The organism is Pseudomonas sp. Mb7 (assembly GCF_054790525.1).
Map to the genome: position 1 here is coordinate 4,630,001 of NZ_CP186501.1, position 56,575 is coordinate 4,686,575.

General features: G+C 59.0%; 53 protein-coding genes, 4 tRNA genes and 1 pseudogene (2 of these 58 cut by a window edge). 32 read left to right on the forward strand and 26 right to left on the reverse strand.

Annotation, left to right across the window (positions count from 1 at the left end; genetic code table 11):
- The 5 genes from msrP to ACOYXH_RS20835 all read right to left on the reverse strand — a co-directional run.
- Positions 1–737, reverse strand: the 5' portion of a protein-coding gene (gene msrP / locus ACOYXH_RS20815) for a protein-methionine-sulfoxide reductase catalytic subunit MsrP (protein WP_460066030.1). It extends 277 nt beyond the left edge of the window; 737 of the gene's 1,014 nt are visible here — the first part of the coding sequence; its start codon is at positions 735–737; the stop codon falls past the left edge of the window.
- Positions 738–800: 63 nt separating this feature from the next.
- Positions 801–1,658 carry a CDP-diacylglycerol--serine O-phosphatidyltransferase gene (gene pssA / locus ACOYXH_RS20820; protein ID WP_016983477.1) on the reverse strand — a complete coding sequence of 286 codons (858 nt, stop codon included), beginning with the start codon at positions 1,656–1,658 and terminating at the stop codon, positions 801–803.
- A 149-nt stretch (positions 1,659–1,807) separates the two neighbouring features.
- Positions 1,808–2,824, reverse strand: a complete 1,017-nt coding sequence (gene ilvC, locus ACOYXH_RS20825; protein ID WP_007909969.1) for a ketol-acid reductoisomerase — start codon at positions 2,822–2,824, stop codon at positions 1,808–1,810.
- Positions 2,825–2,872: 48 nt separating this feature from the next.
- Entirely contained in the window at positions 2,873–3,364 is a 492-nt protein-coding gene (gene ilvN / locus ACOYXH_RS20830; protein ID WP_003176102.1) for an acetolactate synthase small subunit, read from the reverse strand.
- Positions 3,365–3,366: 2 nt separating this feature from the next.
- Complete coding sequence (locus ACOYXH_RS20835; RefSeq protein WP_093434972.1) at positions 3,367–5,091, reverse strand: acetolactate synthase 3 large subunit; 1,725 nt, start codon at positions 5,089–5,091, stop codon at positions 3,367–3,369.
- Between the two features lie 399 nt (positions 5,092–5,490).
- Between ACOYXH_RS20835 and ACOYXH_RS20840 the strand changes: the two genes are divergently transcribed.
- Positions 5,491–5,907, forward strand: coding sequence for a DUF4124 domain-containing protein (locus ACOYXH_RS20840; RefSeq protein ID WP_095048652.1), 417 nt, complete (start codon positions 5,491–5,493; stop codon positions 5,905–5,907).
- A 105-nt stretch (positions 5,908–6,012) separates the two neighbouring features.
- Here ACOYXH_RS20840 and ACOYXH_RS20845 read toward each other — a convergent pair whose 3' ends face one another.
- The 3 genes from ACOYXH_RS20845 to mrcB are packed head-to-tail and all read right to left on the reverse strand — an operon-like array spanning position 6,013 to position 9,438.
- The gene (locus ACOYXH_RS20845) at positions 6,013–6,348 is read right to left on the reverse strand and encodes a YqcC family protein (protein WP_095048653.1); all 336 of its coding nucleotides are present in this window, start codon (positions 6,346–6,348) and stop codon (positions 6,013–6,015) included.
- The gene (locus ACOYXH_RS20850) at positions 6,348–7,097 is read right to left on the reverse strand and encodes a hypothetical protein (protein ID WP_095048654.1); all 750 of its coding nucleotides are present in this window, start codon (positions 7,095–7,097) and stop codon (positions 6,348–6,350) included. The genes ACOYXH_RS20845 and ACOYXH_RS20850 overlap by 1 nt, the downstream gene beginning before the upstream one ends.
- A gap of 16 nt (positions 7,098–7,113) precedes the next feature.
- A complete protein-coding gene (gene mrcB, locus ACOYXH_RS20855; protein WP_095048655.1) occupies positions 7,114–9,438 on the reverse strand; it encodes a penicillin-binding protein 1B in 2,325 nt (774 codons plus the stop codon).
- Positions 9,439–9,556: 118 nt separating this feature from the next.
- Between mrcB and ACOYXH_RS20860 the strand changes: the two genes are divergently transcribed.
- The 4 genes from ACOYXH_RS20860 (at position 9,557) to ACOYXH_RS20875 (ending at position 12,924) form a co-directional block, all read left to right on the forward strand.
- Entirely contained in the window at positions 9,557–11,113 is a 1,557-nt protein-coding gene (locus tag ACOYXH_RS20860; protein WP_095125441.1) for a bifunctional aminoglycoside phosphotransferase/ATP-binding protein, read from the forward strand.
- 90 nt (positions 11,114–11,203) lie between these two features.
- Entirely contained in the window at positions 11,204–11,548 is a 345-nt protein-coding gene (locus tag ACOYXH_RS20865) for a pentapeptide repeat-containing protein (RefSeq protein WP_007909940.1), read from the forward strand.
- Between the two features lie 286 nt (positions 11,549–11,834).
- Complete coding sequence (locus ACOYXH_RS20870) at positions 11,835–12,107, forward strand: TfoX/Sxy family protein (RefSeq protein ID WP_003228231.1); 273 nt, start codon at positions 11,835–11,837, stop codon at positions 12,105–12,107.
- A gap of 16 nt (positions 12,108–12,123) precedes the next feature.
- A complete protein-coding gene (locus tag ACOYXH_RS20875) occupies positions 12,124–12,924 on the forward strand; it encodes a Crp/Fnr family transcriptional regulator (protein WP_095125442.1) in 801 nt (266 codons plus the stop codon).
- Positions 12,925–13,151: 227 nt separating this feature from the next.
- Here the strand turns inward: ACOYXH_RS20875 and ACOYXH_RS20880 are convergent, their stop codons facing one another.
- Genes ACOYXH_RS20880 through ACOYXH_RS20895 form a run of 4 tightly spaced genes read right to left on the reverse strand, consistent with a single transcriptional unit; the run spans position 13,152 to position 16,698 of the window.
- Positions 13,152–14,003: a ChaN family lipoprotein gene (locus ACOYXH_RS20880; protein WP_095125443.1), complete on the reverse strand. Its 852-nt coding sequence runs from the start codon at positions 14,001–14,003 to the stop codon at positions 13,152–13,154.
- Positions 14,004–14,024: 21 nt separating this feature from the next.
- The gene (locus tag ACOYXH_RS20885; protein WP_258708825.1) at positions 14,025–14,792 is read right to left on the reverse strand and encodes a heme ABC transporter ATP-binding protein; all 768 of its coding nucleotides are present in this window, start codon (positions 14,790–14,792) and stop codon (positions 14,025–14,027) included.
- Positions 14,792–15,829 (reverse strand): FecCD family ABC transporter permease, encoded by a 1,038-nt coding sequence (locus ACOYXH_RS20890; protein ID WP_095048660.1) that lies wholly within the window; start codon positions 15,827–15,829, stop codon positions 14,792–14,794. Before ACOYXH_RS20890 ends, ACOYXH_RS20885 begins: the two co-directional genes overlap by 1 nt.
- A complete protein-coding gene (locus ACOYXH_RS20895; RefSeq protein ID WP_460066037.1) occupies positions 15,826–16,698 on the reverse strand; it encodes a heme/hemin ABC transporter substrate-binding protein in 873 nt (290 codons plus the stop codon). Before ACOYXH_RS20895 ends, ACOYXH_RS20890 begins: the two co-directional genes overlap by 4 nt.
- A gap of 166 nt (positions 16,699–16,864) precedes the next feature.
- Between ACOYXH_RS20895 and ACOYXH_RS20900 the strand changes: the two genes are divergently transcribed.
- Entirely contained in the window at positions 16,865–17,182 is a 318-nt protein-coding gene (locus tag ACOYXH_RS20900; RefSeq protein WP_095125445.1) for a Rieske (2Fe-2S) protein, read from the forward strand.
- Here the strand turns inward: ACOYXH_RS20900 and sfsA are convergent.
- Positions 17,179–17,892 (reverse strand): DNA/RNA nuclease SfsA, encoded by a 714-nt coding sequence (gene sfsA, locus ACOYXH_RS20905; protein ID WP_460066039.1) that lies wholly within the window; start codon positions 17,890–17,892, stop codon positions 17,179–17,181. The genes ACOYXH_RS20900 and sfsA overlap by 4 nt on opposite strands.
- Positions 17,892–19,064, reverse strand: coding sequence for a pyridoxal phosphate-dependent aminotransferase (locus ACOYXH_RS20910; RefSeq protein WP_095048664.1), 1,173 nt, complete (start codon positions 19,062–19,064; stop codon positions 17,892–17,894). Before ACOYXH_RS20910 ends, sfsA begins: the two co-directional genes overlap by 1 nt.
- A gap of 334 nt (positions 19,065–19,398) precedes the next feature.
- Here ACOYXH_RS20910 and dksA point away from each other — a divergent pair, with 334 nt between their 5' ends.
- The 16 genes from dksA to ACOYXH_RS20990 all read left to right on the forward strand — a co-directional run bounded on the left by dksA (position 19,399) and on the right by ACOYXH_RS20990 (position 40,441).
- On the forward strand, positions 19,399–19,842 hold the full coding sequence (dksA, locus tag ACOYXH_RS20915) for an RNA polymerase-binding protein DksA (protein ID WP_007909922.1): 444 nt from the start codon (positions 19,399–19,401) through the stop codon (positions 19,840–19,842).
- Positions 19,843–20,034: 192 nt separating this feature from the next.
- Positions 20,035–20,931, forward strand: a complete 897-nt coding sequence (gene gluQRS, locus ACOYXH_RS20920; RefSeq protein WP_095048665.1) for a tRNA glutamyl-Q(34) synthetase GluQRS — start codon at positions 20,035–20,037, stop codon at positions 20,929–20,931.
- A 77-nt stretch (positions 20,932–21,008) separates the two neighbouring features.
- A complete protein-coding gene (locus ACOYXH_RS20925) occupies positions 21,009–21,185 on the forward strand; it encodes a hypothetical protein (RefSeq protein ID WP_003176118.1) in 177 nt (58 codons plus the stop codon).
- Positions 21,169–24,123, forward strand: a complete 2,955-nt coding sequence (locus ACOYXH_RS20930; RefSeq protein ID WP_176471287.1) for a sensor histidine kinase — start codon at positions 21,169–21,171, stop codon at positions 24,121–24,123. Before ACOYXH_RS20925 ends, ACOYXH_RS20930 begins: the two co-directional genes overlap by 17 nt.
- Positions 24,124–24,145: 22 nt before the next feature.
- Positions 24,146–25,582, forward strand: a complete 1,437-nt coding sequence (locus ACOYXH_RS20935) for a sigma-54-dependent transcriptional regulator (RefSeq protein ID WP_095125446.1) — start codon at positions 24,146–24,148, stop codon at positions 25,580–25,582.
- Between the two features lie 733 nt (positions 25,583–26,315).
- The gene (locus ACOYXH_RS20940) at positions 26,316–27,716 is read left to right on the forward strand and encodes a polynucleotide adenylyltransferase PcnB (RefSeq protein WP_095048669.1); all 1,401 of its coding nucleotides are present in this window, start codon (positions 26,316–26,318) and stop codon (positions 27,714–27,716) included.
- Between the two features lie 4 nt (positions 27,717–27,720).
- Complete coding sequence (gene folK / locus ACOYXH_RS20945) at positions 27,721–28,206, forward strand: 2-amino-4-hydroxy-6-hydroxymethyldihydropteridine diphosphokinase (RefSeq protein WP_460409923.1); 486 nt, start codon at positions 27,721–27,723, stop codon at positions 28,204–28,206.
- Positions 28,207–28,607: 401 nt separating this feature from the next.
- Positions 28,608–29,408, forward strand: a complete 801-nt coding sequence (gene panB, locus ACOYXH_RS20950; RefSeq protein WP_095048671.1) for a 3-methyl-2-oxobutanoate hydroxymethyltransferase — start codon at positions 28,608–28,610, stop codon at positions 29,406–29,408.
- Entirely contained in the window at positions 29,405–30,265 is an 861-nt protein-coding gene (gene panC, locus ACOYXH_RS20955; protein WP_095048672.1) for a pantoate--beta-alanine ligase, read from the forward strand. The genes panB and panC overlap by 4 nt, the downstream gene beginning before the upstream one ends.
- 210 nt (positions 30,266–30,475) lie before the next feature.
- A complete protein-coding gene (gene panD, locus ACOYXH_RS20960) occupies positions 30,476–30,856 on the forward strand; it encodes an aspartate 1-decarboxylase (protein WP_003205654.1) in 381 nt (126 codons plus the stop codon).
- Positions 30,857–31,085: 229 nt separating this feature from the next.
- Positions 31,086–32,750: a glucose-6-phosphate isomerase gene (gene pgi, locus ACOYXH_RS20965; RefSeq protein WP_095048674.1), complete on the forward strand. Its 1,665-nt coding sequence runs from the start codon at positions 31,086–31,088 to the stop codon at positions 32,748–32,750.
- A gap of 230 nt (positions 32,751–32,980) precedes the next feature.
- Positions 32,981–34,918, forward strand: coding sequence for an acetate--CoA ligase (gene acs / locus ACOYXH_RS20970; protein WP_460066044.1), 1,938 nt, complete (start codon positions 32,981–32,983; stop codon positions 34,916–34,918).
- A gap of 51 nt (positions 34,919–34,969) precedes the next feature.
- Positions 34,970–35,842, forward strand: coding sequence for an oxygenase MpaB family protein (locus ACOYXH_RS20975; RefSeq protein WP_460066046.1), 873 nt, complete (start codon positions 34,970–34,972; stop codon positions 35,840–35,842).
- 138 nt (positions 35,843–35,980) lie between these two features.
- Positions 35,981–36,997 (forward strand): class I SAM-dependent rRNA methyltransferase, encoded by a 1,017-nt coding sequence (locus ACOYXH_RS20980; protein ID WP_095048677.1) that lies wholly within the window; start codon positions 35,981–35,983, stop codon positions 36,995–36,997.
- A 199-nt stretch (positions 36,998–37,196) separates the two neighbouring features.
- Positions 37,197–40,145 carry a DUF748 domain-containing protein gene (locus ACOYXH_RS20985; RefSeq protein WP_320413508.1) on the forward strand — a complete coding sequence of 983 codons (2,949 nt, stop codon included), beginning with the start codon at positions 37,197–37,199 and terminating at the stop codon, positions 40,143–40,145.
- Positions 40,145–40,441, forward strand: coding sequence for a DUF2845 domain-containing protein (locus tag ACOYXH_RS20990; protein WP_095125451.1), 297 nt, complete (start codon positions 40,145–40,147; stop codon positions 40,439–40,441). The genes ACOYXH_RS20985 and ACOYXH_RS20990 overlap by 1 nt, the downstream gene beginning before the upstream one ends.
- Before the next feature lie 287 nt (positions 40,442–40,728).
- Here the strand turns inward: ACOYXH_RS20990 and ACOYXH_RS20995 are convergent, their stop codons facing one another.
- Both ACOYXH_RS20995 and ACOYXH_RS21000 read right to left on the reverse strand, forming a co-directional pair.
- Entirely contained in the window at positions 40,729–41,085 is a 357-nt protein-coding gene (locus tag ACOYXH_RS20995) for a BON domain-containing protein (RefSeq protein WP_047600285.1), read from the reverse strand.
- Positions 41,086–41,379: 294 nt separating this feature from the next.
- On the reverse strand, positions 41,380–41,811 hold the full coding sequence (locus ACOYXH_RS21000) for a pilin (RefSeq protein WP_095048680.1): 432 nt from the start codon (positions 41,809–41,811) through the stop codon (positions 41,380–41,382).
- 226 nt (positions 41,812–42,037) lie between these two features.
- Between ACOYXH_RS21000 and pilB the strand changes: the two genes are divergently transcribed.
- Genes pilB through yacG form a run of 5 tightly spaced genes read left to right on the forward strand, consistent with a single transcriptional unit; the run spans position 42,038 to position 46,649 of the window.
- Positions 42,038–43,738 carry a type IV-A pilus assembly ATPase PilB gene (gene pilB, locus ACOYXH_RS21005; RefSeq protein ID WP_095048681.1) on the forward strand — a complete coding sequence of 567 codons (1,701 nt, stop codon included), beginning with the start codon at positions 42,038–42,040 and terminating at the stop codon, positions 43,736–43,738.
- A gap of 2 nt (positions 43,739–43,740) precedes the next feature.
- Positions 43,741–44,958 carry a type II secretion system F family protein gene (locus ACOYXH_RS21010; RefSeq protein WP_093434875.1) on the forward strand — a complete coding sequence of 406 codons (1,218 nt, stop codon included), beginning with the start codon at positions 43,741–43,743 and terminating at the stop codon, positions 44,956–44,958.
- A gap of 1 nt (position 44,959) precedes the next feature.
- On the forward strand, positions 44,960–45,832 hold the full coding sequence (locus tag ACOYXH_RS21015; RefSeq protein ID WP_095048682.1) for a prepilin peptidase: 873 nt from the start codon (positions 44,960–44,962) through the stop codon (positions 45,830–45,832).
- Entirely contained in the window at positions 45,829–46,452 is a 624-nt protein-coding gene (gene coaE / locus ACOYXH_RS21020) for a dephospho-CoA kinase (RefSeq protein WP_460409924.1), read from the forward strand. The genes ACOYXH_RS21015 and coaE overlap by 4 nt, the downstream gene beginning before the upstream one ends.
- A complete protein-coding gene (gene yacG, locus ACOYXH_RS21025) occupies positions 46,449–46,649 on the forward strand; it encodes a DNA gyrase inhibitor YacG (RefSeq protein ID WP_095048684.1) in 201 nt (66 codons plus the stop codon). Before coaE ends, yacG begins: the two co-directional genes overlap by 4 nt.
- A gap of 6 nt (positions 46,650–46,655) precedes the next feature.
- Here yacG and ACOYXH_RS21030 read toward each other — a convergent pair whose 3' ends face one another.
- From ACOYXH_RS21030 to ACOYXH_RS21040, 3 genes are all read right to left on the reverse strand, one after another.
- Positions 46,656–46,871 (reverse strand): hypothetical protein, encoded by a 216-nt coding sequence (locus ACOYXH_RS21030; protein ID WP_007909901.1) that lies wholly within the window; start codon positions 46,869–46,871, stop codon positions 46,656–46,658.
- Positions 46,872–46,936: 65 nt separating this feature from the next.
- Positions 46,937–47,626 carry an energy-coupling factor ABC transporter permease gene (locus ACOYXH_RS21035; protein WP_095048686.1) on the reverse strand — a complete coding sequence of 230 codons (690 nt, stop codon included), beginning with the start codon at positions 47,624–47,626 and terminating at the stop codon, positions 46,937–46,939.
- Positions 47,623–48,090 (reverse strand): FAD/FMN-containing dehydrogenase, encoded by a 468-nt coding sequence (locus ACOYXH_RS21040; RefSeq protein ID WP_220557007.1) that lies wholly within the window; start codon positions 48,088–48,090, stop codon positions 47,623–47,625. Before ACOYXH_RS21040 ends, ACOYXH_RS21035 begins: the two co-directional genes overlap by 4 nt.
- A 130-nt stretch (positions 48,091–48,220) precedes the next feature.
- Here ACOYXH_RS21040 and ACOYXH_RS21045 point away from each other — a divergent pair, with 130 nt between their 5' ends.
- From ACOYXH_RS21045 to ACOYXH_RS21065, 5 genes are all read left to right on the forward strand, one after another.
- On the forward strand, positions 48,221–48,847 hold the full coding sequence (locus tag ACOYXH_RS21045; protein ID WP_460409925.1) for a DUF1780 domain-containing protein: 627 nt from the start codon (positions 48,221–48,223) through the stop codon (positions 48,845–48,847).
- Positions 48,844–49,371, forward strand: coding sequence for an MOSC domain-containing protein (locus ACOYXH_RS21050; protein WP_095048688.1), 528 nt, complete (start codon positions 48,844–48,846; stop codon positions 49,369–49,371). The genes ACOYXH_RS21045 and ACOYXH_RS21050 overlap by 4 nt, the downstream gene beginning before the upstream one ends.
- A 50-nt stretch (positions 49,372–49,421) precedes the next feature.
- Positions 49,422–49,595 carry a DUF3094 domain-containing protein gene (locus ACOYXH_RS21055; protein ID WP_007909875.1) on the forward strand — a complete coding sequence of 58 codons (174 nt, stop codon included), beginning with the start codon at positions 49,422–49,424 and terminating at the stop codon, positions 49,593–49,595.
- 66 nt (positions 49,596–49,661) lie between these two features.
- Positions 49,662–50,960 (forward strand): NAD(P)/FAD-dependent oxidoreductase, encoded by a 1,299-nt coding sequence (locus tag ACOYXH_RS21060; RefSeq protein ID WP_016986237.1) that lies wholly within the window; start codon positions 49,662–49,664, stop codon positions 50,958–50,960.
- Between the two features lie 316 nt (positions 50,961–51,276).
- Positions 51,277–51,684, forward strand: a complete 408-nt coding sequence (locus tag ACOYXH_RS21065; RefSeq protein WP_016986236.1) for an HvfA family oxazolone/thioamide-modified RiPP metallophore — start codon at positions 51,277–51,279, stop codon at positions 51,682–51,684.
- A gap of 63 nt (positions 51,685–51,747) precedes the next feature.
- Here ACOYXH_RS21065 and ACOYXH_RS21070 read toward each other — a convergent pair whose 3' ends face one another.
- The 7 genes and pseudogenes from ACOYXH_RS21070 to clpB form a co-directional block, all read right to left on the reverse strand.
- Positions 51,748–52,611, reverse strand: coding sequence for a methyl-accepting chemotaxis protein (locus ACOYXH_RS21070; RefSeq protein ID WP_371044025.1), 864 nt, complete (start codon positions 52,609–52,611; stop codon positions 51,748–51,750).
- A pseudogene (locus ACOYXH_RS21075) lies at positions 52,603–53,373 on the reverse strand (MCP four helix bundle domain-containing protein); the annotation flags it as partial. The gene ACOYXH_RS21070 and the pseudogene ACOYXH_RS21075, both read right to left, overlap by 9 nt.
- Before the next feature lie 165 nt (positions 53,374–53,538).
- A tRNA-Pro gene (locus tag ACOYXH_RS21080) sits at positions 53,539–53,615 on the reverse strand.
- Between the two features lie 97 nt (positions 53,616–53,712).
- Positions 53,713–53,788 (reverse strand) — tRNA-Lys (locus tag ACOYXH_RS21085).
- Between the two features lie 5 nt (positions 53,789–53,793).
- Positions 53,794–53,870, reverse strand: a tRNA-Pro gene (locus ACOYXH_RS21090).
- Between the two features lie 9 nt (positions 53,871–53,879).
- Positions 53,880–53,955, reverse strand: a tRNA-Asn gene (locus tag ACOYXH_RS21095).
- A gap of 297 nt (positions 53,956–54,252) precedes the next feature.
- Positions 54,253–56,575, reverse strand: the 3' portion of a protein-coding gene (clpB, locus tag ACOYXH_RS21100; protein WP_095048690.1) for an ATP-dependent chaperone ClpB. 242 nt of this gene lie beyond the right edge of the window; 2,323 of the gene's 2,565 nt are visible here — the last part of the coding sequence; its start codon lies beyond the right edge, outside the window — the gene reads right to left on this strand; it ends in the stop codon at positions 54,253–54,255.

Below are 56,575 nucleotides of genomic sequence, written 5' to 3' on the forward strand. Positions count from 1 at the left end.
GGCACCACCAAGCGCAGAGGCGCACCGTTCTGATTCGGTAACTCGCGGCCATACATACCAACCGCCAGAATCGCCAGTGGATTCATCGCCTCATCCAACCGCAAGCCTTCTACATAAGGCCAATCGATCAGGGCAAACCCTGAACGCTGGCCAGGCATGCTCTTGGGATCCTGCAAGGTTTCAAAACGGATGTATTTGGCCTTGGACGTTGGCTCGACCTGCTTGAGCAGCGCCGAGATTGGAAAACCGATCCACGGAATGACCATCGACCACGCCTCGACACAGCGCAAGCGATAGATGCGCTCTTCCAATTGGTACGGCTTCATGAAGTCTTCCAGCGCATAGCGCCCTGGCTTACCCACCTCCCCGTCGACCACCACACTCCATGGTTCGGTTTTCAGCGAGCCCGCATTCGCCGCCGGGTCGCCCTTGTCGGTACCGAACTCATAAAAGTTGTTGTAGTGAGTGGCGTCTTTATAAGGCGTGATCGCCTCATCCTTGACGTTGACCGCTCCCCATTTAGTAGAAGGCAGCTTCTCAGTGAACCATGCAGGTGCCTTGCCCGGCTCGACATCGGCATACCGCGCCGCATCGTCGGCATTGGCCCAGCGCGGCAGGCTGCTGACGGCGATACCGGCAGCAGTGCCCCCCAATAATTGGCGGCGAGAAAGATAAATAGCTTCAGGCGTGACATCCGACTCGTGGCAGTCGGACGCTTTGGGGACTTTGATCAACATGGCAACTCCGCAGCTTTGGAGGACAGATGCACCCATAGACTGCGGAGTATGCGGGAAATTACATCACTCGGCTTTTTTGTGCCGACGAAGATGCAATAAGTACTGCACCGGGCCGGAAGCGGCGTAGGCAAGGAACACCAACAGCAGAATGCGCGGTGGATCGCTAAACACCACGGCAAACACCAGCACTACCGCAAGAATCGCCACAAACGGTACGCGCCCCTTCAAGTCCAGCTCTTTAAAGCTGTTGTACTTGATGTTGCTGACCATCAGCATGCCGGCAGCCGCCACCATCAACGCGACCAGGAACGACATCTTCGAACCCTGGATCCCGTAATCACTGAATGCCCAGACAATCCCCGCCACCACACCGGCCGCTGCCGGACTGGCCAGACCGATGAAGTAACGTTTATCCGCCGTGCCAACCTGCGTATTGAAACGCGCCAGACGCAACGCCGCGCCTGCTACATAGATGAAGGCAACCATCCAGCCGACCTTGCCCATGTCGCCCAACGCCCAACCGAATGCCAGCAACGCCGGTGCAACACCGAACGCGACCATATCCGACAGCGAGTCGTACTCGGCGCCAAAGGCACTTTGCGTATTGGTCATGCGCGCGACACGACCGTCGAGGCCGTCGAGCACCATGGCGACGAAAATCGCGATCGCGGCGAACGCGAAATACTTGCTAGCGTTCGCCGAATCACCGGCACTCAACGCAGCCTGGGCGCTCATCGAGTTGATGATGGAGTAAAACCCTGCGAACAGGTTTGCAGTGGTGAACAGGTTCGGCAGCAGATAGATACCACGATGCCGGACTTTACGACCTTCTGCGTCGTGCCCTTCTTCGATGTGTTCATCGATGGGCAACAGGCTTTCGGCGTCAGAAGCCTTGTTCGGCTCTTCGGGACGTTCGCTCATGGACATTACCTTGCAACGGTTTGAAGAAAATTCGACAGATGCTTGAGGACGACAGTTCGGCCACAAACGCTGCAGCTTTATACCAGAACCACCGCCTCAAACGAAAAAACGCGGCCGAGGCCGCGTTTTTTCATACAAGAGACAACGACTTAGTTTTTGGCTTTGTCGACGATCTTGTTGGCACCGATCCACGGCATCATGGAGCGCAGTTGCTCGCCGATGACTTCGATACCGTGAGCGGCGTTGTTACGACGCTTGGCGGTCATCGAAGGGTAGCCGGTTGCGCCTTCGCTGATGAACATTTTGGCGTATTCGCCGTCCTGAATACGTTTCAGGGCGTTGCGCATGGCCTGACGGGATTCGGCGTTGATCACTTCCGGACCGGTCACGTACTCGCCGTACTCAGCGTTGTTGGAGATCGAGTAGTTCATGTTGGCGATACCGCCTTCGTACATGAGGTCAACGATCAGCTTCAGTTCGTGCAGGCACTCGAAGTAGGCCATTTCCGGCGCGTAGCCAGCTTCAACCAGGGTTTCGAAACCGGCTTTTACCAGTTCAACGGTACCGCCGCACAGAACGGCTTGTTCGCCGAACAGGTCGGTTTCGGTCTCGTCCTTAAAGGTGGTTTCGATGATGCCGGTACGACCGCCACCAACGCCAGCGGCGTAGGACAGCGCAACGTTTTTGGCGTTGCCCGAGGCGTCCTGGTAGATAGCGATCAGGTCAGGGATACCGCCGCCCTTCACGAACTCGGAACGTACGGTGTGACCCGGAGCTTTCGGCGCGATCATGATCACGTCGAGGTCGGCACGCGGAACAACCTGGTTGTAGTGGATCGCGAAGCCGTGGGAGAAGGCCAGGGTGGCGCCTTTCTTGATGTTCGGCTCGATTTCGTTTTTGTACAGCGAGGACTGGAACTCGTCCGGGGTCAGGATCATGACCAGGTCGGCGGCAGCAACAGCGGAAGCAACGTCGGTCACTTTCAGGCCGTGAGCTTCAGCTTTGGCAACAGTGGCCGAACCTTTACGCAGACCAACGGTAACGTCGACACCGGAGTCTTTCAGGTTGCACGCTTGGGCGTGGCCCTGGGAACCGTAACCGATGATGGCAACTTTCTTGCCCTGGATGATCGACAGGTCGCAGTCTTTATCGTAGAAAACTTTCATGAATTTCCCCTTTATATCCAGGCCGTTCAGGCCATTCGCTAATTTGGTTTAGATGCTGAGTACTTTGTCGCCGCGGGCAATGCCGGTCACGCCGCTACGGACGGTTTCCAGAATCGATGCGGTGCCGATGGACTGAATGAAGCTGTCGAGCTTGTCGCTGGTACCGGTCAATTGAACGGTATACACGCTGGCGCTGACGTCGACGATCTGTCCACGGTAAATATCGGTGGTGCGTTTGATCTCGGCGCGCTGGGCGCCAGTGGCCTTGACCTTGACCAGCATCAGTTCGCGCTCGATGTGAGCGCTTTCCGACAGGTCCACCAGCTTGACCACTTCGATCAGCTTGTTCAGGTTTTTGGTGATCTGCTCGATGACTTCATCGTGGCCCACAGTGGTCAGCGTCAGACGCGACAGGGTCGGGTCTTCGGTCGGGGCCACGGTCAGGCTTTCGATGTTGTAGTTGCGCTGCGAGAACAGGCCGACTACGCGAGACAAAGCGCCGGGTTCGTTTTCCAGAAGCAAGGAAATAATGTGCCGCATGATTAAGTACGCTCCGTCTTGCTCAGCCACATATCGCGCATCGAGCCGTCTTTGATCTGCATCGGATAGACGTGCTCGCTGGTGTCGACCGAAATATCGATCACGACCAGGCGATCCTTCATGGCGAACGCTTCTGCCATCTTCGACTTCAAATCTTTCGATTCGGTGATGCGTACGCCAACGTGGCCGTAGGCTTCAGCCAGCTTGACGAAGTCAGGCAGCGATTCCATGTAGGAGTGTGAGTGGCGGCTGCCGTAGCTCATGTCCTGCCACTGACGAACCATCCCCAGAACACCGTTGTTGAGGATGACGATTTTCACTGGCAAGCCATACTGCAGGCAGGTCGACAGTTCCTGGATGTTCATCTGGATACTGCCTTCACCGGTGACGCAGGCAACGTCGTCATCCGGGAAGCTCAACTTGATGCCCATGGCCGCCGGAAAACCGAAGCCCATGGTGCCCAGACCACCGGAGTTGATCCAGCGATTCGGCTTGTTGAACGTGTAGTACTGCGCAGCGAACATCTGGTGCTGACCCACGTCGGAAGTGATGAAGGCATCGCCCTTGGTCACTTCGCAGAGGGTTTCGATCACGGTCTGCGGCTTGATCAGGCTGCCGTCGCCCTTTTCATAAGGGAACAGGCCGCGATCACCGCGCCATTCATCCACCTGCTTCCACCAACTGGCCACGGACTCCTTGTTCGGGGTCTCGCCGATTTCCTTGAGAATCGCGACCATTTCGGTCAGAACACTCTCAACCGGACCAACAATTGGCACGTCGGCCTTGATGGTCTTGGAAATCGAAGCCGGGTCGATGTCGATGTGAATGATCTTGGCGTTCGGGCAGAACTTCGCTGCGCCATTGATCACGCGATCGTCGAAGCGTGCGCCGACAGCCAGGATCACGTCAGCATGGTGCATCGCCAGGTTGGCGGTGTAACTGCCGTGCATGCCGAGCATGCCGATGAACTGACGATCAGTCCCCGGGAAACCACCCAGGCCCATCAAGGTGTTGGTCACTGGCAGGTTGAGCATTTTCGCCAGTTCGGTCAGCGGTGCGGAACCGTTGCCGAGAATTACGCCGCCACCGGAGTACATGACCGGACGCTTGGCCGCCAGGAGCATTTCTGCTGCCTTGCGGATTTGCCCGGAGTGACCACGAACGGCCGGGCTGTAGGAACGCAGCTTGGCTTTCTTTGGGAAGATGTATTCGAACTTCTCGGCCGGGTTGGTCATGTCTTTCGGGATATCGACCACGACCGGCCCCGGACGACCGGATTGCGCCAGGTAGAAGGCCTTCTTCATGACTTCCGGGATTTCCGAGGCGTGCTTGATCATGAAGCTGTGCTTCACGATCGGCCGGGAGATACCGATCATGTCGGTTTCCTGGAACGCGTCGGTGCCGACCATGGTGCTTGGCACCTGACCGGAAATGATCACCATTGGAATCGAGTCCATATAGGCGGTCGCGATACCGGTAATGGCGTTTGTGGCGCCAGGACCGGACGTCACCAATACCACGCCGGCTTTACCGGTGGCACGGGCATAACCGTCAGCCATATGGGTTGCCGCTTGTTCGTGACGAACCAGAATGTGAGTCACTTCCGGTTCTTTGAACAGGGCATCGTAAACATGCAGGAGAGCACCACCCGGGTACCCGTAGATATATTTGACGCCTTCGTCACGCAAGAAGCGGACGAGCATCTCACCGCCAGATAAAAGCTCCACGTTGTTCACCTCTAAAACGCCAGAATACCGTCCACAAAAAAGGGGCGGGTCTTAATAGGTTTACTTCTCGGCAGAGCATGAGCGACGGTGGTCGCCGACTACGTCAGCACTGACTGAGCAAGTATTGGGATCGTCCCAAGTGTTGCGGGCCTTTCCCACCCAGCGCGAGGTAACGCGTTGCGGGTGTAACAGGTCGGCGCGGATGTGCGCCTCATGATCTACCGAGTGGGTCTGCTTCTGGCAGTCCCTCTACAGCGGACTTTGGATTCTTCTGTTTCGCCCTCTCCAAGTCAAGTCGTCTGTGTGGTTAATTGTGGGTAAGCACATGAGAACGCAAGAAAAAACCTGAAAACCGCTACTCTGTTAGTGTCAATTGCGCAATTTTGCCAAGGAATCAGCATGCGAACGCTCCTCCTTACTCTGCTGATCGGCCTCAGCCCATGGTGCATGGCCGCTCAAATCTACAAATGGGTCGATGCCCAGGGGGTCACGCACTTCGATGCGCAGCCGCCACCGGGTCAGCAGTCGACAACCTTGCAGACGCCCTCCTCGCCCCCACCGAAACCGGCGGCAATGCCGGGCAGCGGTGTATTGGGCGATCAGAAGGCGATTGATGACAGGGTGAAGAAACAGGTGGCCGACCAACAGGCGCAGCTCAAACAGTTTTGCGAGCAAGCACGCACGAACCTTGCGCAATTGCAGAACAATCCGCGTTTGAGGGAAGAGGTGGAGGGACAGATGCGACGGCTGGATGATGCGCAGCGTCAGGAACGCATTGTCGAGGCTCAGAAACAGATAGCCGAGAATTGCCAATAGGCATCTGCAGGACTGTAGGAGCTGTCGAGTGAAATGAGGCTGCGATCTTTTGACTTTAAAGATCAATAGATCGCAGCCTTCGGCAGCTCCTACACAGAATCGGTATTAGCGCGAGGCAGTGATCAGCAGGTCAAACTCTTTAAGCAGCACCTGAAGCTGCCGATCCTTGCCACCCAGGTTGCGCTGGGCGAAGACCATTTCAGCCATTTCCTGAATCCCCGAGGCATTCGGCAATGGCAGATCCTCCTCAAGGATGTATTTCATCTTCGGCAGGAAGATCCATTGCAGCCACTGCTCGAAATCCAGCGTATCGACCGAAAACGGCTCGACACTGCTCAACGCTTCCGCCGACGGCGGAACCTCGTCCCACCAGCCTTGAGTGCGCAGTTCACGCTCGATCAGCAACAGCTGATCGGCGATTTTCGGGAAACGGGCATCCATCACAGCGAAACCTTGGCCTTCTGACGGGCCTGAGCGGCGCCCGCTGAATCGCCTTGTTTCTCACGGGACTGAGCGATGACTTCCCACAGGTTGGCCTGCAGGTCCGGACGACCGTTGGCCATGGTCAGCGCACGACGGGCGAACTGCTCGGCTTGCGGCGCATCACCTTGGGCCATGCGCACTTGCGCCAAGCGATAAAGCACTTGCGGCTCACGCGGGGCAACTCGCTGAGCACGCTCCAGGCTGGAGGACGCACCGTTGAGGTCGCCGCCGGCCTGTTGCTGCTGCGCTGTGGTCAGCAAGGCGAGCACCGGACCATCCAGTTGCTCGTCGGCGGAAAGTCCACCGCCACTGCTGGCCGAAGGAATTCCGCTCGGCGTCGAAGGCATGTTGTAAGTGCCCGAGTTGATCGGCGCCGATTCAACTGCTGATGGGTTGTACGGCCCAGGCGTGATACCACCGGACGCCGGACCCGGCACGATTGGCGAGGAGCTGATCGGCGCAGAAGTCGTCGCGCCGCCACCCGGCACCATCACCACCACGCCAGTGTCACCTTGCGGAATCGCCTGGGTCTGGCCCTGTGCTGGACGCTTCACCGTCGTTTGACGGAAGCCGCCATTGGCCGAAATACGTTCGCTGTTGGACACCGCAGTACCGGAGTCAACCACTGGAATCGAACCACGCTGTACGGTAGAGCAGCCGCTGAGCAAAGCCACGGCGGTCACCGCTGGAATCAACCACTTGTTCACTTGAAACCCTCTTTGCTTAATTCATCCAGCCCTTGACCCAATCCATCACCGACTCGCCGGAGGCAGGCGTTTCGCCCGCACACGCGGCACCGGGTGGCGGTTCGCTGCCGCGAATATACGGCATCTGCACCGCCCCCGGACAGTTGGCATCGGAACCCTGCCCGGTACGCGAATCGACCCAAGCCTGTACAACATTGTCCGGCTGCGGCATGTCCAGCGGTAGCGGATCGGCCTTGCGCATGAAACTGGTCCAGACCTGCAACGCACCGGTGGCCCCGGTGAACGGCGTCTTGCCGTTGTCATCGCGCCCCAACCAGACCACCGCCAGCAGATCCTGACTGAAGCCGGCGAACCAGCTGTCCCGGGAATCGTTACTGGTACCGGTCTTGCCCGCCAGCGTCAAAGTCTTGGGCAGCACGTTATAAACCGAGCTGCCGGTACCTTCACGCATCACGCGCTGCATGGCGTTCTGGATCAGATAGATGGACGCCGGATCGAAACGCTGCTCGATCTGGAACGGATAACGCTTGAGCGGTTCGCCCTCGGCGGTCAGCACACTGCGAATGCCGCGCATCGGCGTATTGAAACCACCGTTGGCCAGCGTCTGGTACATGGTCGCGACTTCGATCGGGGTCATGCCACCGGCGCCAAGCAACATCGACGGGAATGCCGGGAACTCACGCGTTACGCCCAGACGACCCAAGGTCTTGAGTACGTTAGGTACGCCCACTTCCAGGCCCAGACGCGAGGTCGACAGGTTGTAGGAATGCGCCAGGCCTTGATAGAGGAACACGGTGCCGTGGGAGCGACGGTCGTAGTTCTGCGGTTTCCACACCTGACCGTTCGCGCCTTTGACCGACAACGGATCATCAGACAGCCAACTGGTCAGGGTGTACTGGCTCGGCTTTTCCAGCGCAGTCAGATAAACCGCAGGCTTGATCAACGAGCCGATCGGTCGCACGGCATCCAGTGCGCGGTTGAAACCGGCATAACTGGCCTGACGACTGCCGATCATTGCCTGGACCTCGCCGGTTTCCGGATTGGTCACGACCATCGCCGCTTCGACATCGTCGGAGCCCTTGCGCCCGGACAGACGTTTAAAGGTGTCGTTTACCGAGGCCTCGGCTTTCATCTGCAGGATCGGGTCGAAGCTGGTGAAGATGCGCAGACCTTCTTCGGTCAAGTCTTCGTCGCGATAGTCTTCACGCAACTGGCGTTTGACCAGATCGATAAAGCCCGGGAACGAGCTGTCGGCGAGCTTGCCGCGAGTAGTCACGCCCAGCGGCATTTTCTTCGCCGCTTCAACCTGTTCGGCCGTCGCCACGCCTTGCTGCTCAAGCACGTCGAGCACCAGGTTACGCCGCTCCAGCGCGCGCTCAGGATTGCGACGCGGGTTGTAGTAGGACGGACCTTTGACCATGCCGACCAGCATCGCCACCTGATGCAGCTTCAGCTCGGACAATGGCTGGCCAAAGAAGAACTGGCTGGCCAGACCGAAGCCGTGCACCGCGCGCTGACCATCCTGCCCGACGAAGACTTCGTTGAGGTAGGCCTCAAGGATTTCCTTTTTGTCGTAATGCAGCTCCAGCAGCATCGCCATCATCGCTTCGGTGAGCTTGCGGGTCAGGCTGCGTTCATTGGTCAGGTAGAAGTTTTTCACCAACTGCTGGGTCAGCGTACTGCCGCCCTGCGTCATCTTGCCGCCCGAGGTGTTGACCCAGATAGCCCGGGCAATCGACTTCGGCGACACGCCCCAGTGGCTATAGAAGTCGCGATCTTCGACAGCGATCAGAGTTTCGAGCAGATACGGCGGCACTTGATCGAGCTTGATCAGAATGCGGTCTTCAAGATTCTTCGGATAAATACCGCCGATCATCAGCGGTTCGAGGCGCACCACAGACAATTTCGATCCGTTGGTCGCCGACAGCTCAGCCACATAATCGCCAGAGAAACGCACGCGCACCGGCTGCGGTTTCTCCAAGCCTTCATAGAACTGGAAGCCACGGGTATTCAGATCGACGGTGTTGCCGCTAACGGCTGCCGCGCCGGGACCATTGCTCACGGCTTCGCGGCGATAACCGAGGGCATCGAGTTCGGTAAGGAAGTCGTCCTTGCTGAGCTTTTGTCCGACGAACAGCTCGAGCGGCCGCGCGTAAACCTTGGCCGGGATGGTCCAGCGCTTGCCGGAGAACTTCTCCTGCACCACGGCATCGAGGTAAACGGCGAAGCCAGCCAGCACGACAAGGCCGACCAGACTGAGTTTAATGGCCCAGCTCAACCATGGGCTAAGGCCCTTGGAGGGTGGTTTTTTCTTGGTACGGGGGGATCGAGTTCGAGTCATGGCGGCGGATTATACGCACTTTATTCATCCTCAACAGGAGCGCTCCGAGGTTTGCGTCGGGCTGGCGAGCGGCCATAATGGCGGCCTCGAATTTCCCCCAGTCTCTGAAGGATCGCCCGTGAGCCAGTCTCTGATCGCTGCCCTGCAAAACCCGGCCCTCTACCCGCACCCTGTCGAAGGGTTTCAGGTCATCGAAACCCATATCTCGTGGGTGATCCTCACCGGTCCCTTCGCTTATAAAATGAAGAAGCCGGTTAATTTCGGCTTCCTCGACTTCACTGGCCTCGAATCGCGCGCGCATTTCTGTGCGGAAGAGCTGCGTTTGAACCAGCGCCTGACCGATGATTTGTATCTGGAAGTGTTGCCAGTCACCGGCAGCCTTGAAGCACCGCAACTGGGCGGCGACGGTCCGGCCATCGAATACGTACTGAAAATGCGTCAATTCCCGCAGAGCGGTTTGCTCAGCACCTTGCAAGCCAACGGTGAGCTGACGACTCGACACATCGACGAGATGGCAGAGCAGATCGCACGCTTCCACCTCACCGCGCCAAAGGTCCCGGCCGAACACGACGCCGGCACCCCGGACAGCGTGATGGCGCCGGTCTCGCAAAACTTCGAACAGATCCTGCCGTTTCTCAGCGACAAAAACGATCTGCTGCAACTCGATGCACTGAAAGCCTGGGCCGAAAGCAGCTTCGAACGTCTCAAGCCACTGTTCGCTCAGCGCAAGACCGAGGGTTTCACCCGTGAATGCCACGGCGATATCCACTTGGGCAACGCCACGGTCATCGACGGCAAAGTGGTGATCTTCGACTGCATCGAGTTCAACGAACCGTTCCGCTTCACTGACGTCTGGGCCGACACCGGTTTCCTCGCGATGGACCTGGAAGACCGTGGTCTGAAATCCCTGGCGCGCCGCTTCATCAGCCAGTATCTGGAACTGACTGGCGACTATCAGGGCCTGGAAGTGCTGAACTTCTATAAAGCCTACCGTGCACTGGTGCGCGCCAAGGTTGCCCTGTTCAGCATGCCGGCTGACGCGACCCCGGTGCAGCGCGCCACCACCCTGCGCCAGTACCGCAACTACGCCAACCTGGCCGAAAGCTACAGCACCATTCCTTCGCGCTTCATGGCGATTACCCACGGCGTTTCCGCTGTCGGCAAGAGCCACGTGGCCATGCGTCTGGTCGAAGCGCTGGGCGCAATTCGCCTGCGTTCCGATGTCGAGCGCAAGCGTCTGTTCGGTGAGCAAACCGTTGCCAACGACGTGCAGGCCGGTATCTATAGTGCCGACGCCAGCGCCGCCACTTACGCGCGTCTGCATGAAATCGCTGAAGTGATCCTGCACGCTGGTTTCCCGGTGGTCATTGACGCGACTTACCTCAAACGCGAACAACGCGACAACGCGGCAAAGATCGCCGAAGCCACCGGCACGCCATTCCTCATCCTCGATTGCAACGCGCCACAAGCGGTGATCGAAAGCTGGCTGGCGATCCGTCAGGCCGACCAAAAGGATCCGTCCGACGCCACCCTGGCGGTGATCGAAGCGCAGCAGGCCAATCGCGAAGCGCTGACGCCGGAAGAAATCCTGCGCAGCAAACGCGTACAGACCAATGAGTCCGGCACGCTGGACACCGTGGTCGCGCAGATTCGTCAGCGCCTGCCAGGCCTGTAAGAAACTATTTCGGCCGTGAAGCCCTCGCTTGCTTCACGGCCGTCAAATAGTGGCACTATACTGGCGTCATAAAACCAACGGTGATATGACATGAGCCAGCCGAAACTTCTCGACACCCCGCTATATGCCTTGCTGCACAAAGACGACATCACAGGTTTCAACAAAGAGCGCCCACAAGATGGCCCGATCGACATGGTCGGCGGCGATTTCCGTGGTCTTGATTTGCGTGAACTGAATGCCGATGGCGTGGATTTCAGGGACGCGTATTTCCGTTCTGCCGATCTGCGAGGCATCGATTTCCGCAATGCGTCGCTGGAAGGCGCGAGCCTGGCTCACGCGCAGATTTCCGGGGCTTACTTCCCGCCGGAACTGAGCGCTGACGAGATTCTGATGTCGATGAATTTCGGCACGCGCCTGCGCTATCGCACCCGCTGATAGTTGCCTCCCCTCTGACACGACGCCCACCCTGTAGGAGTGAGCCTGCTCGCGATAGCGGTCTAACATTCAACACATGTGTGCCTGCCAGTCCGCTATCGCGAGCAGGCTCACTCCTACATTGATATGTGTTTTTTCCCCTTCTTTCTGCGTTCGCAGGCCTTTCAAGCGCCCTTTCTTAGAAGCGTTTGCGTTGAATCCGACCAAACAATCACGCTTTTCCTACTGATGGCTACACTCCTGAGAAGCTCGCCCACGCACCATTCGGCCGTCGCAAGGAGGCTTGATGAATGATGAACTGCAACACCTGAAGAATCTTGGCAAGACGTCGGCGCAATGGCTGCATGCCGTGGGCATCCACAGCGCCTCGGACTTGCGTCGCCTGGGCGCCGTGGACGCCTACCGGGCCGTGCGTACCCGCGGGTTTCGCGCATCGAAGGTGTTGCTGTATGCGATCGAAGGCGCGCTGATGGATGTGCACTGGAACGACATCCCCGCTGAACGCAAGGACGCCCTCAACAAGCAACTCGAAGCCATTTCCTCGCGCCACAAGAACTGAACGGGCATTGACCGTCATGTATTTACTGGGGGAACAATCGGCCTGCGCCGATGCCTTGATCAACCGTTTGCAGAGCTTGCCCGCACTGTGGCTGCGCGATTTGGCGCCTTGCGGGCCGATGCTGGAACTGGAGGCGGCGGATGATTTGCTGACGCAGTTACCCGCCGATCAGCTATTCATGCTGAATGAAGGGATGATCAACGGCTGTATCGGCGCCCGTCCGCTGTTTTATTGGCAGGACGGCGATTTGATCGGCCTTCAGCAAGGTGAGGACTGGGCTGATTGCCGTTTGTGCAGTGACGGGGCGTTGCGCTTGACGCCCTATTGGCGCCGTGAGGTTTTCCAGCATGTGTATGCCGACGCTCATCGGACAGACCAGTTTCTAGAGTATCTGCTGGGGCAGATGGCGATCCTCGCCCATGCCGTCGCGGAACTGAAACCGCGTGAGTTTCGCAGCACCAATGGCTTCAAACGGGTCGAGGCGGGTGAAATCCTGATTAACCAAGGGGACGCGGCTGATCACGTGTTCGTGATCATCGACGGGCATGCCGAAGCGTTTGTCGACGGGCATAAGGTGGGAGATGTGGCCAAAGACGAGATTTTCGGTGCCATGGCCGTGTTTACCGGCGAGCCACGCAATGCCACGGTGATAGCACGAGAACCGAGCACGGTGATGCTGATTCCCGGTGATCATTTTTTGAGCATGACCCGCACCAATCCAAAGATCGCCCACAGCCTGATCGAGAGCATGGCACGGCGGATCGGCCAGTTGAATCGGCAGATCACGCAAATGACACCGACTGAAGGTCAACGCTAAAAGTCTTTGTTTGCGGGGCGTACCGACCATTTTCCGGACGATTTCAAAGAAACGGAAAAACAGTTGTTGACTCGCTAATGAGAATCGCTATGATTATCACAACTGGTCGCGAGATCAGTCGATATTCTGAAAAGCCCTTGGTTCGGACTCTCAGATTATCTCCTCATCAGGCTAATCACGGTTATTTGACCCGGTTTTTACCGGGTCTTTTTTTGCCTGTGGAAAAGTCATTTGCCGAACTGTTTACGCATCTGCTCGCAGTAATCCTGTTTTGGCGTGGCCGGCGTGTACCAAACGTAATCGGCCATCGCAGCCGTTACCTCGGAGCCATGCTCCGCCAACAGCAACACGGTGGGTGCCTGGGCGGCGCCCAGATCAACAACATGCAACGGCACGCCGACGTCCTTGCGCGCATGCCACGCACCGGCCAGCAGGACTGAAGGTGAAGGAGCCGCCAGCAGACGCTCGGCCATACGCCGATCACGTTGTTGCTGAACGGCGAGCATCGCCGGCATCTGTGATTCGGGCAGCAGGCCACAATGGGAATCGCTGATCTGTTCCAGCAAAACAGCTTTCACGGATGCTGTATTGCTGCTCTCCCCGTTAAGCACAGGCGGATCACGATAGAAGGTGCGGATTTCAGCGCTGTTCAAATCCGCCGCCAGCAGTGGATACGGCTGAGTCAGCGCGAAGCGGACAATGGGTCCATAGAGATTCCAGTCCCAGCCGTCCTTCCAGGCCAATGCGGCAGGGAAGTCCGCGGGCGGCGTTGCAGCCTGGCGCACTTGATCAATGCGAGGCTGCTGATCCGGCGTGAGCATTTCCAGTAAAAGACTGCCCTGCGGCCGCTGCTCACCGAGCGAGCGCAACAGCCACAATTGCGCGGCGTGATGATCGGCGTTGTCATGCTGTTCACCGATAATCAGCCGTTCAGACTCGACAAGACGCGTCAGCAACTGCTGTGCCGTCAGCACCTGACCGTTGCGCAGGTCGCGAATCTCGCCACTGATCGGCGGTGGCGCCGCAACATGCTGACACCCCGCAAGTAACATCACCGCCAACAACCACAACCCACGCATGCCATCACCTCAAGGATCCTGTCAGCGGGCGATGATCAGCGGATGCCCGCGCTCCGGGTGCGGCTGCACCAACACTTCGAGACCGAATACGGCCTGAAGCGTGTCCGGACGCAAAACCTGCTGCGGTGTATCCAGTACCACCGGACGCCCACCCTCCAGCAGCAGAATGCGATCACAATAACGCGCCGCCAGATTCAGATCATGCAGGATCACCAACACCGCCGCGCCACGATCGGCAAACTCGCGTACGGCCTGCAGTGTCGTATGTTGATGCAGCGGATCAAGCATCGAAGTCGGCTCATCCAGCAACAGTGTCTGCCCGGCCTGCCCCGGCCAAAGCTGCGCGAGCACCCGCGCCAGATGCACACGCTGACGCTCGCCCCCGGACAGCGCCAGATAACTGCGACCACTCAAGTGCCCGGCATCCGCTGCCGTCAATGCCTGTGCGATGATTTCGGCATCCCGCACCCGCCCGCTTTGCCAAGGCAAGCGGCCCATGCCGACCACTTCCTCAACGCGAAAAGCAAAATCCAGGGTCGACACCTGAGGCAACACCGCCAGTCGTTGCGCGCGCTGCGGGCCAGTCCAGTGGCTCAACGCTTGCCCGTCGAGCGAAACCCCGCCCGCGCTCGCTGCCAGCTCACCGCACAAGGCACCGAGTAACGTACTTTTGCCAGCACCGTTCGGCCCAAGCACACCGAGCACTTCACCCGGTTCGACCTGCAACGAGACATCGCTGAGCACAGCCTTGCGACCCCGAAGGATGTGCAGATTCTGCGCACGCAACATCAGGCACGCCCTCGCAGCAGCAAATAGAGAAAGAACGGCGCACCGATAAACGCGGTGACGATGCCGATCGGCAACTCTGCCGGCGCCAGCGCCAGCCGCGCGACCAGATCAGCCAACAGCAACAGGCTCGCCCCCGCCAGCACTGAGGCCGGCAGCAACACTTTGTGATCCGGTCCCGCCAGCAAGCGCACCAGATGCGGCACCACCAGCCCGACAAAACCGATCATCCCGGCTGCCGCCACTGCTGCGCCAACCCCCAGCGCCGTGCAAAACACCAATTCACGCTTGAGCCGCTCGACATCAATGCCCAAATGACCAGCCTCGGATTCCCCGAGCAGCAAGGCATTCAGCGCTTTGGCGCGACGTGGCAACCACAACGCCACGCCGGCGCTGATGATCAGCAATGGCCACAGCCGCGCGTAACTAGCGCCGTTGAGACTGCCGAGATTCCAGAACGTCAGCGTGCGCAAGGTCGCGTCATCCGCCAGATAAGTGAACAGCCCCACCGCCGAACCGGCCAGCGCCGTCAGTGCGATGCCCGCCAGCAACATGGTCGCGACGTTGGTCTGGCCATTACGGCGACCCAGTCGATACACCAGCGCCGTCACGCCGAGGCCGCCGAGAAACGCGCAGACCGACAGCAGATACGGCCCGAACCATTCCGGCAGGCCGCCAAAAAAAGCACCGCCGACAATCGCAATCGCTGCGCCCAATGCCGCGCCGCTGGAAACACCGACCAGTCCCGGATCGGCCAGCGGATTACGAAACAAGCCCTGCATCGCCACGCCGGACAACGCCAGCACACCGCCCACTGCCAGTCCCAGCAGCGTTCGCGGCAGACGAATCTGCCCAAGGATCAGTTCAGCCTGCTCCAGTCCGTCCGGTGCCAACGGCACACCAAGCATGCGTAGCGCAGCACGCAAAGTGTCGAACAACGGCAGACTGACGGGCCCGAGTGCCAACGATAGCCAGATCGCCAATAAACACAGGAGCGTCAGGCCAATGAACAAGCCACGGGGTTTTACCAGTGTGGTCATTGGCCGCTCTTGGCCGGGTAGAAACCGTCAGTCAGGGTTTTCAGCGCTGCCGGCAAACGCGGCCCGAGCCCACCGACCAGCAGGGTCGGATCCAGCTCCAGCACACGCCCGGTCTTCGCGGCGCGACTTGAATTGAGAATAGGGTTTTCCTTGAACAGCGCCGCTTTCGCCGCCTCACCGGTCAATGCACGGTCGGCGAACACCAGCACTTCAGGATCGAGACTGGCGAGGGATTCCACGGAAAACGGCTTGTAACCCGTGTGCGTCGCCAGGTTATGTCCGCCCGACTGTTGCAGCAACCAGTCGGCGGCGGTGTCCTTGCCAGCAATCAATGGCTTGCCACCGGCATGTCCAAGCAACAGCAGCACACCCGGCGCTTTTTGTTTAGTCTGCACTTCAGTAACCCGAGCCTTCTGCGCATCGAGTTGCTGTTGATAACTTTGCAGCAGTTGCGCGGCCTGAGCCTGTGCGCCGAGCAATTGGGCCAAATGAGTAACGTTTTTCTCCAGCGTTGGCAGATCTGGCTGAGCCGAAAACAACGCCACCTGAACCCTGGCCGCTTTTACCTGCGACAGTACCGGTGGCGGGCCCATTTCTTCGGTGCCGATCAGGATATCCGGGCGCAAACTGAGAATGCCCTCAGCGGACAGACTGCGCTGATAACCAATACTCGGTAGCGCCTTCAACGACTCCGGATGCTGGCTGGTGGTGTCGACACCGATCAGTTTCGACTCGCCCCCCAACGCACTCACCCACTCCGACAGCGCACCGCCAGCACTGACCCAACGTTGCGGCAAATCGGCCGCTGCAGCCTGGTGGCTGACCAAAAGTCCGACACACAGCACGGCAACGCGGGTACTCAGGCGCATACACAGCTTCCTTGAATAAGGTTTTTTCCCGGGCATCCGGATGGCAGGCCAAGTATCCTCGACATCTGCCAGACGCCTACGGGTGAAGGCCGCCATTTGATAATTGTTTGCATTTAAACGTCAAGCTCGGACATATCCAGACACGAGCGGACACTAGAGGATAGCCATGAAGTTTCTCTGCGCGGGCGCCGATCTGGCCGAAGCGAAAAGTCGTGGTTTCGAGATCGACGGAAAAAAGCTGTTTGCCGTGCGTCGCAATGGTAAGGCCTATGTCTACCTCAATCGCTGCCCGCACCGGGGCGTGGGTCTGGAATGGCAACCCGACCGGTTTCTCGACCCGAGCAACAGCCTGATCCAGTGCGCCACCCACGGCGCACTGTTTCTGATCGAGGACGGTGAATGCGTCGCCGGCCCCTGCGCCGGGCAAGCACTCACCGCCATTCCTTGCCGGGAAGACGCGCAAGGGCTGTGGATCGATGTTTAACCGTTAAGCAGCACCTCGAGACGCCGGTCGATGACCATCTCTTCATAGTCCAGCCGCACGCCATACGCCAGCACCTCAACGCCACAAGCCACCGCTTCAAGAAGCGCATCGGCGTAGGCCGAATCGATTTCCCTCGCCGGTCGCACCGCGTCAATCCCGGTCAGATTGACGCAATACAACTGCACCGCCCGAATTCCGTCCCGCGCCAGATGCGCCAATTCACGCAAATGCTTGGCGCCGCGCTGGGTCACCGCATCGGGAAACGCCGCCACGGCAGTGCCGTCGAAACCGAGGGTGACGCTTTTCACTTCAACATAAGCCGGGCCGCTCGGGTATTCGAGGCGGAAGTCGATTCGGCTCTTTTCCTGCCCGTACGCGACTTCACGTTTCAATGCGGTAAAGCCGTTCAACTCGCTGATGACGCCGGCCTGCAGCGCCTCCTCGACCAAACCGTTGGCCCGTGCGGTATTCACGCAAAACAACCGACCCTGCGGGGTTTCACCAATTTCCCAAGTGCCCGGTAATTTACGTTTCGGGTCATTTGAGCGGCTGAACCAGACCTGCCCGCCTTCGACCTGACAGTTGAGCATCGAACCAGTGTTCGGGCAGTGAATGGTCAGCAACTCGCCGTCAACGGTTTCGATATCGGCGAGAAAACGCTTGTAACGACGGATCAGTCGCGCCTCTTCCAGAGCAGGATAAAAGCGCATCAGCCTTGCCAGCTCTTCAAGCCACGGGCAATACGCTCCACCGCTTCCTGTAGGCGAGGGAGGTTTTGCGTGTAGGCAAAACGCACATGGTGGCTGGCCTGATAGCGACCGAAATCCAGACCCGGGGTGAACGCTACATGTTCGGTTTCAAGGAAATGACGGCAGAACGCGAAGGCATCGCCGCCGAACTGGCTGATATCGGCGTAAAGATAGAACGCGCCTTCCGGCTCCACGGCGATGTTGAAACCCAACTCGCGCAACGCTGGCAGGAGGAAATCACGGCGGCGACCAAATTCGGTGCGGCGCTCTTCCAGAATGGCGATGGTGTCCGGTTCGAAACAGGCCAACGCCGCATACTGCGCCATGCTCGGCGCGCTGATGTAGAGGTTCTGCGCCAGTTTTTCCAGCTCGCTGACGGCAGCGTCCGGCGCCACCAGCCAGCCGAGACGCCAGCCGGTCATGCCGAAATATTTGGAGAAACTGTTCAATACAAAAGCGCTGTCGTCGACTTCCAGTACGCTGGCGGCATCGGTGCCGTAAGTCAAACCGTGGTAGATCTCGTCCACCACCAGATGTCCGTGCCTGGCCTTGATGGCGGTGGATAACCCGGCCAGTTCATCGCGGGTCAGGATGGTACCGGTCGGATTGGCTGGCGAAGCAACCAATGCACCGACGCTGTCGTGATCCCAATGACGCTCGACCAGATCCGGAGTCAACTGATAGCGCACGTCCGGCCCTACAGGAACAAGCTGCGCCGCACCTTCCACCAGGCGCAGAAAATGCCGGTTACACGGATAACCCGGATCCGCCAGCAGCCAGTGTTTACCTGGATCGACCAGCAAAGCGCTGGCCAGCAACAGCGCACCGGAACCACCCGGCGTGATCAGAATCCGCCGTGGATCGATGTTCAAGCCGTAGTGCGATTGATAAAAACCGGAAATCGCCTCGCGCAATTCAGGAATGCCGCGCGCAGCGGTGTAACGGGTCTTGCCCGCCGTTAAAGCGGCCTGCCCGGCACGGATGATCGGCTCGGCAGTAGTGAAGTCCGGCTCGCCGATTTCCAGGTGGATCACGTCGTGGCCTTCAGCCTGTAATTCATTGGCCCGCGCCAGCAGCGCCATCACATGGAACGGTTCGATCGCACGACTGCGCGCACTGTAGGGCTGAGCCATTGGTTTTCCTTCGGCAGGGAAAAAGAGACGATTCTACCCATCTGCCGGAACGAGCGAGAACCCGCAGCGGTCACAGCCTCAAGAACGCTGGACTGTAACGATATGAGCGTACGCTCCAGGATTGACTAAAATCAGTGATTGAACAGGTCTTCAGCACCACCAGACACGGCTTGCCAAACATTTGCAAGCGCCACCCGCCGGGGCCTCGACATCCGGGAGTAGCGCAGGCCGAATTGATCTGGTAAGTTCGCCCGCTTGCAGCCGCAGGGCCGGCAGGTGTCGGTGATGGAGCAATCCTGCGCAATGGATTACAAGAGTAGAGGCGGTCCATTTCATGCCCACCCAAGCAAAGCAACAGCAGCAAACGGCGATCAGTGGCTTCGAACCTTACGTTCAGGCCAAAGACGAAGAGTACATGGGCAAACCCATGCGCGCGCACTTCACCAAGATCCTGACCAAGTGGAAACTGGACTTGATGCAGGAAGTCGACCGAACTGTTGATCACATGAAGGACGAAGCGGCCAACTTTCCCGACCCGGCCGACCGTGCCAGTCAGGAAGAAGAGTTCGCCCTTGAACTGCGCGCCCGTGATCGCGAGCGCAAGCTGATCAAGAAGATCGACAAGACACTGCAACTGATCGAAGACGGCGAATACGGCTGGTGCGATTCGTGCGGCATCGAGATCGGCGTCAAGCGCCTTGAAGCCCGTCCTACCGCCGACATGTGCGTCGACTGCAAGAACCTGGCTGAGATCAAGGAAAAGCAGGTCGGCAAGTAACCTCGACCTGAACGAAAAACGGAGCGTGCGAACGCTCCGTTTTTGTTTCTGCCTTTTGCCTTTTGTAGGAGTGAGCCTGCTCGCGATAGCGGTGGGTCGGTCAATATCGGTGTTGAATGTCACACCGCTATCGCGAGCAGGCTCACTCCCACAGGTTGACCTGCGTATAGCCTGAAAAGTAGCTTCGTCTCCATGACTGCCAAAACATCCCCCGCCTACATCGGCCGCTTCGCCCCAACCCCCAGTGGCCACTTGCACTTCGGTTCGCTGGTTGCCGCCCTCGCCTCTTACCTCGACGCTCGCTCGGTCGGCGGTCGCTGGCTGGTGCGCATGGAAGATCTCGACCCACCCCGCGAAGAACCCGGCGCACAAGCGGCGATTCTCAAGGCGCTGGAAAGTTACGGCTTCGAGTGGGATGGCGACATGGTGCGCCAGAGCGATCGCCACGACGCCTACGCGGACGTGCTCAACAGCCTGTTCAATCACGGCTTGGCCTACGCCTGCACGTGCTCGCGCAAACAGCTCGAAGCGTATAACGGGATTTATCCGGGCCTGTGCCGCAATGCCGGCCACGATCAGCAAGACGCCGCTATCCGCCTGCGCGTACCCGAACTGGAATACCACTTTATCGACCGCGTGCAAGGCGAATACCGCCAGCATCTGGGTCGCGACGTCGGCGATTTCGTGATCCGTCGCCGTGACGGTCTCTACGCCTATCAACTGGCGGTGGTGCTCGACGATGCCTGGCAAGGTATCACCGACATCGTGCGTGGTGCCGACCTGCTCGACTCGACGCCGCGCCAACTCTATCTGCAAGAGTTGCTGGGGTTGCGCCAGCCGCGCTATCTGCACCTGCCGCTGATTACCCAACCGGACGGCAACAAACTCGGCAAGTCCTATCGCTCGCCGCCGCTGCAAGCCGATCAAGCGACACCGTTGTTGCTGCGCGCCCTGCGTGCTCTGGGGCAAAACCCTGGCGCCGAACTGGCCCACGCCTCACCGCAAGAATTACTCAAGTGGGGCAGCACACACTGGGATGCCACGAAGATCCCGCGCACACTGACCCTGCCCGAAGCGCAACTGCTATGACGACACTTGCAGTCGTGCGCCCATCCGTTACCATCGCCGCACGTTTTCGGGCACGCGCATAAAAAAGAGAGGCCGGGATGTACATCTATCGCTTGGTCCTGCTTTTAGTCGTGGGGATCTACCTGTTTTCCCCCGCCATCATGGATTGGTGGATCGACGCTACGGGCGCCTGGTATCGCCCCTATCTGCTCTGGCTGATCCTGATTGTCGTGACCTTCATCCTGCAGAGCCAAAAAGATGCCGATGAGCTTTAGCCTGACCCAGATGATCCTGATCAGCGCCGCGTACCTGGCGGTGCTGTTCGGCGTCGCCTGGATCAGCGAACGGGGCATGATCCCGCGGGCGATCATTCGCCACCCGCTGACCTACACCTTGTCGCTGGGGGTTTACGCCAGTGCGTGGGCGTTCTACGGCACGGTCGGCCTCGCCTATCAGTACGGCTACGGCTTTCTGTCCAGTTACCTCGGCGTGTCCGGCGCATTTCTGCTGGCGCCGGTGTTGCTCTATCCGATTCTGAAGATCACCCGCACTTATCAATTATCGTCGCTGGCCGATCTGTTCGCGTTTCGCTTTCGCAGCACCTGGGCCGGCGCGCTGACCACGATTTTCATGCTGATCGGTGTGCTGCCGCTGCTGGCGTTGCAGATTCAGGCGGTGGCCGACTCCATCGGCATTCTGACCGGCGAGCCGATCCAGAGTCGCGTGGCGCTGGCGTTCTGTGCGCTGATCATCCTGTTCACGATTTTCTTCGGCTCCCGGCATATCGCCACTCGTGAGAAGCACGAAGGACTGGTGTTTGCGATTGCCTTCGAGTCGGTGATCAAACTGATCGCTCTCGGCGGCGTCGGTCTGTATGCGCTGTACGGCGTGTTCGATGGCCCGCAACAGCTGGAACTGTGGCTGCTGCAAAACCAGACCGCCCTCGCCGCTCTGCACACGCCGTTGCAGGAAGGCCCGTGGCGCACGTTATTGCTGGTGTTCTTTGCCTCGGCGATCGTGATGCCGCACATGTATCACATGACCTTTACCGAAAACCTCAATCCGCGCTCGCTGGTCAGTGCGAGCTGGGGCCTGCCGCTGTTCCTGCTGCTGATGAGCCTGGCGGTGCCGCTGATTCTATGGGCCGGCCTCAAACTCGGCGCCACAACCAACCCGGAATACTTCACCCTCGGCATCGGCATCGCCGCCAACAGCAAACCGCTGGCGTTGCTCGCCTATGTCGGCGGTTTATCGGCGGCCAGCGGGCTGATCATCGTCACCACGCTGGCGCTGTCGGGCATGGCGCTGAACCACTTGGTTTTGCCGCTCTACCAGCCGCCGGCCGAAGGCAACATCTACCGTTGGCTGAAGTGGACCCGCCGCGCGCTGATCGTCGCGATCATCATGGCCGGTTTCGGTTTCTACTTGATGCTTGGCGCCGAGCAGGATCTGGCCAACCTCGGCATCGTCGCGTTTGTCGCAACCCTGCAATTCCTGCCTGGGGTGTTGTCGGTGTTGTACTGGCCGACCGCCAACCGTCGCGGCTTTATCGCCGGTCTGCTGGCGGGGATTCTGGTCTGGGTAGTGACCATGCTGCTGCCGCTGGTCGGCAATCTGCAGGGTTTCTACATCCCGCTGCTGAACATGATTTACGTGCTCGACGACACCAGTTGGCACATGGCGGCCATCGCTTCGCTCGCTGCCAACGTGTTGATGTTCACCCTGATCTCGCTGTTCACCAACGCCAGTCCCGAAGAGGCCAGCGCTGCCGAAGCCTGCGCTGTGGATAACGTTCGTCGCCCGCAGCGGCGTGAGCTGCATGCCGCTTCGCCACAGGAATTCGCCACACAACTGGCGAAACCGTTGGGCGCCAAGGCTGCGCAGAAAGAAGTCGAGCAGGCCCTGCGCGATCTTTATCTGCCGTTCGACGAACGCCGTCCGTACGCCTTGCGCCGTTTGCGTGACCGCATCGAAGCCAACCTCTCCGGCCTGATGGGCCCGAGCGTGGCCCAGGACATGGTGGAAACCTTCCTGCCGTACAAGGCCGGCGGCGAAAACTACGTGACCGAAGACATCCACTTCATCGAAAGCCGCCTCGAGGATTACCACTCGCGCCTCACAGGCCTGGCCGCCGAACTCGATGCCCTGCGTCGTTACCACCGCCAAACCTTGCAAGAACTGCCGATGGGCGTCTGCTCGCTGGCCAAGGATCAAGAGATCCTGATGTGGAACAAGGCCATGGAAGAACTCACCGGAATCGCCGCACAGCGCGTGGTCGGTTCGCGCCTGAGTACCATCGGCGAGCCATGGAAAGGCCTGCTGCAAGGTTTCATCGATCTGCCGGACGAGCATTTGCACAAACAGCATTTGGCCCTCGATGGCCAAACCCGCTGGTTGAACCTGCACAAAGCGGCAATCGACGAACCGTTGGCACCGGGTAACAGCGGCCTGGTGCTACTGGTCGAAGATTTGACCGAAACGCAGATGCTCGAAGACAAATTGGTGCACTCCGAGCGTCTGGCCAGCATTGGTCGTCTCGCGGCGGGTGTGGCTCACGAAATCGGCAACCCGATCACCGGCATCGCTTGTCTTGCGCAAAACCTGCGCGAAGAACGTGAAGACGACGGCGAGCTGACGGAAATCAGCGGACAGATTCTCGAACAGACCAAACGCGTCTCGCGCATTGTCCAGTCGCTGATGAGCTTCGCCCACGCCGGCAGCCACCAGCACAGTGACGAGCCCGTTTGCCTGGCCGAAGTGGCGCAGGATGCGATTGGTCTGCTGGCGCTGAACCGACGCAATTTCGAAGTGCAGTTCTACAACCTCTGCGATCCTGATCATTGGGTCGAGGGCGATCCACAGCGACTTGCCCAGGTACTGATCAATCTGCTCTCCAACGCCCGCGACGCCTCGCCGCCGCACAGTGCGGTACGGGTCAAGAGCGAAGCCGGCGAACACACGGTCGATCTGATCGTCGAAGACGAAGGCAGCGGTATTCCGAAGAACATCATGGATAGATTGTTCGAACCCTTCTTCACCACCAAGGATCCTGGCGAAGGCACCGGTCTGGGCCTTGCACTGGTCTATTCCATCGTTGAAGAGCATTATGGACAAATCACCATCGACAGCCCGGCTGATGTACAAAGCCAACGCGGCACCCGTATCCGGGTGACCTTACCGCGTCATGTCGAAGCGACGTCCGCTGTGAACTGAGACCGTCGAGAGTATCGAATCAATGCCGCACATTTTGATCGTCGAAGACGAAACAATTATCCGCTCCGCCTTGCGCCGCCTGCTGGAACGCAACCAGTACCAGGTCAGCGAAGCCGGTTCAGTGCAGGAAGCACAAGAACGCTTCACCATTCCTACGTTCGATCTGATCGTCAGCGATCTGCGTTTGCCGGGCGCTCCGGGCACCGAGCTGATCAAGCTCGGCCAGGGCACGCCGGTGCTGATCATGACCAGTTACGCCAGCCTGCGCTCGGCGGTCGACTCGATGAAGATGGGCGCGGTGGATTACATCGCCAAGCCTTTCGACCACGATGAAATGCTTCAGGCTGTCGCGCGGATCCTGCGTGATCGCCAATCGGCACCGGCGGCCGGCGAAGCGGTTGCCAGCAAACCGACCAATGGCAGCGGCAAATCCGCCGTTGACAACAGTAACGGTGAAATCGGCATCATCGGTTCCTGCCCACCGATGCAGGATCTGTACAGCAAGATCCGTAAAGTCGCGCCGACCGATTCCAATGTGTTGATCCAGGGCGAGTCCGGCACCGGTAAAGAACTGGTGGCCCGCGCGCTGCACAACCTGTCGAAACGCGCCAAGGCGCCGATGATCTCGGTGAACTGCGCAGCCATTCCGGAAAGCCTGATCGAGTCCGAACTGTTCGGCCACGAGAAAGGCGCATTCACTGGCGCCAGCGCCGGGCGTGCCGGTCTGGTCGAAGCGGCGGACGGCGGCACCTTGTTCCTCGACGAAATCGGCGAACTGCCGCTGGAAGCTCAGGCTCGCCTGCTGCGTGTGTTGCAGGAAGGCGAAATTCGCCGTGTTGGCTCGGTGCAGTCGCAGAAGGTCGATGTACGCCTGATCGCGGCCACTCACCGGGATCTCAAGAGCCTGGCGAAAATCGGCCAGTTCCGTGAAGACCTTTATTACCGTCTGCACGTGATCGCACTGAAACTACCGGCCCTGCGCGAGCGCGGCGCTGACGTCAACGAAATCGCTACTGCCTTCCTCGCTCGTCAGAGCGCACGCATCAACCGTACCGACCTGAAGTTTGCCGCGGATGCCGAACAGGCGATCCGTCATTATTCCTGGCCGGGTAACGTACGTGAGCTGGAGAACGCGGTCGAGCGCGCAGTGATTCTGAGCGAAAGCCCGGAAATCTCCGCCGACCTGCTGGGCATCGACATCGAGCTGAGCGATCTGGAAGACGACGAGTTCATCGGTCTGCCGCCACAAACGGCGGGTAACGCCAGCAACAGCAGCCATGAGCCGACCGAAGACCTGTCGCTGGAAGACTACTTCCAGCACTTCGTTCTCGAGCACCAGGACCACATGACCGAGACCGAACTGGCGCGCAAACTGGGCGTCAGCCGTAAATGTCTGTGGGAGCGCCGTCAGCGTCTAGGCATCCCACGGCGCAAGACCGGGGTCGCCAGCGAGAGCTGAACGTTACCTGTCGAGTGTGCGGGTAACGCTTGAAGATGTGAAAAAACTGTTACCTCAGTCGATTCACGTAACAGAAGCCGGGGTTATCGGTAACGAAACCCCGGCTTTTTTTCGCCCCGACAAAACGGTTATATCGACCTAACCCCTTGTTTTATTGGGCTTCGCAAAAGTTGGCACGCCCCCTGCTATATGTTTGGTACAAGAACAATAACAAGCAATGCACAAGACAATAAAAATAAGACGAATCGACTCACGCACAATAAAAACAAGACGGCGAGAGGCGCAGCTAACTGATTCTTTTGGAGAGGCGTTGTATTTGGGGCTTGCCCCACGACCAGGCCGAGAACAACAAAAACTGTCCTAAGACAGAGCCTGTACTGGTTGGATCGAGAGATCACTGCAATTCAGCGACCAAAGCAATCCGTTTGCTCTTGGCTCCCGATTGGGAGGGTCACGAAGGACACACTTCGTGGCGAGGGCACTCAACAAAAACAAGAAGCCCGAATCAATAATAAAAAGAGCACGCAACTACTTCTTGGGGAGCTTCGGCTCCCCTTGTAGTTTCTCCTCCCTGGTAAATCCTCCATTTTATTCGCGCGCGATGCCTGTAGCCTGCGGCTTGCAGCTCAAATCGGCCGTGTCCTACACCATCCCCCGACTAAATGCTAGAATCTGCGCCCATCATGCGGTCATTCTTTGGTATGGCCGAACATTCCTTCAAACAGTGCATCCCATGCTGAAGAAGTTGTTCCAGTCATTCCGAACTCCCGTGCGTCGTACGCAACACATCCGCAGCACCCCTGAAGTGCTCAACAGCGGTCAACATTCGCTGCAGAAAACGCAATTCAGCCGCTATGCGGTGAATATTGTCGAACGCCTGCAAGGTGCCGGTTACCAGGCTTATCTGGTCGGCGGTTGCGTGCGTGACATGCTGCTGGGCATCACGCCCAAGGATTTCGACGTCGCCACCAGCGCCACCCCCGAGCAAGTCCGTGCCGAATTCCGCAATGCGCGGATCATTGGCCGTCGCTTCAAACTGGTGCACATCCATTTCGGTCGCGAAATCATCGAAGTCGCGACCTTCCGCGCCAATCACCCGGTCAACGAAGACGACGAAGACAGCAACCAGTCTTCGCGTAACGAGAGCGGGCGCATTCTGCGCGACAACGTTTACGGCACCCTGGAAGAAGACGCGCAACGCCGCGACTTCACCATCAACGCCCTGTATTACGATCCGGTCAGTGAGCGCATCCTCGATTACGCCAATGGCGTACACGACATCCGCAATCACCTGATCCGTCTGATCGGTGATCCGAAGCAGCGCTACCAGGAAGACCCGGTGCGCATGCTGCGCGCCGTGCGTTTTGCCGCCAAGCTCAACTTCGGCATCGAAAAGCACACCGTGCAACCGATCCGTGAATTGGCGCCGATGCTGCGCGAGATCCCGTCGGCACGCCTGTTCGAAGAAGTGCTCAAGCTGTTCCTTTCGGGACACGGCGCAATCACCTTCGAAATGCTGGTCGATCTGCAACTGTTCGCCCCGCTGTTCCCGGCCAGTGCCGATGCGCTGGAACACAACCCGGAATACACCCACACACTGATCAGCGAAGCGCTGACCAACACTGACCTGCGCATCAAGCAGAACAAACCGGTGACCCCGGCGTTCCTGTTTGCCGCGCTGCTGTGGCCTGCCCTGCCGGCTCGCGTGTTGCGCTTGCAGGAACGTGGCATGCCGCCGATCCCGGCGATGCAGGAAGGCGCCCACGAGCTGATCGCCGAACAGTGCCAGCGCATCGCGATTCCGAAACGTTTCACCATGCCGATCCGCGAGATCTGGGACATGCAGGAGCGTCTGCCACGCCGCAGCGGCAAACGTGCCGACCTGTTGCTGGACAATCCGCGTTTCCGCGCCGGTTACGACTTCCTCCTGCTGCGTGAAAGCGCGGGCGAAGAAACGGACGGCCTGGGCGAATGGTGGACTGATTATCAGGACGCCAACGACAGCGAACGTCGCGACATGATCCGCGACCTCAGCGGCAAGGGCGATGACGCTAGCGGCGCGCCACGTAAACGTCGCCGCAGCGGCGGCTCCAAGCGCAAACGCGCCGGCGCCCCGAGCGCTACAGGCGAATAAAGGCATGGAACGCATCTACATCGGCATGGGCAGCAACCTCGCTGACCCGGCCGAACAGTTACGCCGCGCCGTCGAAGCGCTTGGGCAATTGCCGCAGACCACACTCGCGGGCGTTTCCGCCTTCTATCAAAGCGACTCGTTGCTGCCAGGCCAACCGCGGTACACCAACGCGGTCGCTGCTCTCGACAGCGATCTTGCGCCGATTGAACTGCTCGACGCGCTGCAAGCCATCGAGAATGATCAGGGCCGCGAGCGCCTGGAGCGCTGGGGCCCGCGCACGTTGGACCTGGATATTCTGCTGTTCGGTGATCGACTGATCGACGAACCGCGCCTGAAAGTCCCGCATTATCAGATTCAGGAACGTGCGTTCGTGCTCTATCCCCTTGCCGAACTGGCGCCGCAAGATCTGCGTCTGGCCGATGGCCGCAGCCTGTCTGATCTGCTCGCCGCCTGCCCGTTCGTCGGCCTGGAACGCCTCCCCCACGCCTGACATAAATCCGCCCTTTGTAGGAGTGAGCCTGCTCGCGATAGCGGTGGATCAGCCAATAAATCTTTAGCTGACAGAACGCTATCGCGAGCAGGCTCACTCCCACAGGGATTGCGCCACATCCAGATTTATTGTCCGACAAAAACCCCGCAAATCAGCCCCGCCGCAGCGCTGAATCGCATCAGTAACGCCGGTAACACTCCCCTCGTAACAATGCGGTAACACACGCAATTGACTTCCTGTTGGCTCATCACGACTATAGGCGTCCCGCTGCCGCCAACCCGGCACATACGGGCGCAATCCAGGCCTTATAAGCACGACAAAAGAGCGTGCGCCTGAGTAGATGAAGAATCACGCGCGTTACTCGCAGTAGTTTCCAGAGCGCCTGAACGAGGATTTTTTACATGCCAGCCATCACCCTGACCACGCTCCAGAGCCTCAAGCAGAAAGGTGAAAAGATCACCATGCTGACCTGCTATGACGCGACCTTCGCCCACGCCTGCAACGAAGCTGGTGTCGAAGTGCTGCTGGTGGGCGACTCCCTCGGCATGGTCCTGCAAGGTCACGACAGCACTTTGCCGGTGTCCACCGCAGAAATGGCCTACCACACCGCGTGCGTCAAACGCGGCAACACTGATGCCCTGATTCTGGCCGACCTGCCCTTTATGGCTAACGCCACCCTTGAACAAACCATGACTAACAGCGCCATGCTGATGCAGGCCGGTGCGCACATGGTCAAGGTCGAAGGTCAGTTGTGGCTGGCCGAGTCGATCCGTCTGCTTGCCGAGCGCGGGGTACCGGTTTGCGCGCACATGGGTCTGACCCCACAAGCGGTGAACATCCTCGGCGGCTACAAAGTGCAGGGTCGCAACGAGAACCAGGCGCGGCAGATGCGTGCCGATGCGATCTCGCTGGAACAGGCCGGCGCCGCCATGCTGCTGCTCGAATGCGTACCGAGCGAACTAGCTGCCGAAATCAGCCAGGCGGTGAAGATTCCAGTCATCGGCATCGGCGCCGGTAACGCCACCGACGGCCAGGTCCTGGTACTGCACGACATGCTCGGCCTGTCGATCACCGGCCGCGTGCCGAAATTTGTCAAAAACTTCATGCACGGCCAGGACAGCATCCAGTCCGCGCTAAAGGCTTACGTCAACGAAGTCAAAGCCACCACGTTCCCTGGCATCGAACACGGATTCTCTGCATGAACACCGTTAAAACCGTACGCGAACTACGCGCCGCCGTAGCCCGCGCCCGCAGCGAAGGCAAGCGCATCGGCTTTGTGCCGACCATGGGCAACCTGCACAGCGGTCACGTTGCACTGATCACCAAAGCCACCCAACGTGTGGACTTCGTGGTCGCGAGTATTTTCGTCAACCCGCTGCAGTTCGGCGCCGGCGAAGACCTCGATAAATACCCGCGCACGTTGGCAGCGGATCAGGAGAAGTTGCTCGAAGCCGGTTGTTCTCTCCTCTTCGCGCCGACTGTCGAAGAAATGTACCCCGACGGCATGGCCGGACAGACTCGGGTCAGCGTGCCGCAGTTGTCCGAAGGCCTGTGCGGCGCCAGCCGTCCGGGGCATTTCGAGGGTGTGGCGACCGTCGTCAGCAAACTGTTCAACATGGTCCAGCCGGATCTGGCGATTTTCGGTCAGAAGGATTACCAGCAACTGGCGGTGATCCGCGCGCTGGTGCATGACCTGAACATGCCGATCCAGATCATTGGCGAACCGACCGTGCGTGCAGCCGATGGCCTGGCGCTGTCATCGCGCAATGGCTTCCTCAACGAGGAACAGCGCGCGGTGGCTCCGGTGGTCTATCGCTCGCTGAGCAACATTGCCGAGTCGATCAAGCAAGGCCAACGCGACTTCCCGGCAATGATCAGTGCCCAGGTACAGCAGCTGGAAACGGCGGGCCTGCGTCCGGATTACTTGGAAATACGCCATGCACTGACCTTGCGTCCGGCGACGGCGGAGGATCGCGATCTGGTGATTCTGGTGGCGGCGTTTCTTGGCACTACTCGGTTGATCGACAACCTGCACCTGAATCTCGATACACCCGCTTAAAAACACCGCAATACCCCCTGTAGGAGTGAGCCTGCTCGCGATAGCGGTGAGTCAGTCAGCATTAGTGTTGAATGACACACCGCTATCGCGAGCAGGCTCACTCCTACAGTGGTTTTCGGTGTTATGAAAATTGCGTTTCAAGCCTTATTGCCGCCCCTAAAGCCTTCGGGCACACTGCCCGCCGTTCGATTCCAACCCGGGAAAACCCTCATGCACGCGATCATGCTCAAGGCCAAACTGCACCGCGCCGAAGTCACTCATGCAGTGCTCGATTACGAAGGTTCGTGCGCCATCGATGGTGAGTGGCTGGACTTGTCCGGCATTCGTGAATACGAGCAGATCCAGATTTATAACGTCGACAACGGCGAGCGTTTCACCACCTACGCGATCCGTGGCGAAGAAGGTTCGCGGATGATCTCGGTCAACGGCGCCGCAGCGCACAAAGCCAAGGTTGGCGACCGTGTGATCATTTGTGCCTACGCCCATTACAGCGAAGCGGAACTGGTCAATTTCAAGCCGCGCATGCTTTACATGGCGCCAGGCAACGAGCTGAGTCACACCAGCAACGCCATCCCGGTTCAGCTCGCCTGATCCCGATTTCGCCCCGCCCCCTCCGTTTGTCGGCCAGTTCCCGGCCTCGATGTTAAAAAAGTACAGGGATCTGGTCAGACAAAGTCAAGACAGAACGCAGCGCGAGGTTTACTGTATTCGCCCTGTGTCCAGAAATCGTGTCGACGCAGTTGATCCCATGCCCAAACATGGCGTGCCGGGTCTGTTCAGTGTTCAAAAGGCCGTTCAAGTAAAAAGGAAAACCGCAGCGATGGCGTATTACCTCACTCCTCAAGACGTTACCGCTCTGCCCGCCTGGCAAGCGTTGAAAGACCACCGCCAAGCCATGCAGGATTTCAGCATGCGCGAAGCCTTCAACGCCGATCCGCAGCGCTTCAATCAATTCACCCTCAGCAGCTGCGGACTGTTTCTCGATTATTCGAAGAATTTGATCAACGCCCAGACCCGCAACCTGCTGGTCGGTCTGGCCAATGAAGTCGATCTGAAGGGCGCGATCAAAGCGCTGTTCGACGGCGAAATCGTCAACACCTCCGAAGGCCGCCCGGCGCTGCACACCGCCCTGCGCCGCCCGGTAGGAGACAAACTGTCGGTCAATGGCGTCAACGTGATGCCGGAAGTCCACAAGGTCTTGAACCAGATCACCGATCTGGTTGGCCGCATTCACGACGGTCTGTGGCGTGGTTACACCGAAAAGCCGATCACTGATGTGGTGAACATCGGCATCGGTGGCTCGTTCCTCGGCCCTGAGCTGGTGTCCGAAGCGCTGCTGTCGTACGCGCAGAAAGGCGTGCGTTGCCATTATCTGGCGAACATCGACGGCAGCGAATTCCACGAGCTGACGCAGAAACTGCGCGCCGAGACCACACTGTTCATCGTTTCGTCGAAGTCGTTCAACACCCTCGAAACCCTGAAGAACGCTCAGGCTGCTCGTGCCTGGTACCTGGCGCAGGGCGGTTCGGAAGCCGAGCTGTATCGTCACTTCATCGCCGTATCGAGCAACAACGCAGCGGCCGTTGCGTTCGGTATCCGCGAAGAAAACATCTTCCCGATGTGGGATTGGGTCGGCGGTCGTTATTCGCTGTGGTCGGCCATCGGTTTGCCGATCGCCCTGGCCATCGGCATGTCCAACTTCAAGGAACTGCTGTCCGGCGCCTACACCATGGACCAGCATTTCCAGACCGCACCGTTCGAACAGAACATGCCGGTGCTGCTGGCCCTGCTCGGTGTGTGGTACGGCAACTTCTGGGGCGCGCAAAGCCACGCGATCCTGCCGTACGACCACTATCTGCGTAACATCACCAAGCACTTGCAACAGCTGGACATGGAATCCAACGGCAAGAGCGTGCGTCAGGACGGCACGCCGGTGTCGACCGATACCGGTCCGGTGATCTGGGGCGGCGTCGGCTGCAACGGTCAGCACGCCTACCACCAGTTGCTGCATCAAGGTTCGCAGTTGATTCCGGCCGATTTCATCGTGCCGATCGTCAGCTTCAACCCGGTCTCCGACCACCACCAGTGGCTGTACGCCAACTGCCTGTCGCAGAGCCAGGCACTGATGCTCGGCAAGACCTTGCCGGAAGCCGAGCAGGAACTGCGCGACAAGGGCATGAGCGAAGATGAAGTGCACAAGCTCGCGCCGCACAAGGTGATCCCGGGCAACCGTCCGAGCAACACCCTCGTGGTCGAGCGCATCAGCCCGCGTCGTCTCGGCGCACTGGTGGCGATGTATGAACACAAAGTGTTCGTGCAAAGCGTGGTCTGGGGCATCAACGCCTTCGACCAATGGGGCGTGGAACTGGGCAAGGAACTGGGCAAAGGCGTTTACAACCGTCTGGTCGGCAGCGATGAAAGCACTGCTGATGACCCTTCCACTCAGGGCTTGATCAACTACTTCCGCGGTCGTCACCGCGGGTGATAGGCTGAAGGGGCGGTTTGCCTGCCCCTACAGCTTGCAACATCGACAGTTCCACGGCACCGGGCTAATCGCAGAATCGGTGGCGTACACGATCCCTGTAGGAGCTGCCGAAGGCTGCGATCTTTTGATCTTGACCTTAAAAAACAAGATCAAAAGATCGCAGCCTTCGGCAGCTCCTACGAGGGTCGTACAGCTCCCCTCTTGTCGCACAACAAGAATAAGGAACCGTCATGTTCGATATCAGCACGTTCCCCAAAGCCGATGCCGTCCGCCGGGCTGCGCAATTGAGTCAGGATGACTATCGGCGCCTGTACCGCGAATCCATTGAACACCCCAGCACCTTCTGGGCCGAACAGGCCACGCGGTTCCTCGACTGGAGCACGCCGTGGCAGACCGTTCAGCGCTACGACCTGAAAACCGGTGAAGCCGCCTGGTTTGTCGGTGCGAAGCTGAACGTCAGTTACAACTGCATCGACCGCCATCTGGACAAGCGCGGAGATCAGACCGCCCTGCTCTGGGAGGGCGACGACCCGGCAGAATCAGCGCAAATCACTTATAAAAAACTCCATCACCACGTCTGCCGCCTGGCCAACGTGCTGAAAAGCCGTGGTGTGAAGAAAGGCGACCGGGTGTGCATCTACATGCCAATGATCCCCGAGGCCGCATATGCCATGCTTGCCTGTTCGCGGATCGGCGCAATCCATTCGGTGGTGTTTGGCGGTTTCTCCCCCGATTCCCTGCGTGACCGCATCCTTGATGCTGACTGCCGCACGGTGATCACCGCCGATGAAGGCGTGCGCGGTGGCAAGTTCGTGCCGCTGAAGCAGAACGTCGATAAAGCCCTGCAAAGTTGCCCCGACGTCAGTACTGTCGTGGTGGTCGAACGCACCCAGGGCAAAGTCGATTGGGTCGAGGGTCGCGACCTCTGGTATCACCAGGCCGTGCGCGAGGTCAGCGACGATTGCCCACCGGAGCCGATGGACGCCGAAGACCCGCTGTTCATCCTCTACACCTCCGGCAGCACCGGCAAACCCAAAGGCGTGCTGCACACCACCGGCGGCTACCTGCTGCAAGCGGCGATGACCTTCAAGTACGTGCTCGATTACCGCGACGGCGAAGTGTTCTGGTGCACCGCTGACGTCGGCTGGGTTACCGGCCACAGCTACATCGTCTACGGCCCGCTGGTCAATGGTGCGACCACGCTGATGTTCGAAGGCGTGCCGAGCTATCCGAGCAGTTCACGTTTCTGGCAGGTGATCGACAAACACAAAGTCAACATCTTCTACACCGCGCCGACCGCCCTGCGCGCGTTGATGCGTGAAGGTGCCGAACCGTTGAAGGAAACCTCGCGCGCCAGCCTCAGATTACTCGGCAGCGTCGGTGAGCCGATCAACCCGGAAGCGTGGGAATGGTATTTCAATGTCGTCGGAGAACAGCGCTGCCCCATCGTCGACACTTGGTGGCAGACCGAAACCGGCGGCATCATGCTCAGCCCGCTGGTCAGCGCCCAGCGAATCAAGCCTGGCTGCGCCACGCAACCGATGTTCGGCGTGCAACCGGTGCTGCTCGATGAGCACGGCAAGGAAATCAAAGGCGCCGGCAGTGGCGTGCTGGCGATCAAGTCGAGTTGGCCAGCGCAGATCCGCAGCGTCTATGGCGACCCGCAGCGCATGGTCGACACCTATTTCAAACCCTACCCCGGCTACTACTTCACCGGCGACGGCGCACGCCGCGATGAGGACGGCGATTACTGGATAACCGGGCGCATCGATGACGTGATCAACGTCTCCGGCCACCGCATCGGTACCGCCGAAGTGGAAAGCGCACTGGTATTGCACGACAGCATCGCCGAGGCCGCCGTGGTTGGTTACCCCCACGACGTCAAAGGTCAGGGCATCTACGCCTTCGTCACACCCATGAACGGCACCGAACCCAATGACGAGTTGAAGAAAGAATTGCTGGCCCACGTCAGCAAGGAAATCGGCAGCTTCGCCAAACCGGATCTGATCCAGTGGGCGCCGGCCTTGCCGAAAACCCGTTCAGGCAAGATCATGCGGCGCATCTTGCGCAAGATCGCCTGCAACGAACTCGACAGCCTCGGTGATACCTCGACCCTGGCCGATCCGAGTGTGGTGCAAGGCCTGATCGACAAGCGCCTCAATCAGTAACACCCCGGGCGCGGTCCATCGGCCGCGCCCTCCCTTCTTCACTGAGTGTTCATGGAATTCATCCGCAGCCGTATCGAACAGCAACTCATGAGCCTGACCGGGCTGTCGCTCGGTCAGCTCGACCTGGAAAACCCCAAGGGCGATCCCGGCCTGTTCGGCCCGGATTCGATCAGCTGGCAGGTGCACGGCGATTTCAGCAGCATGTTGATCGGCGGCATCAGCGCGCTGTTGCTGCAAGCTTTGCATCCGCTGGCACTGGCCGGGGTCTGGGATCATTCGAACTTTCGTGAAGACATGCTCGGGCGCTTGCGGCGTACCAGTCAGTTCGTCTCCGGCACTACGTTTGGCTCAAGAAAAGACGCCGACTGGCTGATCGAGAAAGTGCGCACCATTCACCTGCAAGTGGTCGGCACCGCGCCGGACGGACGACCTTACGCGGCCAGCGATCCGGATTTGCTGACCTGGGTGCATGTGGCGGAAGTCAGCAACTTTCTTGCCGCGCATTTGCGCTATCGCAACCCGCAGTTGTCAGGCATGGATCAGGATCGCTATTACGCGGAAATCGCCGTGGTGGCTGAACGTTTGGGCGCGCGGGATGTGCCGAAATCGCGGCAAGCCGTGGCTGATTATCTGCAACGCATGCGCCCGCAGTTGCTGTGCGACGAGCGCAGCCGCGAAGTCTTGCGCCTGCTGCTCGACGCGCCGGCGCCGAGTGTTCTGGCCCGGCCGTTTGGCGATCTGATGATGAAGGCCGGTATCGACCTGTTGCCGGACTGGGCCAGCGACATGCTTGATGTGCGACAGAGTTCGCTGCAACGGCAACTGATTCGCGCCAGCGTCCGGCGCAGCGCACCGATGCTGCGCTGGGCGATGCGCAATGGTTCGGTGCAACGGGCTAAACGACGAATGGGTTTGCTGACCTAAAAGCTTCGCGAGCAGGCTCGCTCCCACATTTGGAATGCATTCCCATGTGGGAGCGAGCCTGCTCGCGAAGGGCGCAACTCGATTGCCCGCCAAGCTGCTAAACTCCCGCGCCCCAATTCTCACCAGCAAGGCGCCCGCATGTCTTCCTTGAATCAGGCGCTGCGCGCCGCCCTCGATCAACGCCAGGACTTGCTCGCTGAGCTGCACAGCCAGGGCACCGATTGCTATCGGCTGTTCCACGGCAGCCAGGAAGGCGCCGGCGGCCTGACCATCGACCGCTACGGCCCGCAACTGCTGGTGCAAAGCTTTCACCAGACGCTGGAGCGTGACGACCTGCTGCAACTGCACGCCATGGTTAATCAGAGCCTGGGGATGGAAACCTTGCTGGTTTACAACGACCGTTCCCGTGGCAACTCGCGCATCGACCGGGAAGACAGCGTCTACAAAGCTGAAGACGCGGCACTGGCCGATCTGGTCGGCCACGAATGGGGCCTCAACTACCGGGTGCGCGGACGCCATGCTGGACAGGATCCGCTGCTGTTCCTCGACCTGCGCAACACCCGTGGCTGGGTCAAGGATCACGCCCAAGGCAAATCCGTGCTCAACCTATTCGCCTACACCTGCGGCGTTGGCCTCAGTGCGGCCGCAGGTGGCGCGCGCGAAGTGTGCAACCTGGATTTCGCCGAGGGTAATCTGGCGGTCGGTCGCGAAAACGGTCTGCTCAATCCGCAGTTGCCCGAGATGCAGTTCATTCAGTCCGATTACTTTCCGGCGATCCGGCAACTCGCCGGTCTGCCAATCAGTCAGCGCCGGGGACAGAAACTGCCGAGCTACCAGCGCCTTGATCAGCGCCAATATGATCTGGTCCTGCTCGACCCGCCCGCCTGGGCCAAGAGCGCATTCGGCACCGTCGACCTGCTGCGCGACTATCAGAGCCTGCTCAAACCGGCCCTGCTGACCACCGCCGACAATGGCGTGTTGATCTGCTGCAACAATCTGGCGAAAGTCAGCATGGACGACTGGCGCGAGCAAGTGCTGCGCTGCGCCGAGAAGGCCGGGCGACCGGTGCGTGAGTGGAGCGTGATGACCCCAGGCGCCGACTTCCCGTCGATGGATCAGCAACCGCCGCTGAAAACCCTGATCCTCCAGCTATAAACAACCCTGTGGGAGCTGGCTTGCCAGCGATTGCGGTGGGTCAGTCAACAAAGTTGTCGACTGGTATTGCCTCATCGCTGGCAAGCCAGCTCCCACAGGGGTTCTGTGTTTTGAGACAAATCTGAACAATCCTGCCCCACGCGAGGTACTTCGGAACCAGAATCGCGTGCCATACTCCAAGGCACTCCGATTCAGACAGATGAAGCCGCACATGCCCAAAGGATTGATTCGCGCGATTGGCGCCTTGTTGACTGCTCTGGCCCTCTATAGCCTGCTGGGGTTTCTGATTTTGCCGGGCATCGCCCTGCGTGTGGCCAATCAACAACTGGCCAATTACGCAACGGTGCCTGCGCATATCCAGCGTATCGAGCTCAACCCGTTCAGCCTTGAAGTTACCTTGTGGGGACTGGTGATCGGCGAGCCGGGCAAGGAGCAGGTCGGTTTCGATCGCCTGTACGCCGACCTGCAAATCGACAGTCTGTGGACCAAAGCTCTGCATCTGGCGAACATCGAGCTGGACAAGCCAAAGACCGAAATCCTTTTCGCCAAAGACGGCAAGCTCAACCTGCTCGGCCTGTTCAATGTGCCGGCCAGCGAGCCGACACCGGCCGACCCGGACGCCAAGCCCTTCCCGCTGCGCATCGACAACATCAAACTGGCCGGCGGCGTCGTGCACTTTGAGGACGTGCGCCCCAGCGAACCCATCGAGTTTCTCTACGATGACCTCAGCTTCGAGCTGAAAAACCTCAGCACCCTGCCCGAAGACAGCGCCGACATGACCCTGGTCGCCATCGGCCCCGCCGGTGGCCGGATCGATTGGAGCGGCAATTTCAGCCTGATCCCGTTCACTTCCGAAGGCACCCTGAAAGTCACCGACGGCAAGATGAAAGCGTTCTGGCCCTACGTGCGTGACTCGGTACCTCTGGTACTCGAAGATGGTGTAATTAGCCTCAGCAGCGAATACAAACTCAATCTGTCGAAAGAAACCGAACTGCAGTTGAACAATGTCGCAGTGAGCATCGCGCCATTCGCCATCAAGGCTCCGGACGGGCGGCCACTGGCGAAACTTGAACGCCTCGACGTCAGCGAGACCTCGGTGGATCTGGCCAAACAACAAGTCGTAGTCGGCAAGATCCGCAGCAACAAACTGGAAACCTGGGCGGCGCTCGAAGCCGACGGCCAACTCGACTGGCAGAAACTGTTTGCCAGCCAGCCATCGAAACCGGCTGCCAAAGCGGCTGCCGAACCGGCGAACACACCGGCAGCTGCCGACTCGCCGAAAACCCCACCGGCGCCGAGCAAACCGTGGCAGGTGCTGCTCAAAGACGTGCAATTGCGCAATTACACCGTGCATCTGGCCGACCGCTCGGCCAAACCGGCAGTAGCACTGGACATCACCCCGCTGAATGTCGATCTGCAGGATTTCGACAGCCTCAACGGCTCGCCCTTCAAGCTCAAGCTCGATAGCGGCGTGGGCAAACAAGGCAAGATCACGGCTGACGGCACGGTCAATCTCGCCCCGGTCAACGCCCAGCTCAATGTAAAAACCCAGGACATCGACCTGCGCGTCGCGCAGTCCTACATCAACCCGTTCATTCGCCTGGAACTGCGCAGCGGCATGCTCGGCAGTGATCTCAAGGTCAATCTCAAGAGCACCGAGCCGCTGGCCCTAAGCGTCACCGGGCGCGCGCAGATCGATCAACTGCACACCCTCGACACCCTGAAAACCCGCGATTTCCTCAAGTGGCAGCAGGTGGTGGTCGAAGGCTTGAACTATCAGCACGGCGACAGCCTGTCGATTGACAAGGTCAACCTGTTCCAGCCTTATGTGCGGTTCATGATCAACGACGATCGCACCACCAACATCGACGACCTGCTGATCCCGCAACCGGCCGACAGTGGCGCGAAAAGCACCGCAGCGAAACCGGCCAGCAACGAGAAACCGCTGGGCATTCACATCGGCGGCATCGCCATCAACGACGGTTCGGCCAACTTCGCCGACTTCAGCCTGACGCCGAACTTCGCCACCGCCGTGCAGCAGCTCAACGGCCAGATCGGCACCATCGACAGCCGTCAGGCGAAACCGGCCAGCGTCGACATCAAAGGCAAGGTCGATCGCTATGCTCCAGTGACCATCAAGGGCGCGGTCAATCCGTTCGACCCGATGGCCAGCCTCGACATCGCCACCAGTTTCAAACGCGTCGAGCTGACCACGTTGACGCCCTACTCCGGCAAATTCGCCGGTTACCGCATCCGCAAGGGCCGGCTCAACCTCGACCTGCATTACCTGATTACCAAGGGCCAGCTAAAAGCCGAAAACAAAGTGGTGGTCGAGCAATTGCAGCTCGGTGAGAAAGTCGACAGCCCGGATGCTGTGAGCCTGCCACTGAAACTGGCGATTGCCTTGCTCAAGGACGTCGACGGCAAGATCTCCATCGAGTTGCCGGTGACCGGCGACTTGAACAACCCGCAATTCAGCGTGATGCCGATTGTCTGGCAGACCCTGCGCAATCTCATCGTCAAAGCCGCTGCCGCACCCTTCAAAATGATTGGCGGGCTGATCAGTGGTGGCAGTTCGCAAGACCTTGGCACCGTGTCGTTTGCTCCGGGTTCCAGCGAGTTGAGCAAGGATGCCGAAGCGGCGCTGATCAAACTGTCTCAAGCGCTGAAGGAGCGTCCGGCACTGCGTCTGGAGATCGAAGGCACTGCCGCCAAAAGCAGTGACGGCCCGTTACTCGCCGAGCAACGTCTGGAACGTGAATACCAGTACAACTACTACAAGATGCTCCAACGTCGCGGCGATAAAGTCCCGGCCCAAGCTTCGTTGCTGCAAGTGCCAGACAGCGAAAAAGGTCCACTGCTCGAAGGCATTTACCGCACCCGTCTGAAAACCCAGCCGCCAGCCGAATGGAAGGATCTGGGCAAGGAAGAACGCACGGCGAAGATGCGTGAAGGCGTGATCCAGTTCTGGAGTGGCAGCGATGTGCTGCTGCGTCAGTTGGGTCAGGACCGTGCCAGCAGCATCAAGGATTATCTGGTCGATAAAGGCCAACTGGCAGACGACCGCGTGTACTTCATCGACGCCAACCTGGGCGAGGCCGAAAGCGATGGCCGCGTGGTCACGCAAATGCATCTGGACGCCGAATGATGAAACTAAAGTGGCTGGCCTTGCTCGCAATGACGCTCGCGGCCAGTCACGCCTCGGCGTCCGATACGCTGCGCTGCGGCAGTCAATTGATCAGCCTTGGCGACCGGCCCAGCGAAGTCCTGCAAAAGTGTGGTGAGCCGGTCAGCCGTGATGTCTTGGGTTACAAGCGCAGCGCCAACCGCCGCGAGGAGTTTCAGGTCGAGGAGTGGACCTACGGCCCGAGCAACGGTATGTACCAATACCTGCGCTTCGAAGGCAATCGCCTGCGGCAGATCAACAGCAAACGCGGTAACTGACCCGAAACCGATCCCCCCTGTAGGAGTGAGCCTGCTCGCGATAGCGGTGTGTCAGTCAACACATTAATCGGCTGATACACCGCTATCGCGAGCAGGCTCACTCCTACAGTTGTTTTGTGGTGCCATTTGATTCTTTCGTCCCTGAAATAGAACAGGCCCCGACACAAGTGCCGGGGCCCGTAATGGTCACCTCCGTGTGACCGTTCGCATGAACTCTAAAGTTGCGGCAGACGTATTGCTCGGCCCGTCTGTCGCGTCTTCTCCCGGTCCAGGCGAGAAGTCATGCCTTACTCGGCTTTCAGGCCGTCAGCGGAGACCGCTTTAACGCCTTTGATTTTCTTGGCGATCGCAACAGCAACGTCTTTCTGCGATTCAGTTACAGCAGTAGTCGACGAAAGCGATACAACGCCTTTGTTGGTTTCTACTTTGATGTCAGTACCTGGAATGCCTTTTTCGGTGACCAGGTCAGCTTTGACTTTGGTAGTGATCCAAGTGTCGGAAGTAGCTTCTTTAGCCTGGGTGACTTCACCGGCAGCCAGAGTCATTGGAGCCTGGGTAGCCTGAGTGGATTGTGCGAATGCACCGGAAGCCATGGTCAGGGTCAGCGCGGTAGCAGCAGCGGCAGTGATAGCGAACTTCTTCATACGAGTAACTCCTGTTTTTCTGGAAAGTCTGCTGGTTGTCTTGTCAGCAGGGTTACCAAGGTAGTTGCGAACGCTGTGCCAACTTTTTCGAACGAACAATATTCTTAATAATCAATAACTTACAGATATCACCAATTTCCGAAATCATGCAATTTGCATGAACTGGCCAATGTTCGCATGCAAGTTGCGGTTTTTGGGAAAGTTCCTAAGACGCTGAAATTATTGAAGCTTTTTAGAAGTGTGAACCAAGAAAAATGCCCCGCATTGCGGGGCATTTGGCAGTCCATCAACAACTCAGGTACCGCTGGCAGTACATCCTTTTGGCGAATAGTCCGGTGCAACGGTCGTACCGCAAGTCCATACGCCCGCACCGGTTCCGGAGGAACGAGTAAGCGTGATGGTTTTATCCAGCACCGGACCTGGCGCATTTTTAATCGTGCAGACGATCGAACCTGCACCCGAAGATGCGGTACCTGTTGCAGACACTGAGCAGTTGGAGGTTAAAACAGTTGCACTGCCAGCCACGTTTGTATTGGTAGGATCGGTGCCCTGATTGATCACATCCTCAAACGGCACTTTCATCGCACTGATTTCCGCCAGCCCCGCCGTCACCTTCGACCGCGCCTGATACTTGGAATACTGCGGCAAGGCGATGGTCGCCAGAATCCCGATGATTGCCACCACGATCAGCAGTTCGATCAGCGTAAACCCTTGTTGTTTTTTCATAGACACGCTCCATGCATGAGTCGAAATCTCATGATCTGAAAGTGACGCAGCATAGGCCATGCCAATGCCTTCAAGACCCGCCCATTGGGGCGCGAAGCGCTTGCAACGCCAATTCCTACAACCTGCAACCGCACTATCTGACACTTTTTGTCACCTGCACCCGCCGTGTTTGGCGCTGTCACTTGACTAGGCTATAAGTCATGAACGGCAAGCGTGCGGAATCCCCATGAATGACATCGCTCTGAGCGGTCTGGCCAAGCAATTGGTCCAGGCCGAACTGCTCACGGAAAAAAGCGCCCAGCAAGCTTGGCAACAGGCCCAACGCAATCGTCTGTCGCTGGTCAGCTATCTGGTGCAGAACAAACTGGTCAAGAGCTCACAGGTCGCCGAGATCGCCTCCGAGCATTTCGGCATGGCCTTGCTTGATCTCAACTGCCTGGACAAGGAAACCCAGCCCAAAGGCCTGGTCAGCGAAAAACTCGTGCGTCAGCATCACGCCATGCCCTTGTGGCGTCGCGGCAACAAGCTGTTCGTGGGCATTTCCGACCCGAGCAATCATCAAGCAATCAACGACATCCAGTTCAGTACCGGGCTGAGCACCGAAGCCATTCTGGTCGAGGACGACAAACTTACCGATGCCATCGAGAAATTCTTCGACACCCACACCAGCGGTCTGGAGGACATGGCCGATGTCGATCTCGACGGGGTCGATGTCGAATCCGTCGACGACAGCAAGCAGGACGCCATCGGCGGGCTCGACGCCGACGATGCGCCGGTGGTGCGCTTCGTGCACAAGATGTTGCTGGATGCGATCAAGAGTGGCTCTTCCGACTTGCACTTCGAGCCTTACGAAAAAAACTACCGGGTGCGGGTGCGCACCGACGGCATCCTGCGCGAGGTTGCCAAACCGCCGATTCAATTGGCCGGGCGCATCGCCGCACGCCTGAAAGTCATGGCCAGCCTGGATATTTCGGAACGGCGCAAACCTCAGGACGGGCGGATCAAGATGCGCCTGTCGAAAAGCAAGTCGATCGATTTCCGGGTCAACACGCTGCCGACCCTGTGGGGCGAAAAAGTGGTGATCCGGATTCTCGACCCGTCCAGCGCGCAGATCGGTATCGACGCGCTCGGCTATGAGCCAGAGCAGAAAGACCTGTACATGGCCGCACTCAAGCAGCCACAGGGCATGATTCTGGTCACCGGGCCGACCGGTTCGGGTAAAACCGTTTCGCTGTATACCGGCCTGAACATCCTCAACACCGTCGACATCAATATCTCCACCGCCGAAGACCCGGTGGAAATCAACATGGAAGGCATCAACCAGGTCAACGTCAATCCCAAGCAAGGGCTCGACTTTGCCCAGGCACTGCGCTCGTTTCTGCGTCAGGACCCGGACGTGATCATGGTCGGCGAGATTCGTGATCTGGAAACTGCCGAGATTGCGATCAAGGCTGCGCAGACCGGTCACCTGGTGCTCTCGACCCTGCACACCAACAGCGCTGCGGAAACCCTGACGCGCCTGCACAACATGGGTATTCCCGGTTTCAACATCGCTACCTCGGTCAGCCTGATCATCGCCCAGCGCCTGGCGCGCAAACTGTGCAGCCACTGCAAAAAAGCCATCGAGATCCCGCGCGAAACCTTACTCAAGGAAGGCTTCCCCGAGGAACGCATCGGCCATTTCACGATCTACGAGCCGGTCGGTTGCGATCACTGCAACGGCGGTTACAAAGGACGCGTGGGGATTTATGAAGTGGTGAAAAACACACCGGAGCTGCAACGCTTGATCATGGCCGAAGGCAATTCGCTGGAAATCGACCTGCAGATGCGCCGCGACGGCTTCGACGACCTGCGCACCTCCGGACTGCACAAGGCCATGCAAGGCATCACCAGTCTTGAAGAAATCAACCGGGTCACCAAGGACTGAACATGGCGGTCAAGGCAGCAAAAATCAGTATTTATGCCTGGGAAGGCACGGACAGAAAAGGCAGCAAAGTCACCGGTGAATTGAGCGGACAGAACCCGGCGCTGATCAAGGCACAATTGCGTAAACAGGGGATCAATCCCGGCAAGGTGCGCAAGAAATCCGCGTCATTGTTGAGCTTTGGCAAACGCATCAAGGCCCGGGACATTGCCCTGTTCACCCGGCAGATGGCGACCATGATGAAAGCCGGCGTACCGCTGTTGCAGTCGTTCGACATTATTGGCGAAGGCTTTGATAACCCGGCCATGCGCAAACTGGTGGACGACGTGAAACAGGAGGTCGCGGCCGGTAACAGCTTCGCCGCAGCCCTGCGCAAGAAACCGCAGTATTTCGACGAGTTGTATTGCAACCTGGTCGATGCCGGCGAACAGTCCGGCGCCCTCGACACCTTGCTCGAACGCGTCGCGACCTATAAGGAAAAAAGCGAAAGCCTCAAAGCCAAGATCAAGAAAGCCATGACCTATCCCACCGCCGTGGTGCTGGTCGCGGCTGTTGTCACCGGGATTCTGCTGGTCAAAGTAGTGCCACAATTTCAGTCAGTGTTTTCCGGTTTCGGCGCCGAACTGCCGGCGTTCACCCTGATGGTGATCAGCCTGTCGGAATTCATGCAGCAATGGTGGTGGGCCATTCTCGCTGCGCTGGTCGCGGCCATTTTCGGCACCCGCCACGCGCTGAAAACCTCCCAGGCACTGCGCGATCGCAAAGACACTTGGCTGCTGAAACTGCCACTGGTGGGCACGCTGATGTACAAGTCCGCCGTGGCGCGATTCGCTCGAACCTTGTCCACCACGTTTGCCGCCGGTGTGCCGTTGGTCGAAGCGCTTGACTCGGTGGCCGGCGCCACCGGCAACGTGGTCTTCAAGCGAGCCGTGCTGCGCATTCGCCAGGACGTGTCCACCGGTATGCAGCTGAATTTCTCGATGCGCAGCACCGGGGTCTTTCCCAGCATGGCCGTGCAAATGACCGCGATTGGCGAAGAGTCCGGCGCCCTGGATGACATGCTCGACAAGGTTGCGGGCTTTTACGAGGAAGAAGTGGATAACATGGTCGACAACCTCACCAGCCTCATGGAGCCGTTCATCATGGTCGTGCTGGGGGTAATCGTCGGCGGGCTGGTGGTGGCCATGTACCTGCCGATCTTCCAACTCGGCTCAGCGATCTGACATGCCTATCGACGAACTGTTTGCCGTGTATCCGCTAGCGTTTGTCGGCACCGCCCTGCTGCTGGGCCTGGTGGTCGGCAGCTTCCTGAATGTGCTGATATGGCGCCTGCCGAAAATGCTCGAACGCGACTGGCGCCAGCAGGCACACGATGTGCTCGGTTTGCCCGGCGAAGCCTCGCAACCCGTCTACAACCTGATGCTGCCGCACTCCGAATGCCCCCATTGCGCCCACCGTATTCGCCCGTGGGAAAACATTCCCCTGCTCAGTTATCTGTGGCTGCGTGGGCGCTGTTCAGCGTGCTCCGCACCGATCAGCAAACGTTATCCGTTGACCGAGCTGGCCTGTGGGCTGCTCTCGGCCTTCATCGCCTGGCACTTGGGTTTCGGTTGGCCGGCGTGCTTGCTGATCGTCCTCACCTGGGGTCTGCTGGCGATGAGTCTGATCGACACCGAGCATCAACTATTGCCTGATGTGCTGGTGTTGCCGTTGCTGTGGCTGGGGTTGATCGTCAACAGTTTCGGCCTGTTCGTGACCTTGCACGATGCGTTGTGGGGCGCGGTGGCCGGTTATCTGGCGCTGTGGTCAGTGTTCTGGCTGTTCAAGCTGCTGACCGGCAAGGATGGCATCGGTCATGGTGACTTCAAGCTTTTGGCGCTGCTGGGGGCATGGGGCGGCTGGCAGATTCTGCCGCTGACGATTCTGTTGTCATCACTGGTCGGCGCCATTATCGGGGTGATTTTGTTGCGCCTGCGAGAGCAAAAAACCTCGACGCCAATCCCCTTCGGCCCTTATCTGGCAATTGCCGGCTGGATTGCCTTGCTCTGGGGTGGTCAAATAACCGCCTTCTATTGGCAGTTTGTCGGTTTGAAATGAATACCCCTGTGGAAAAACCCTGGATTCTCGGCCTCACCGGCGGCATTGGCAGCGGCAAAAGCGCGGCGGCTCAGCACTTCATTGATCTGGGTATCCACGTGGTGGATGCCGATCACGCGGCGCGCTGGGTGGTTGAACCGGGGCGCCCGGCGCTGGCGCAGATTGCCGAACACTTCGGCCCCGACGTGTTGCAGGCCGATGGCACGCTGGATCGCGCTGCCCTGCGCAAACTGATCTTCGAAGAGCCGGAGCAACGCCGTTGGCTCGAAGCCCTGCTGCATCCGCTGATCGCCGAGGAAATCGCTCATCACCTGGCGCAGGCAAAATCGCCTTATGCGATTCTTGTGTCGCCGCTGCTGATTGAATCCGGGCAATACGCGATGACCCAGCGCATTCTGGTGATCGACGCTCCGCAACAATTGCAGATCGAACGCACTTTGCAGCGTGACCAGACCAGCGAGCAGCAGGTTCAGGCGATCCTCAAGGCCCAGTCGAGCCGCGAAGAGCGTGTGAGCCGCGCCGACGACGTGGTCGTCAACGACCGCGACCTCGCCTGGCTGCACAGCGAAGTCGAGCGTCTGCATCACTTTTACCTGACTTTATCCGGAGGCCAAGCATGAGCCAGATCCCCACCGTTGAATGCCCGACCTGCGGCGCCCCCGTGGAATTCATCCCCGAAAACAAGTTTCGGCCGTTCTGCTCTGATCGCTGCAAGCTGATCGACCTCGGCGCCTGGGCGTCGGAAGAACACAAGATTCCGGTCGCACCGGATGCCGAGGACGAACTGTTTTCCGGCGACTTCGATCCGCGTCACTGATCTCGATCAGGGCCGCATAAAGCCGTAGTCCTGATCGTCGTCGAGGTTTTCCGCCAGAAAGCGCAACTCGTCGGCCAGGTCTTCGGCGTTGCGCACGGCCTTGCTCTGCTGCACCACCGCACTGAGCAAGGCACGCAAACTCAACCCCGGGTCAAAGCCCACCTCCTGCGCCATGTCCAGACTCTGCCGGGTCTCCTGCCTTGCCCACTCGTAAACACTCATGCCGCTGCTCCTGAAGGGATTTGCGCGAGCATGAAATTTCCCGCGCGTGGCGGATTTGATGTGGATCAAGACTTCGGATCGTCGTCCTTCCACGGCGCCGAAAGGTAGCGCGTGCGGTTGAAGGTCTCCAGCCACTCCGGGCTGAATACCACCAGCGCACTGATGATCATGCCGTTGATGAACGCTTCGGGGAAAATGATCAGCCACACGTAACCGATGAAGTCTTCCAGCCACTCCGGCATGGCGAAAAGGCCGTCGTACCACAGCAGCGTCAGGCTGAGGATCAGGCACAACAAGGCCGACAACGCGGCGGCAAAAAAACCGGAACAGAAGATATACACGAACGGGTTGCGCGGTTGAGCACGCTCGACAAGGATTGCCACGCACTCGGTGACCAGCACCGGCAGCAAAATGAACAAGGCGCCATTGACCCCCATCGCCGCAAGATCCTGACGCCCGAGCAGTACCAGGCCGATTTGCGCCACCAGTCCGCCAACGATCGCCAGCGGCCAGTCCAGCAACAGGGTTACCGCCGTCATGCCGAGGAAGTGATACGACACGCCTGTGTCGAAATCCCTGCGCATCAACCACAAGAGAAACAACGCAAACACGGTGCCGAACAGCAGATGCTGACGCCGGCTGTCGCTGAACAACTCGACCCACGGCGCCCGCACGATCGCCCAAAGCAGCACCGGCAGATAAATCAGCCAGCCCAGCAACAGACTTTCGGTCGCCAGCACCTCAACGCCGATCATGGGCGCGCCTTCTCCAGTGCCTCGCGCAGGTCACCCGCGTTGGCGTACTCACGTTGCGAGAGCAATCGACCGTCCTTGAGTTGCAACCACAACACCTGGCCTTCCGCGCCGGGATAGCGCGACGCAACCCGTCCTTCTCGATCCAGCATGACCCGATAGTGGTAGTCGCGCATGGCCGGTACGGCAAACATTTTGGCAATCAGCGCCGGCATGCGCTGGATGTCGGCAACGAACACCGCGTGACGGGCCTCCAGATAGCCCTTGGGTTGGTCCTTCAACGCTTCCTTGATCAGCTTGGCGCCGTCCATATCCCGTGCCACCAGCAGCGTGGTGGTGCTGTTGTCGAGGGTGAAGGGTTGCTCGTACTGATCGAGCAACGTCCAGGGAGCCAGTTGCTCACCGGTTTCGAGTGCATGGGCACACAGCGGAAAAACAGCAAACAGCAGCAGCCAGCGAAATTTCACGATGAGTCCTCACGGTTTGGCGCAAATAATCGATTTCCATGAGTCTACACCGCCCTTCTCCACTACCCACTGATGCACTTTGCCGCGGAACGCTTTCAGCTTGTCGCATTTGAACGCTAAGCTTGGGCTTATGGATGACTCAGATTATTTACGCCTGCTGACCATCGCGGCCGAGCAGGCCAACACCTTTCTGTCCAATGCCCGCAAATGGGAGCGTGAGCGTTGGGTTTGCCAGCGCCTGCTGCAAGGCCTGAACATTCCCTACCGCGCCGATGAATTCGCGCCGGCCGGCGAGCCGCCGGACGTATTGTTTCGCGATGCCAATTTCGAGGTATTCTTCGTGCTCGACGAGGGGCGCCGGCTCAACGACGAATGGCGCGATGAATTGCAGCGGCGGCGTAGCGCGTTTTCTCTCAGTCAGTTGGTCCGCCGTGAAGCCAAGCCGAAACGAATCCCGGCCAATGAATTCCTGCTGCGACTGGCGCCGACCCTGCGCAAAAAAGCACACAACTACAAAGAGCGCGGCATGGATCTCGGCGAACTGGACATCATCGCCTTCGCCAGCCTCAAACGAGAAGTACTGGATTTGAACAGCCATTTCCCCCCGCCCACCGAATACCTACGTCAGGGCTGGCGCTCGCTGTCGCTCGTCGGCCCGACCTTCGCCCGCGTGCTGTTCGCCCACCCGGACGCGCCGGATTTTCTGCGCAGCAACCTCGGTCGCAGCATCGTTTTTGATGTGGGAATCAGCCTGTGACCCCCCTTCAGCAATTGATCGCCGATGTACCGCAGACCGGATGTGTGCGCTGGATTGGCGTGCGCCCCGAGTCGCGCGGGCCGATGATCGAACTCGATGCCGTCGAGGCGCGGCTGGAAGCTGGACTGACCGGCGATCACGCCCGTCCCGGTGTGCGTAACGCGCGACAGGTGACCCTGATCCAGTGGGAACATCTGGCGGTAATCAGCGCCTTGATGGGTCGCCCCGACGATCAACCCGTCAGGCCTGAAGATCTGCGGCGCAATCTGGTTATCAGCGGTATCAATTTGTTTAGCCTCAAGGGTCGGCGCTTTCGCATCGGTCAGGCAATATTCGAAACCACGGGCTGGTGTCAGCCCTGCGCACGCCTGCAGAACAACCTCGGCCCGGGCACCTTTCAAGCGGTGCGCGGCCATGGCGGAATTACCGCGCGGGTGTTACAAAGCGGGATCATTCGCCTCGAAGACCGGGTGAGCGTCGAACCGGTTCCGGACAGCGGCTATGCTGCGTTCAACCCTGGATAAAACCGCTGTAGCTTCTGCCCATTCAGCAACGTCTACCTGACGAGGCAAATATGACCAGCCGCCTGAACCCCGAAGACCAGAAACATGTCGAAGAGTACCTGCAACTGTCCCAACACCGAGTCGAGCGCCGGCCTTTCCGGCCGTGGATGCTCCTCGTGCTGGTGCTGGCAGTGACCATTGGTCTGGGCCTGTTGAGCCGATTTATCAGTTACCTGACGCTATGAGCAGCCTGGCGCTCGCTTGGGTAATGACGACAAAGATTTCCTTTAAAAACCTTGCGAGTTATCCCTATGTCCCATCGTATTGTTATTGTCGGCGGCGGCGCCGGCGGTCTGGAGTTGGCTACCCGTCTGGGTAAGACTCTGGGCAAGCGCGGCACGGCCAGTGTGATGCTGGTCGACGCGAACCTGACGCACATCTGGAAGCCCCTGCTGCACGAAGTAGCCGCCGGATCGCTGAACTCCTCCGAAGACGAACTCAACTATGTTGCCCAGGCAAAATGGAACCACTTCGAGTTCCAGCTAGGGCGCATGAGCGGGCTCGATCGCGCACAGAAGAAAATCCAGCTCGCCGCCACCTACGACGAAAACGGCGTAGAACTGGTGCCTGCACGTGAAGTGCAATACGACTCGCTGGTGATCAGCGTCGGCAGCACCACCAACGACTTCGGCACTCAGGGCGCGGCGCAGCACTGCCTGTTCCTCGACACACGCAAACAGGCCGAGCGCTTCCACCAGCAATTGCTTAATCACTATCTGCGTGCACACGCCGGGCAAACCGATGTGGTCGAGCAGATCAGCGTGGCGATTGTCGGTGCCGGCGCCACAGGCGTTGAACTGGCGGCAGAACTGCACAACGCCGCCCATGAACTGGCGGCTTATGGCCTGGACCGGATCAAACCGGAAAACATGCACATCACCCTGATCGAAGCCGGTCCACGGGTGTTGCCCGCCCTGCCGGAGCGCATCAGCGGGCCGGTGCACAAGACCCTGGAAAAACTCGGGGTCAACGTGATGACCAACGCTTCGGTCAGCGAAGTGACCGCCGACAGCCTGATCACCGCCGATGGCAACGAGATCAAGGCCAGCCTGAAAGTCTGGGCAGCGGGCATTCGCGCGCCGGGTTTCCTCAAGGACATCGACGGCCTGGAAACCAACCGCATCAATCAACTGCAAGTGCTGCCGACACTGCAAACCACCCGCGACGAGAACATCTTTGCTTTCGGTGACTGCGCCGCGTGCCCGCAACCGGGTACCGATCGCAATGTGCCGCCGCGTGCCCAAGCCGCACACCAACAGGCGTCGCTGCTGGCCAAATCGCTGAAACTGCGCATCGAAGGCAAGACCTTGCCGGAGTACAAGTACACCGACTACGGCTCGCTGATCTCGCTGTCGCGTTTTTCGGCGGTGGGTAACTTGATGGGCAACCTGACCGGCAGCGTGATGCTCGAAGGCTGGCTGGCGCGGATGTTTTACGTGTCGCTGTATCGCATGCACCAGATGGCGCTGTACGGGCCATTCCGCACAGCGATGCTGATGCTGGGCAGCAAGATTGGCCGTGGTACTGAACCGCGTCTGAAACTGCACTAAAACCTGTGGGAGCGAGCCGGCTCCGGGCGGCGATCCGACGAATGCGGCGTGTCAAACGACAAAAATGTCGACTGATACAACCTCTTCGTCGGATCGCTGCCCGGAGCCGGCTCGCTCCCACAATGTTTTGTGTTGATCGAAAGATCTGTTTCTTACTGTATCCCCGCCCCGCTTTTCCCTCCTTCGCTTACAAACTCCCCCGCTGCGCGACACAGTCGCGATACACCGCCACCGCTTAATGGCCACACCCGAGCAACACCTGCTCAGGCAATCGTCCTTAACGTGTGGTTGCGCAGTGCAGCCCAGGAGAATGTAAATGTCCCGTACTTCGACCCTCGGTAAAAAATCCATTGGCCTGATCGGCGCCGCGCTGGCGGGCGGCCTGATGTTGTCCGGTTCGGTGTTTGCCGCTCAGCCACTGGCGCAGGGCTACATGGTTGCCTCGGCGGAAACCTCGGTGAAAGCGCCGGAAGGCAAATGCGGTGAAGGCAAATGTGGCGATGCTTCGATGGCCAAGACTGACAGCGATGGTGACGGCAAGGTCTCGCGCGCCGAATTTCTGAAAGTCGCGCCGAAGTCCGACTTCGACAAGATCGACACCAACCATGACGGTTTCATCGACGAGCAAGAGGCCTACAACAACGTGAAGGCCAACTTTGAGGCCAACGGCAAGAAGATGCCGAAAGGCCTGTTCGAACACCTGAAAGACCAAGACGGCGCCTGATCGACAATAAAAAACAAGCCGCGCTTCTCCTGAAAGAAACGCGGCTTTTTCACGTCTGCCCGTTTACAACTGGAAGCGCCGTACCATGCCCTGCAAGGCATTGGCCAGTTGCGATAACTCATGGCTGGACGCGCTGGTCTGGTCAGCACCTGCGGCAGAACGTACCGATAAATCACGAATATTCACCAGGTTGCGATCCACTTCCCGGGCTACTTGCGCTTGTTCTTCAGCTGCGCTGGCGATCACCAGATTGCGTTCATGGATCTCATGCACCGACGCGGTAATGGTTTGCAGCGCCTCACCGGCGCGCTCAGCCAAGGCCAGCGTGGTCGTCGCCCGCGCGGTACTGGCCTGCATCGAATCCAGCGCCAGGCTCGAACCGCTGCGCATGCCCTGGACCATCTGCTCGATCTCCTGCGTCGATTGCTGCGTGCGATACGCCAGGGCCCGCACTTCATCGGCGACTACGGCAAAGCCTCGCCCGCTCTCACCGGCCCGCGCCGCCTCAATCGCCGCGTTGAGCGCCAGCAAATTGGTCTGCTCGGCAATCGCCCGAATCACGTCCAGCACTTTGCCGATGTCCTGCGATTGATTGGCCAGTGATTGCACCAACTCACCGGTCTGTTGCACATCGCTGGCCAGTGCATTGATGGCCGTGGCGGTCTCACTGACCCGCACCTGGCCCAGATGCGCCGACTCGCTGGATTGACGGGTCGCGTCAGACGTCGACACCGCATTGCGTGCGACCTCTTCCACTGCTGCCGTCATCTGGTTGACGGCCGTCGCGGCTTGTTCGATTTCGTTGTTCTGTTGTTGCAGTCCCTGGGTGCTGTCGAGAGTTACCGCATTGAGTTCATCGGCAGCGGTCGCCAGTTGCGTGGCCGAACCGCTGATGCCTTGCAGCGTCTCGCGCAGGTTCTGCTGCATGGTTGCCAAGGCTTTGAGCAAGCGACTGACTTCATCGTTGCCATGGGTTTCGATCGGCCGGGTCAGATCCCCCTGCGCGACACTTTCTGCTGCGCTGACGGCGCTGCTCAGCGGACGAACGATACTGCGGGTGAGCATCATCGCCAGCGCCACCGTGGCCAGCGCGGCCAACGCAATAAACAAACTGACAATCGTGCGCGAGTTTTCATAGTGCGCAGCGGACTTCTGGCTTTCGGCGGCGACCTGTTTGGCGAACAAATCCGCCAGGTCGTTGAGTTGCTTGCCGGAGCCATCGACGACGGTTTTCATGTCGACCAGCAACAACCGGGTCAACTCATCACGTTTGCCTTGCTCGGCGAGGGCGAAGGATTGAGCGATACCGCTGCGATAAGCGGCGAAGGTCTTTTTGAATTGGTCATATAGCTGCTGGCCTTCCGGGGTGTTGACCAGTTTGTCGTAGGCGGCGATTTTCTCGCTCAGCTCCTTGTCGCGGGTGTCCATCTGGCTGCGGTAAGTCGCAATGTTGGCCGGATCCTGATCCAGCGCCATGCGCAGCGAGATGGTGCGGATGCGCAGCATGATCTCGCGAATCTCGTCGCCGCCACGAATACTCGGCAGCCACTGATTTTCCACCGCGACTTCACTGTCGCGAATACTCGACATCTGCCCGAGCGCAAACACGCCGAGCAAGGCCACCAACACCGCGATCAAGGCGAACCCCAGGGCCGCCCGGGGAGCAATATTCAACTGACGAAGCAACATGACGAACGCCCTTATTCTTGTATTGGCCAGATTCAAGGGGCGAAAGCCATGGCAGTCCCCTCGTGTTAGCGGGCTATCGGCAGGTTGTATGATGACTTGAAGGGGAAATGAGTTTTTGTCGGACAAAAAAAATCCCCGTATCTTTCGATACGAGGATTTTTAATATGGTCGGGGTAAGGGGATTCGAACTCCTGACATCCTGCTCCCAAAGCAGGCGCGCTACCGGACTGCGCTATACCCCGGTAAAAAAAAGGCGACCTTTCAAAGATCGCCTTCTTCGATCAGCGCTTTTGGCCTCTGATCTTAAGATTCGATCCCAGCGCAAACTGGTTTCAAAAATGGTGGGTCGTGTGGGATTCGAACCTACGACCAATTGGTTAAAAGCCAACTGCTCTACCAACTGAGCTAACGACCCAAAAATGGTCGGGGTAAGGGGATTCGAACTCCTGACATCCTGCTCCCAAAGCAGGCGCGCTACCGGACTGCGCTATACCCCGGCTTGAAATTGGCTCCGTGACCAGGACTCGAACCTGGGACCCAATGATTAACAGTCATTTGCTCTACCGACTGAGCTATCACGGAACTACATATTTCAATTTACAACGGTGAAACTTACTGCATCTAGCCACTCGTTCGCATCGCTGCGTTCGTGTGTCTGAGGCGCGCTATTCTACAACCTAGAACACCTCTGTCAACCCCCTAAATTGCTTTCAAGTTAATGATTTGCAACTTATTTCAGATTTCAACTCAGTGAGCTGAGACCGTCTTGGCGACTGACTGCGGGGCGCACTTTACAAGCCTTTTCCTTTGAGTTCAACAGCCTAACGAAAAAAAAGGCCCCACAATGTGGGGCCCTCCTTTTTTCATTGGCGCTCAGGCTTAGTTGAAAACGATTTCGTCGTTCTCGACAGTGCCGGTTGCCGTGTCGCCCGGCATGAAGTGACCCGAGAGGATCAACTGCGCCAGCGGGTTTTCGATCCAGCGCTGAATTGCCCGTTTCAAAGGACGTGCGCCATACACCGGGTCGTAGCCAACGGCGATCAGCTTATCCATCGTCTCTGGACTGAGTTCCAGCTTCAGCTCGCGCTCGGCCAGACGGCTGCGCAGACGGCCCAACTGGATCTCGGTAATGCCCGCGATCTGATCCCGCGCCAAAGGCTCGAAGATCACCACTTCGTCGACCCGGTTGATGAACTCCGGACGGAAGTGCGACGTCAGCGCATCCATGACTGCAGCACGTTGAGCCTCACGATCACCGACCAGTTCCTGGATCTGTACCGACCCCAGGTTCGAAGTCATGACGATCACGGTGTTGCGGAAATCCACCGTACGGCCATGGCTGTCGGTCAGGCGACCATCCTCGAGCACTTGCAGCAAGATGTTGAACACATCCGGGTGCGCCTTCTCGACTTCGTCCAGCAGGATCACCGAATAAGGCTTGCGACGCACCGCCTCAGTCAGGTAACCACCCTCTTCGTAGCCGACGTATCCCGGTGGTGCACCGATCAGGCGAGCCACGGAATGTTTCTCCATGAACTCGGACATGTCGATCCGCACCATCGCCTCTTCCGTATCAAAGAGGAATTCGGCCAGCGCCTTGCACAGCTCGGTTTTACCGACACCGGTCGGGCCGAGGAACATGAACGAGCCGCTCGGACGATTCGGGTCGGACAACCCGGCACGCGAACGGCGTACCGCGTTGGCGACGGCGACCACGGCCTCTTCCTGACCGATCACCCGTTTGTGCAACAGGCTTTCCATCTTCATCAGCTTGTCGCGCTCGCCTTCGAGCATTTTCGACACCGGGATGCCGGTCCACTTCGACACAACTTCAGCGATTTCTTCTTCAGTCACCTTGCTGCGCAGCAACTGGTTCTCGCTCTTGCCGTGCTGGTCGACCATTTGCAGGCTGCGTTCCAGATCCGGGATCACCCCGTACTGCAATTCAGCCATACGGTTGAGGTCACCTTTACGGCGCGCGGCTTCCAGTTCCTGCCGCGACTGCTCGATCTTCTGCTGAATCTGCGCAGAACCCTGCACCTCGGCTTTTTCCGAGTTCCAGATTTCTTCCAGATCGGAATACTCGCGTTCGAGGCGGACGATTTCTTCCTGGAGTTTCTCCAGACGTTTCATCGCCGCTTCGTCGCTTTCTTTCTTCAGCGCCTGGGATTCCACCTTCAACTGAATCAGGCGACGTTCCAGACGATCGAGCACTTCCGGCTTGGAGTCGATTTCCATGCGGATGCGGCTGGCGGCCTCGTCGATCAGATCGATGGCCTTGTCCGGTAACTGCCGGTCAGTGATGTAGCGATGGCTGAGCTTGGCAGCAGCAATGATCGCACCGTCGGTGATTGCCACCTTGTGGTGAACCTCGTAACGCTCTTTAAGGCCACGCAGGATGGCAATGGTGTCTTCTTCGCTCGGCTCATCCACCAGAACTTTCTGGAAGCGTCGCTCGAGGGCCGCATCCTTCTCTATATATTGGCGGTACTCGTTGAGCGTGGTCGCGCCAACGCAGTGCAACTCACCGCGAGCCAGCGCAGGCTTGAGCATGTTGCCGGCATCCATCGAGCCTTCGCCTTTACCGGCGCCGACCATGGTATGCAGTTCGTCGATGAACAGAATGATCTGCCCTTCCTGCTTCGACAGTTCGTTGAGCAACGATTTCAGGCGCTCTTCGAACTCACCGCGATACTTGGCACCGGCAATCAGCGCGCCCATGTCCAGCGAGAGCAGACGCTTGCCTTTAAGGCCGTCCGGGACTTCGCCGTTGATGATGCGCTGGGCCAGACCTTCGGCAATCGCGGTTTTACCCACACCAGGCTCACCGATCAGCACCGGGTTGTTCTTGGTGCGGCGTTGCAGAACCTGAATGGTGCGACGAATTTCGTCGTCACGGCCAATCACCGGGTCAAGCTTGCCGTCTTCGGCGCGCTTGGTCAGGTCGACGGTGTATTTATCCAGCGCCTGCCGCGACTCTTCGTGGTTGGCGTCGTTTACCGCTTCGCCGCCACGCAGGTTGTTGATCGCGTTTTCCAGGGCCTTCTTGCTCACGCCTTGGCCGAGCAGCAACTTGCCGAGCTTGCTGTTCTCGTCCATTGCGGCGAGCAGCACCAGTTCGCTGGAGATGAACTGGTCGCCCTTCTGCTGGGCCAGACGGTCAGCCTGATTGAGCAGGCGCGCCAGATCCTGCGACATGTTG

Coding starts and splice junctions, on each gene's coding strand:
- ACOYXH_RS20910 (WP_095048664.1), bottom strand. CDS start 19,064: ATGGCTCAGCCCTACAGTGCGCGCAGTCGTGCGATCGAACCGTTCCAT.
- ACOYXH_RS20925 (WP_003176118.1), top strand. CDS start 21,009: ATGTACATCTATCGCTTGGTCCTGCTTTTAGTCGTGGGGATCTACCTG.
- ACOYXH_RS21060 (WP_016986237.1), top strand. CDS start 49,662: ATGTCCCATCGTATTGTTATTGTCGGCGGCGGCGCCGGCGGTCTGGAG.
- yacG (WP_095048684.1), top strand. CDS start 46,449: ATGAGCCAGATCCCCACCGTTGAATGCCCGACCTGCGGCGCCCCCGTG.
- ACOYXH_RS21030 (WP_007909901.1), bottom strand. CDS start 46,871: ATGAGTGTTTACGAGTGGGCAAGGCAGGAGACCCGGCAGAGTCTGGAC.
- folK (WP_460409923.1), top strand. CDS start 27,721: ATGGAACGCATCTACATCGGCATGGGCAGCAACCTCGCTGACCCGGCC.
- gluQRS (WP_095048665.1), top strand. CDS start 20,035: ATGACTGCCAAAACATCCCCCGCCTACATCGGCCGCTTCGCCCCAACC.
- ACOYXH_RS21000 (WP_095048680.1), bottom strand. CDS start 41,811: ATGAAAAAACAACAAGGGTTTACGCTGATCGAACTGCTGATCGTGGTG.
- coaE (WP_460409924.1), top strand. CDS start 45,829: ATGAATACCCCTGTGGAAAAACCCTGGATTCTCGGCCTCACCGGCGGC.
- mrcB (WP_095048655.1), bottom strand. CDS start 9,438: ATGACTCGAACTCGATCCCCCCGTACCAAGAAAAAACCACCCTCCAAG.
- ACOYXH_RS20985 (WP_320413508.1), top strand. CDS start 37,197: ATGAAGCCGCACATGCCCAAAGGATTGATTCGCGCGATTGGCGCCTTG.
- ACOYXH_RS21035 (WP_095048686.1), bottom strand. CDS start 47,626: ATGATCGGCGTTGAGGTGCTGGCGACCGAAAGTCTGTTGCTGGGCTGG.
- ACOYXH_RS21070 (WP_371044025.1), bottom strand. CDS start 52,611: ATGCAGCAGAACCTGCGCGAGACGCTGCAAGGCATCAGCGGTTCGGCC.
- ACOYXH_RS21055 (WP_007909875.1), top strand. CDS start 49,422: ATGACCAGCCGCCTGAACCCCGAAGACCAGAAACATGTCGAAGAGTAC.
- ACOYXH_RS20900 (WP_095125445.1), top strand. CDS start 16,865: ATGAAGTTTCTCTGCGCGGGCGCCGATCTGGCCGAAGCGAAAAGTCGT.
- ACOYXH_RS20980 (WP_095048677.1), top strand. CDS start 35,981: ATGTCTTCCTTGAATCAGGCGCTGCGCGCCGCCCTCGATCAACGCCAG.
- panD (WP_003205654.1), top strand. CDS start 30,476: ATGCACGCGATCATGCTCAAGGCCAAACTGCACCGCGCCGAAGTCACT.
- ACOYXH_RS20845 (WP_095048653.1), bottom strand. CDS start 6,348: ATGGATGCCCGTTTCCCGAAAATCGCCGATCAGCTGTTGCTGATCGAG.
- ACOYXH_RS20890 (WP_095048660.1), bottom strand. CDS start 15,829: ATGACCACACTGGTAAAACCCCGTGGCTTGTTCATTGGCCTGACGCTC.
- ACOYXH_RS20990 (WP_095125451.1), top strand. CDS start 40,145: ATGAAACTAAAGTGGCTGGCCTTGCTCGCAATGACGCTCGCGGCCAGT.
- sfsA (WP_460066039.1), bottom strand. CDS start 17,892: ATGCGCTTTTATCCTGCTCTGGAAGAGGCGCGACTGATCCGTCGTTAC.
- ACOYXH_RS20930 (WP_176471287.1), top strand. CDS start 21,169: ATGCCGATGAGCTTTAGCCTGACCCAGATGATCCTGATCAGCGCCGCG.
- ACOYXH_RS20875 (WP_095125442.1), top strand. CDS start 12,124: ATGTATTTACTGGGGGAACAATCGGCCTGCGCCGATGCCTTGATCAAC.
- dksA (WP_007909922.1), top strand. CDS start 19,399: ATGCCCACCCAAGCAAAGCAACAGCAGCAAACGGCGATCAGTGGCTTC.
- panC (WP_095048672.1), top strand. CDS start 29,405: ATGAACACCGTTAAAACCGTACGCGAACTACGCGCCGCCGTAGCCCGC.
- ilvC (WP_007909969.1), bottom strand. CDS start 2,824: ATGAAAGTTTTCTACGATAAAGACTGCGACCTGTCGATCATCCAGGGC.
- ACOYXH_RS21010 (WP_093434875.1), top strand. CDS start 43,741: ATGGCGGTCAAGGCAGCAAAAATCAGTATTTATGCCTGGGAAGGCACG.
- ACOYXH_RS20870 (WP_003228231.1), top strand. CDS start 11,835: ATGAATGATGAACTGCAACACCTGAAGAATCTTGGCAAGACGTCGGCG.
- ACOYXH_RS20995 (WP_047600285.1), bottom strand. CDS start 41,085: ATGAAGAAGTTCGCTATCACTGCCGCTGCTGCTACCGCGCTGACCCTG.
- ACOYXH_RS20895 (WP_460066037.1), bottom strand. CDS start 16,698: ATGCGCCTGAGTACCCGCGTTGCCGTGCTGTGTGTCGGACTTTTGGTC.
- ACOYXH_RS20885 (WP_258708825.1), bottom strand. CDS start 14,792: ATGTTGCGTGCGCAGAATCTGCACATCCTTCGGGGTCGCAAGGCTGTG.
- panB (WP_095048671.1), top strand. CDS start 28,608: ATGCCAGCCATCACCCTGACCACGCTCCAGAGCCTCAAGCAGAAAGGT.
- ACOYXH_RS20840 (WP_095048652.1), top strand. CDS start 5,491: ATGCGAACGCTCCTCCTTACTCTGCTGATCGGCCTCAGCCCATGGTGC.
- acs (WP_460066044.1), top strand. CDS start 32,981: ATGTTCGATATCAGCACGTTCCCCAAAGCCGATGCCGTCCGCCGGGCT.
- ACOYXH_RS21065 (WP_016986236.1), top strand. CDS start 51,277: ATGTCCCGTACTTCGACCCTCGGTAAAAAATCCATTGGCCTGATCGGC.
- ACOYXH_RS20935 (WP_095125446.1), top strand. CDS start 24,146: ATGCCGCACATTTTGATCGTCGAAGACGAAACAATTATCCGCTCCGCC.
- ACOYXH_RS21045 (WP_460409925.1), top strand. CDS start 48,221: ATGGATGACTCAGATTATTTACGCCTGCTGACCATCGCGGCCGAGCAG.
- ACOYXH_RS21015 (WP_095048682.1), top strand. CDS start 44,960: ATGCCTATCGACGAACTGTTTGCCGTGTATCCGCTAGCGTTTGTCGGC.
- ilvN (WP_003176102.1), bottom strand. CDS start 3,364: ATGCGGCACATTATTTCCTTGCTTCTGGAAAACGAACCCGGCGCTTTG.
- ACOYXH_RS20975 (WP_460066046.1), top strand. CDS start 34,970: ATGGAATTCATCCGCAGCCGTATCGAACAGCAACTCATGAGCCTGACC.
- ACOYXH_RS20880 (WP_095125443.1), bottom strand. CDS start 14,003: ATGCGTGGGTTGTGGTTGTTGGCGGTGATGTTACTTGCGGGGTGTCAG.
- ACOYXH_RS20940 (WP_095048669.1), top strand. CDS start 26,316: ATGCTGAAGAAGTTGTTCCAGTCATTCCGAACTCCCGTGCGTCGTACG.
- pgi (WP_095048674.1), top strand. CDS start 31,086: ATGGCGTATTACCTCACTCCTCAAGACGTTACCGCTCTGCCCGCCTGG.
- ACOYXH_RS20865 (WP_007909940.1), top strand. CDS start 11,204: ATGAGCCAGCCGAAACTTCTCGACACCCCGCTATATGCCTTGCTGCAC.
- pssA (WP_016983477.1), bottom strand. CDS start 1,658: ATGAGCGAACGTCCCGAAGAGCCGAACAAGGCTTCTGACGCCGAAAGC.
- pilB (WP_095048681.1), top strand. CDS start 42,038: ATGAATGACATCGCTCTGAGCGGTCTGGCCAAGCAATTGGTCCAGGCC.